Annotated in this window: 36 protein-coding genes and 1 pseudogene; 17 read left to right on the forward strand and 20 right to left on the reverse strand. The window is 71.4% G+C overall.

Translation table 11 applies throughout. The features are described from left to right. Nucleotides 1–101 precede the first annotated feature (101 nt). Genes L2I40_RS01185 through L2I40_RS01195 form a run of 3 tightly spaced genes read right to left on the reverse strand, consistent with a single transcriptional unit; the run spans nucleotide 102 to nucleotide 4,036 of the window. On the reverse strand, nucleotides 102–1,388 hold the full coding sequence (locus L2I40_RS01185) for an ABC transporter substrate-binding protein (protein WP_237213022.1): 1,287 nt from the start codon (nucleotides 1,386–1,388) through the stop codon (nucleotides 102–104). 48 nt (nucleotides 1,389–1,436) lie between these two features. Beyond that, the gene (locus L2I40_RS01190; protein ID WP_237213023.1) at nucleotides 1,437–3,182 is read right to left on the reverse strand and encodes an SMP-30/gluconolactonase/LRE family protein; all 1,746 of its coding nucleotides are present in this window, start codon (nucleotides 3,180–3,182) and stop codon (nucleotides 1,437–1,439) included. A 59-nt stretch (nucleotides 3,183–3,241) separates the two neighbouring features. Next, nucleotides 3,242–4,036 (reverse strand): IclR family transcriptional regulator, encoded by a 795-nt coding sequence (locus L2I40_RS01195; RefSeq protein WP_237213024.1) that lies wholly within the window; start codon nucleotides 4,034–4,036, stop codon nucleotides 3,242–3,244. A gap of 141 nt (nucleotides 4,037–4,177) precedes the next feature. Between L2I40_RS01195 and L2I40_RS01200 the strand changes: the two genes are divergently transcribed. The 4 genes and pseudogenes from L2I40_RS01200 to L2I40_RS01215 form a co-directional block, all read left to right on the forward strand. Beyond that, complete coding sequence (locus L2I40_RS01200; protein ID WP_237213025.1) at nucleotides 4,178–5,131, forward strand: dihydrodipicolinate synthase family protein; 954 nt, start codon at nucleotides 4,178–4,180, stop codon at nucleotides 5,129–5,131. Between the two features lie 23 nt (nucleotides 5,132–5,154). After that, nucleotides 5,155–6,129 carry a Bug family tripartite tricarboxylate transporter substrate binding protein gene (locus tag L2I40_RS01205; protein WP_237213026.1) on the forward strand — a complete coding sequence of 325 codons (975 nt, stop codon included), beginning with the start codon at nucleotides 5,155–5,157 and terminating at the stop codon, nucleotides 6,127–6,129. A gap of 8 nt (nucleotides 6,130–6,137) precedes the next feature. Next, nucleotides 6,138–6,851, forward strand: a complete 714-nt coding sequence (locus tag L2I40_RS01210) for an enolase-like domain-containing protein (RefSeq protein ID WP_237213027.1) — start codon at nucleotides 6,138–6,140, stop codon at nucleotides 6,849–6,851. 12 nt (nucleotides 6,852–6,863) lie between these two features. After that, nucleotides 6,864–7,316, forward strand: a pseudogene (locus L2I40_RS01215) (enolase C-terminal domain-like protein); the annotation flags it as partial. Nucleotides 7,317–8,180: 864 nt separating this feature from the next. Here the strand turns inward: L2I40_RS01215 and L2I40_RS01220 are convergent. Then, nucleotides 8,181–9,848 (reverse strand): thiamine pyrophosphate-binding protein, encoded by a 1,668-nt coding sequence (locus L2I40_RS01220; RefSeq protein ID WP_237213028.1) that lies wholly within the window; start codon nucleotides 9,846–9,848, stop codon nucleotides 8,181–8,183. Between the two features lie 181 nt (nucleotides 9,849–10,029). Between L2I40_RS01220 and L2I40_RS01225 the strand changes: the two genes are divergently transcribed. Continuing rightward, nucleotides 10,030–10,920 (forward strand): sugar ABC transporter substrate-binding protein, encoded by an 891-nt coding sequence (locus tag L2I40_RS01225; RefSeq protein ID WP_237213029.1) that lies wholly within the window; start codon nucleotides 10,030–10,032, stop codon nucleotides 10,918–10,920. A 10-nt stretch (nucleotides 10,921–10,930) separates the two neighbouring features. Here the strand turns inward: L2I40_RS01225 and L2I40_RS01230 are convergent, their stop codons facing one another. Both L2I40_RS01230 and L2I40_RS01235 read right to left on the reverse strand, forming a co-directional pair. Continuing rightward, a complete protein-coding gene (locus tag L2I40_RS01230; RefSeq protein WP_237213030.1) occupies nucleotides 10,931–11,902 on the reverse strand; it encodes a Bug family tripartite tricarboxylate transporter substrate binding protein in 972 nt (323 codons plus the stop codon). A 4-nt stretch (nucleotides 11,903–11,906) separates the two neighbouring features. Next, nucleotides 11,907–12,875: a Bug family tripartite tricarboxylate transporter substrate binding protein gene (locus L2I40_RS01235; RefSeq protein WP_237213031.1), complete on the reverse strand. Its 969-nt coding sequence runs from the start codon at nucleotides 12,873–12,875 to the stop codon at nucleotides 11,907–11,909. 146 nt (nucleotides 12,876–13,021) lie between these two features. Between L2I40_RS01235 and L2I40_RS01240 the strand changes: the two genes are divergently transcribed. From L2I40_RS01240 to L2I40_RS01255, 4 genes are all read left to right on the forward strand, one after another. Further along, on the forward strand, nucleotides 13,022–13,825 hold the full coding sequence (locus L2I40_RS01240) for an IclR family transcriptional regulator (protein WP_237213032.1): 804 nt from the start codon (nucleotides 13,022–13,024) through the stop codon (nucleotides 13,823–13,825). Nucleotides 13,826–13,851: 26 nt separating this feature from the next. Then, the gene (locus L2I40_RS01245) at nucleotides 13,852–15,657 is read left to right on the forward strand and encodes a thiamine pyrophosphate-binding protein (RefSeq protein ID WP_237213033.1); all 1,806 of its coding nucleotides are present in this window, start codon (nucleotides 13,852–13,854) and stop codon (nucleotides 15,655–15,657) included. Nucleotides 15,658–15,677: 20 nt separating this feature from the next. After that, complete coding sequence (locus tag L2I40_RS01250; protein ID WP_237213034.1) at nucleotides 15,678–16,778, forward strand: LLM class flavin-dependent oxidoreductase; 1,101 nt, start codon at nucleotides 15,678–15,680, stop codon at nucleotides 16,776–16,778. Between the two features lie 71 nt (nucleotides 16,779–16,849). Then, nucleotides 16,850–17,821 (forward strand): Bug family tripartite tricarboxylate transporter substrate binding protein, encoded by a 972-nt coding sequence (locus L2I40_RS01255; protein ID WP_237213035.1) that lies wholly within the window; start codon nucleotides 16,850–16,852, stop codon nucleotides 17,819–17,821. A 130-nt stretch (nucleotides 17,822–17,951) separates the two neighbouring features. Here L2I40_RS01255 and L2I40_RS01260 read toward each other — a convergent pair whose 3' ends face one another. Together L2I40_RS01260 and L2I40_RS01265 are read right to left on the reverse strand one after the other, a co-directional pair. Beyond that, entirely contained in the window at nucleotides 17,952–19,571 is a 1,620-nt protein-coding gene (locus tag L2I40_RS01260) for a tannase/feruloyl esterase family alpha/beta hydrolase (RefSeq protein ID WP_237213036.1), read from the reverse strand. Nucleotides 19,572–19,621: 50 nt separating this feature from the next. Next, nucleotides 19,622–20,809, reverse strand: a complete 1,188-nt coding sequence (locus tag L2I40_RS01265; RefSeq protein WP_237213037.1) for an ROK family transcriptional regulator — start codon at nucleotides 20,807–20,809, stop codon at nucleotides 19,622–19,624. 255 nt (nucleotides 20,810–21,064) lie between these two features. Here L2I40_RS01265 and L2I40_RS01270 point away from each other — a divergent pair, with 255 nt between their 5' ends. Continuing rightward, nucleotides 21,065–22,489: an ABC transporter substrate-binding protein gene (locus L2I40_RS01270; RefSeq protein ID WP_237213058.1), complete on the forward strand. Its 1,425-nt coding sequence runs from the start codon at nucleotides 21,065–21,067 to the stop codon at nucleotides 22,487–22,489. Continuing rightward, nucleotides 22,486–24,282, forward strand: coding sequence for a CocE/NonD family hydrolase (locus L2I40_RS01275; RefSeq protein WP_237213038.1), 1,797 nt, complete (start codon nucleotides 22,486–22,488; stop codon nucleotides 24,280–24,282). Before L2I40_RS01270 ends, L2I40_RS01275 begins: the two co-directional genes overlap by 4 nt. Nucleotides 24,283–24,726: 444 nt before the next feature. On the opposite strand, the gene L2I40_RS01280 is transcribed toward L2I40_RS01275, so the two are convergent. The 4 genes from L2I40_RS01280 to L2I40_RS01295 form a co-directional block, all read right to left on the reverse strand. Continuing rightward, nucleotides 24,727–27,096: a cytochrome c3 family protein gene (locus tag L2I40_RS01280; protein WP_237213039.1), complete on the reverse strand. Its 2,370-nt coding sequence runs from the start codon at nucleotides 27,094–27,096 to the stop codon at nucleotides 24,727–24,729. Continuing rightward, nucleotides 27,083–27,937, reverse strand: a complete 855-nt coding sequence (locus L2I40_RS01285; RefSeq protein ID WP_237213040.1) for a hypothetical protein — start codon at nucleotides 27,935–27,937, stop codon at nucleotides 27,083–27,085. Before L2I40_RS01285 ends, L2I40_RS01280 begins: the two co-directional genes overlap by 14 nt. Nucleotides 27,938–27,957: 20 nt before the next feature. Further along, complete coding sequence (locus tag L2I40_RS01290) at nucleotides 27,958–30,462, reverse strand: arylsulfatase (protein WP_237213041.1); 2,505 nt, start codon at nucleotides 30,460–30,462, stop codon at nucleotides 27,958–27,960. A 145-nt stretch (nucleotides 30,463–30,607) separates the two neighbouring features. Continuing rightward, a complete protein-coding gene (locus L2I40_RS01295; protein WP_237213042.1) occupies nucleotides 30,608–31,573 on the reverse strand; it encodes a helix-turn-helix domain-containing protein in 966 nt (321 codons plus the stop codon). Between the two features lie 251 nt (nucleotides 31,574–31,824). Between L2I40_RS01295 and L2I40_RS01300 the strand changes: the two genes are divergently transcribed. The 3 genes from L2I40_RS01300 (at nucleotide 31,825) to L2I40_RS01310 (ending at nucleotide 33,774) form a co-directional block, all read left to right on the forward strand. Then, nucleotides 31,825–32,676: a DUF2092 domain-containing protein gene (locus L2I40_RS01300; protein ID WP_237213043.1), complete on the forward strand. Its 852-nt coding sequence runs from the start codon at nucleotides 31,825–31,827 to the stop codon at nucleotides 32,674–32,676. Between the two features lie 17 nt (nucleotides 32,677–32,693). Beyond that, nucleotides 32,694–32,897 carry a hypothetical protein gene (locus L2I40_RS01305; RefSeq protein WP_237213044.1) on the forward strand — a complete coding sequence of 68 codons (204 nt, stop codon included), beginning with the start codon at nucleotides 32,694–32,696 and terminating at the stop codon, nucleotides 32,895–32,897. A gap of 133 nt (nucleotides 32,898–33,030) precedes the next feature. Beyond that, on the forward strand, nucleotides 33,031–33,774 hold the full coding sequence (locus tag L2I40_RS01310) for a bestrophin-like domain (protein ID WP_237213045.1): 744 nt from the start codon (nucleotides 33,031–33,033) through the stop codon (nucleotides 33,772–33,774). A 30-nt stretch (nucleotides 33,775–33,804) separates the two neighbouring features. Here the strand turns inward: L2I40_RS01310 and L2I40_RS01315 are convergent, their stop codons facing one another. The 6 genes from L2I40_RS01315 to L2I40_RS01340 form a co-directional block, all read right to left on the reverse strand. Next, complete coding sequence (locus tag L2I40_RS01315; protein WP_237213046.1) at nucleotides 33,805–35,139, reverse strand: hypothetical protein; 1,335 nt, start codon at nucleotides 35,137–35,139, stop codon at nucleotides 33,805–33,807. Between the two features lie 245 nt (nucleotides 35,140–35,384). After that, nucleotides 35,385–36,578, reverse strand: coding sequence for an efflux RND transporter periplasmic adaptor subunit (locus L2I40_RS01320; RefSeq protein ID WP_237213047.1), 1,194 nt, complete (start codon nucleotides 36,576–36,578; stop codon nucleotides 35,385–35,387). A 3-nt stretch (nucleotides 36,579–36,581) separates the two neighbouring features. Further along, nucleotides 36,582–38,942 (reverse strand): ABC transporter permease, encoded by a 2,361-nt coding sequence (locus L2I40_RS01325; protein ID WP_237213048.1) that lies wholly within the window; start codon nucleotides 38,940–38,942, stop codon nucleotides 36,582–36,584. Continuing rightward, a complete protein-coding gene (locus L2I40_RS01330) occupies nucleotides 38,939–39,715 on the reverse strand; it encodes an ABC transporter ATP-binding protein (RefSeq protein ID WP_237213049.1) in 777 nt (258 codons plus the stop codon). Before L2I40_RS01330 ends, L2I40_RS01325 begins: the two co-directional genes overlap by 4 nt. 44 nt (nucleotides 39,716–39,759) lie before the next feature. Next, the gene (locus L2I40_RS01335; protein WP_237213050.1) at nucleotides 39,760–40,290 is read right to left on the reverse strand and encodes a cytochrome b; all 531 of its coding nucleotides are present in this window, start codon (nucleotides 40,288–40,290) and stop codon (nucleotides 39,760–39,762) included. Nucleotides 40,291–40,306: 16 nt separating this feature from the next. Beyond that, a complete protein-coding gene (locus L2I40_RS01340) occupies nucleotides 40,307–40,615 on the reverse strand; it encodes a PepSY domain-containing protein (RefSeq protein WP_237213051.1) in 309 nt (102 codons plus the stop codon). A gap of 126 nt (nucleotides 40,616–40,741) precedes the next feature. Here L2I40_RS01340 and L2I40_RS01345 point away from each other — a divergent pair, with 126 nt between their 5' ends. Genes L2I40_RS01345 through L2I40_RS01355 form a run of 3 tightly spaced genes read left to right on the forward strand, consistent with a single transcriptional unit; the run spans nucleotide 40,742 to nucleotide 43,073 of the window. After that, nucleotides 40,742–41,071 carry a PepSY domain-containing protein gene (locus L2I40_RS01345; RefSeq protein ID WP_237213052.1) on the forward strand — a complete coding sequence of 110 codons (330 nt, stop codon included), beginning with the start codon at nucleotides 40,742–40,744 and terminating at the stop codon, nucleotides 41,069–41,071. Continuing rightward, the gene (locus tag L2I40_RS01350) at nucleotides 41,071–41,730 is read left to right on the forward strand and encodes a response regulator transcription factor (protein ID WP_237213053.1); all 660 of its coding nucleotides are present in this window, start codon (nucleotides 41,071–41,073) and stop codon (nucleotides 41,728–41,730) included. The genes L2I40_RS01345 and L2I40_RS01350 overlap by 1 nt, the downstream gene beginning before the upstream one ends. Beyond that, a complete protein-coding gene (locus L2I40_RS01355; protein ID WP_237213054.1) occupies nucleotides 41,727–43,073 on the forward strand; it encodes a sensor histidine kinase in 1,347 nt (448 codons plus the stop codon). Before L2I40_RS01350 ends, L2I40_RS01355 begins: the two co-directional genes overlap by 4 nt. Before the next feature lie 463 nt (nucleotides 43,074–43,536). On the opposite strand, the gene L2I40_RS01360 is transcribed toward L2I40_RS01355, so the two are convergent. Then, nucleotides 43,537–44,766, reverse strand: a complete 1,230-nt coding sequence (locus L2I40_RS01360) for an NnrS family protein (RefSeq protein ID WP_237213055.1) — start codon at nucleotides 44,764–44,766, stop codon at nucleotides 43,537–43,539. Beyond that, the gene (locus L2I40_RS01365; protein WP_237213056.1) at nucleotides 44,763–45,479 is read right to left on the reverse strand and encodes a carbonic anhydrase; all 717 of its coding nucleotides are present in this window, start codon (nucleotides 45,477–45,479) and stop codon (nucleotides 44,763–44,765) included. Before L2I40_RS01365 ends, L2I40_RS01360 begins: the two co-directional genes overlap by 4 nt. Nucleotides 45,480–45,653: the final 174 nt, after the last annotated feature.

A 45,653-nucleotide genomic window follows, 5' to 3' on the forward strand; every position in this document is an offset into this window, starting at 1 on the left:
AGCGCCAGCAGCAGGCCGAAGCGCGCCTGGCGCCGCGCCAGGCCGCCCGGCCGCGGCGCGGCGCGCGGCAGCGCGGCCGAGGAGATGGCGGTGCCCACGCCTCAGGTCCGGCGCTGGTTCGCGGTGGCGCGGCGCAGGCGTGTCGCCATGTCGGCGATGGCCTGGGCCGGCGGCTTGGACAGCAGCAGCGCCGCCTGCACCTCCTCGCCGATGATGTTGGTCAGGTCGGCGGCGTTCGGCCAGGTGGAGGGCTCGTCCATCTCCGCCGTGCCGGCGTTGCGCGTCCAGTCCACGACATAGGAATCGTCCTGCAGCGTCCGCAGCGCGGTGCGCGTGACGGGGAACAGCCCGACGGCGCGGAAGTAGCGGAGCTGCGTCTCGTCATCGAGCGCCATGTGGCGGACGAACCTCGCCGCCGGCCCGTCGCCGGCGATGCGCGCGCCGCGCGGGTTGGGCAGCACCAGCAGGTGGCCCCACATCAGGGAGCGCGTCGGCTCGCCCGCGCGCAGCACCGGCGTCGCGAAGGCCGCGATGTGCTGGTCGAAGGCGGCGCCCTGGCCGGAATTGTCGCGGGCGAAGCCGCGGGCGAGGGGGGCGTCGTGGTAGAAGGCGGTGCGGTGCTGCGCGATGAGCCGACGGCTGTCGGGTCGGTCCACGTCGCGCGCCATCAGCCCCTCGCGCGAGAGCTCCACCAGGAAGGACAGCGCGGCGCGGCCGGCCTCGCTGTCCACCACCACCTTGTCCTCCGCATCGAAGACGCGCCCGCCGAAGGTCCAGAGCCAGACCTGGAAATCGGGCGAGATGGAGAGGTTGTTCTTGGTGCAGAAGGCATAGGGCACGACCTCCTGCTGGCTGCGCCGGATGCGCCGCAGCGCGTCGGCGAAGGCGTCCACGCTGCGCGGCATCTCCACGATGCCGGCATCGGCCAGCACTTTCCGGTTCGCCACCATGCCGATCGAGGCAGCGGTCCAGGGCAGGCCGAGCTGGCGCCCGCCGGCCTGACCGATGCGGAGCAGGCCGGGATCGATGGCGCGCTCCAGCTCGGCGCCCAGCACCTCGCGGATATCGGCGGGCTGCAGGACGCGGGCGAATTGCGGCAGCCAGCGCTCCGCCAGCTGGACGACGTCCATCGGCTGGTTCGAGCGGATGCGCAGCACCAGGTTCTGCTGCATCTGCGCCCAGGGGAAGCCGATGGTGTCGAGCCGCATGCCCGGATTGGCGGCGCGGAAGCGCTCGAAGGCCTCGGTCAGGACGGGGCGCGACGCGGCCTCGTCATGGCTCCAGCCGACGAAGGTCACGCCGCCGGCGGCCTGCGCCCGCGACGATCCCGCGGCGGCTACAGCGGCCGCCCCGCCGAGCAGCGCGCGGCGGCCGAGTTGGAACTGCATGGACATTCTCCTTCCTCCCATTCCGTGTGGCCGCGCCGGGGCGCGCGGCTATCCGCCGAAGCTCCCGACCGGCACGCCGGCCACGCCCGCATCGAAAGCGAAGACCGAACCCGAGAGCGGCGCCTCGGCGAGCTGCGCCGCCGAGAGCCGCACGCGGGCGCTGGTGATGAACAGGGTGCGAAGCCCCTCGCCGCCGAAGGCGAGGCTGGTCGGCCGCGGGACGGGCAGGTGGACCAGGCGATCGAGCTGGCCATCCGGCGCGTAGCGCGCGACGCTCCAGCCGTCCCAGAGCGCGACCCAGACGAAGCCCTCGGCGTCCACCGCCAGGCCATCCGGCTTGCCTTGCGCCTCCGGCACCACGACGAAGGGACGCCGGTTCGTCGCCGTCCCGGTCGCGAGGTCGTAGTCATAGGCATAGACCGTCCGCGAGCCGGTATCGGTGAAGTAGAAGGTCCTGTCGTCCGGACTCCAGCCGAGGCCGTTTGAGACATGCAGCCCGGTCTCGACCGCGGTCAGGCGCAGGTCGGGGTCGAGCCGCCAGAGCGTGCCCTGGCCCGGCCCCGCATCGAGCGCCATGGTCCCCGCGAAGAGCCGCCCGGCGCGGTCGCACTTCGCGTCGTTGAAGCGGTTGGAGGCCTTGCCCGGCTCGGGCACGGCGAGGACGGCGCCCGCACCCGCCTCCGGATCCCAGAGCCGGATGGCGTTGCCGATGGTGGCGACGAAGCCGCCCGCCCGCCGCGGCACCACCGCGCCGACCAGTTCCGGCACGGGGACGACGCGTTCCTCGCCGGTCGCGGGGTCGCCCAGGTGGATGGCGGGGGCCAGGATGTCCACGAAGGCCAGCTGTGCCGCCTCGGCCAGCCAGACCGGGCCCTCGCCCAGGAAGGGGCGCGAGCCGATGGCGAGCCGCAGGCCCGGGCTCGGCGGCGCCGAGGGGCGCGTCGTGGCGATGGACATTTCGACGTGCCCCGCATTGCCGGAGATGCGCCGCGCCGCCTCGATCACCTCGCGCCCCAGCGCGTGCAGGCGGTCGGGTGGCAGGCGGAAGCTCGGGCCAAGCACGCAGACCGCGGCGATCGGCTCGCTGAGGTGGTTCAGCACCGGCGCGGCGACGGCGGCGACACCCTCCACGCTCTCCTCGATCGAGACCGCGTAGCCGCGCGCCTTCACCAGGTCGAGGTCGCGCTGGAAGGCGTCGGAGGAGGTGATGGTGGCAGCCGTCAGCGGCGTGAGCTGCAGCGCGGTGAGGCGCCGCCGGCGCTCCGGCGGCGGCAGATGGGCGAGGATGACCTTGCCGACGGCCGAGGCGTGCAGCGCGGCACGCGCGCCCACCCCGTAGCCGAGCCGCACGCCGGGCCGGACCGCCTCGCGCTGGTCCACGTAGAGGCAGCCGTCGCCGTCCAGCACGGCCAGTCGCGCGGTCTCGTTGCTGATGGTGGCGAGCCGCGCGAGCTCCGGCTCGGCGGCGCCGCGCAGGTCGAGCGAATCCCAGACCCGGTGCGCCATCTCGAAGACCTTGAGGCCGAGGCGCCAGCCGCCGGTCTCGGCCTCCTGCCGCAGCAGCCCGGCCTCGGCGAGCGCAGCGAGCATCCGGTGCACCGTCGCGCGCGACAGGCCGGCCTGCTCCGCGATGGCGGCGGTGCGCAGCGGCGCGGGCGCGGCGGCCACGAGGTCGAGGAGGCGGAGCGCGCGGAGCAGCGCCTGCGTGCCTTGCACGGAGCCGTCCGCCGCGCCCTCCGCCTCGGGGCGGGGGGGCAGGGAGGGCGCCTGGCGGAGCGGCCGGTTGCTGCGCATGCCACAATCTGGGCGCGCTTTCCACGATGTGGTCAAGCCGGATCGCGCCCGCATGTCCCTCAGCCCTCCGCCGTGAGGGTCGGCGGCAGCCGCGCGGCGATCCGGCGGGCGGCCGCCATCACCTCCGACGCTCGGGCCAGCAGGTCTTCCCGCGTCATGCGGAAGGCCGGGACAGTGAGGCTGATCGCGCCATGCGGCACGCCGTGGCGGTCAAGGACGGGCGCGCCCAGGCTGCGGACCTCCGGAGCCTGCTCCCCGTCATCCAGGGCGAAGCCGCGGCGCGCCGCGGCGTCCAGGTCCTGCTCCAGCGCCTCCCTGACGACGAGCGTGCGGGGCGTGTGCGGCACCAGCGGGATCGCACCGAGCAGCGCGGCGCGGCGCGCCGGCGGCAGGAAGGCGAGCACGGCCTTGCCGGTGCCGCTGCAATAGGCCGGGCCGCGCGCGCCGACGCGCAGGCGGAAGCTTACCGGCTCCCGGCTGTCCGCCTGCGCCAGGTAGAGCATCTCCGTCCCCTGCAGCACGGCCAGCCGCACCGTCTCGCCGGTTGCGTCGCGCAGGGCGGCCATCTCCTCCTCCGCGGCGCCACGTAGGTCGAGCCCCGCCCAGGCGCGGTTGGCGAAGGCGATCAGCCGCAGGCCGGGCCGCCAGCCGCCGCGCGGATCCGCGCGGATCAGCCCCTCTTCCTCCAGCGTGGCGAGGATGCGGTGAAGCGTCGCCTTGGAGTGGCCCGTCATCGCGGCGAGTTCGCCGAAGCGTGGCGGCGCATCGGCCTCCGCGATGGCCGCGAGGACCTCGATGTGGCGGGCGAAGACGCCCTTGGGCGGTTCCGGCGCGGCGCCGGGCGGTGCGGACACGGTGCGCTTCCTCGGGGGGGGGCTTCGTCGTCGCGAGCCTGTTGACGGCGGAGCCTGCCTGCGCCCACACTCGCAGTCAATAGAACTATGTTCCGTTCAATGGAACTATGTCGACCTCGGTCGGCGGAGGAGGAGCGCAGCGTGCCGTCATTGCCTCGCCTGTCCGGCGTCCATCCCATCCTCTATGCCTTCTACGGCCCGGATGGCGCGCTCGACCGCGCCGCGCTAGAGCGGCAGGTGGATGTCTGCTTGGCGGCGGGCTGCGACGGCATCGCGCTGCTCGGGCTGGTGACGGAGGTCTTCCGCCTCTCGACGCAGGAACGGCTGGACCTGGTGGGCTGGGCGGCCGCGCGCATCGCCGGCCGCGTGCCGCTGATGGCGACCGTCGCCGAGGTCAGCGTGCACGGCCAGCTCGACTTCATCGCGGAGGCCAAGGCGCGCGGCGCCGACTGGGTCGTCCTGCAGCCGCCGCCCGGCAAGGGCGCGTCGGAGCGCGAAATCCTGCGCTTCCTCGGCGGGGTCGCGGACCGTTCGCCGCTGCCCGTCGGCGTCCAGAACAACCCGCTGAACATGGACGTCTCCGTCTCGAACGACGCGCTGCTCGCACTACACCGCAACCACCCGAACATCCGCTTCATGAAGGCCGAGGGACCGGCGGTGTCGGTCGGCGCCTTCGCGCGGGAGGCGGCGAAGACCTGCGACGTCTTCGCCGGCCACGGCGGCATCGAGTGGCCGACGAATCTCCGCAGCGGCTGCCAGGGCCTGATCCCCGCGCCGGAGCTGGTGGATGCGCAGGTCGCGATTTGGCGCCTCTGGTCCGCGGGCGAGCACGACAGGGCGGAGGCGCTGCACCGCGCCATCCTGCCCGTCGTCGTCTTCATGTCGCGCTCGCTGCCGCTGCTGATCGCCTATGGCAAGCGGCTGATGGCGATGCGCATGGGCTGGCCGGAGGTGCATCCGCGCCTTCCCGACACCGCGGTGACGCCCTTCGGCATGGAAGAGCTGGCGCGCTTCGCGGACCTGCTCGGGCCGCTCGGCACCGAGCCGGGCGCCCCCCTCTCGCCGACGCTGCGGCGCCTGGCCGGCTTCGCGTGACGCAGGACAAGGAGGAGAACGCCATGACCACGACCCGACGCAGCCTGATCGCCGCTGGCGCAGCGCTGCTCGCCACCCCGGCCCTCGCGCAGGGCAGCTGGCCGGAGCGCGGCCTGCGCCTCATCGTGCCGCTCTCGCCCGGCGGCATCGCCGACACGATGGCGCGGCTGGCGGCGGAGCACCTGCAGCAGCGCCTCGGCCGACCGGTCGCGGTGGAGAACCGCAGCGGCGCCGGCGGCGCCATCGGGATGGAAGCGCTCGCCCGCTCCGCGCCGGATGGCTACACGATCGGCATGGGCAACATCGCCGCGAATGCGATCCTGCCCGCCATGATGCGCGGACGGCTGCCCTATGACCCGGTGGCCGATTTCACGCCGATCTGCCTCGTCGCGCGGACACCGAGCCTGCTGGTGGTGAACCCGCAGAAGGTGCCGGTGCAGACCCTGCCGGAGTTCCTGGTCTTTCTGCGTGCCAATCCGGACCGGCTCAACTTCGGCTCCTCTGGGATCGGGACCAGCCTGCACCTCGCGATGGAGATGCTGATGCTGCAGACCGGCACGCGCATGACGCATGTGCCGTTCCGCGGCTCCTCCGACATGATCACGGCGATGGTCGGCGGTCAGGTGGACCTGGCCGTGGACAGCTTCGCCACCTCCTGGCCGCATGTGCAGGCGGGGCGGCTGCGTGCGCTAGGCGTGCTGACCGCGGCGCCGGTGGCGCTCGCGCCGGAGCTGCCGACGGTCGGCTCGCTGGTGCCCGGCGTCGAGATGGATCCCTGGCACGGCATCATGGGCCCGGCCGGCATGCCGGCCCCGCTGGTCCAGCGCCTGAACGCCGAGCTCGCCGGCTGGCTGCGCGAGCCCGCCGTGGTGGAACGCTTCGCCAGCTTCGGCGGCGTCGCCTCGCCCACCCCGCCGGAGGCGTTCCGCACGCTCATGACCTCCGAACTCGAGCGGTTCCGCGAGCTGATCGCGCGCACTGGCATCACCGCGGGCTGAGGCGCGCCATGTCCGACACCATCGCCTCCGTCGAGGCCTTCATCGTCGTGATCCCGCGCGAGGTGCCGTATCTCGGCCCGCTGCGGAAGGGCGAGGAGATCAACAGCCGCGGCTACTTCATCCGCCGCGGCAACCGCAGCGTCTATCCGGCAACCGACACCTCCGTCCTGGTGAAGGTGACGACGGCCTCCGGCTGCGTGGGATGGGGCGAGAGCTACGCGATCGTGGCCCCCGGCGCGGTCGCGGAGATCGTCACCGACCTGCTCGGGCCGCTCTGCATCGGGCGCGATCCGCGCGACCCGGTGCCGCTGCACGAGGATCTCTACGACACCATGCGCGTGCGCGGCTTCGTCAGCGGCTATTTCGTCGATGCGCTGGCCGGCCTCGACATCGCGGTGTGGGATGCGGCGGCGCGGCTCGCCGGGTTGCCGCTCTGCCGCATGCTCGGCGGCCAGCGGCACGGGAAGCTCGCGGCCTATGTCTCGGGCCTGCCGAAGCCGACCCTCGCGGAGCGCGTGGAACTCGCCCTGGAATGGCAGGGGAAGGGCTTCGGCGCGGTGAAGTTCGCCGCCGCCGTCGCCGACGAGGGCGAGGAGACCGAGATGGCCGCGCTCCGCCGCGCGCTCGGCCCCACCATGCGCATCGCCTGCGACATGCACTGGAAGCACACGGCGCTCGCCGCGACGCGGCTGATCGACCGGATGCACGCGCACGACCTCTGATTCGCCGAGGCGCCGGTCGCGCCCGAGGACATCGAGGGCCAGAAGGAGGTCGCGGCCAAGGCGCGCACCTCGGTCGCCATGGGCGAGGAATGGCGCACCGCCTTCGAATATCGCCCGCGCCTGATCGGCCGCTGCATGGACATCATCCAGCCGGAGATGGCGCATACCGGCGTGACGGAGTTCATGAAGATCGGCCGGATGGCGGAGGCTTTCCACTGCCGCACCATCCCGCACGCCTCGATCGGCATCGGCATCTTCCAAGCGGCGAGCCTGCATGCCTCGGTCGCGCTGCAGAACTGCGACGGGCACGAGTACCAGCACTCCATCTTCGATCGGAACCTGCGCTTCGTGCAGGGCGACATGGCGTGCCGGGACGGCTTCTACCAACTCCCCTCGGGCCCGGGCCTCGGTGTCGAGCCGTCGGAGGGGGTCTGGCGCCATGCGCGTTGTCACGAACCCGCCTGAGGTAGCATCCTCGGCCTGGCGATGACCTGACAGACCTCCTGGCCGGCCTGACGGTCCGGGCGGTTCGGCCGGTTGCCCGCTCGGACAGCGCCGCAGGATTGGACCGCGGCTGTCGCGCCGCTTACGTCTCGAGCGGGTCTTCCTGGGCGCGCGCGGCGTCCAGCGCGGCTCGATTCCGGCGCAGCGGGGATGGCGCGGCGTCTAGGCACGAAGGCGGGATTCCTGCAGCGATCGGCGCCACGCGCCCGTGGCGACCGCCACCCCGGTGTCGTGCGCGGCGCGGCCGCCCTCCTGCAGGAGATCCGGCTCGGCCGTCTGTCTCACGGCTTGGTGGCACCGGTCCCTCGCGTCAGCACGATCATGCCGAGCGGTCCGCCAGGTGGCGACAATACCCTCGCCGCATCCAGGCTAGACGCGGAAGGTCCGCTCCCCGCCCTCTGCGGTCCGATCGGCTGCTGCGTCTAAATGGCGACCTCGATGTAATGGCATCGTCGGTTGCGCGTCCCTGCATCCACCAATTCCGAACCCGAGAACACACCACGCCCGATGGCACACGCCAGCGGGCACTCGGTCTCTTGGTGGCATCCAGAACGCCCGGCCCAGCACTGCCGCCAGGTGGCCGCTGACCCTTCCCGCCCTCCGATGCCCCACCTGAGCTAGAGTCTGTGATCGCGAAGGCAGGCGCTGCGGCCTTTTGCGCGACCGACGCGCTCTGCAGACGGCAAACGCCTTTGCCGTTGGTTCAGCGCGCGCGCTCGCGGGGACGCAGTGCCCGAGGGTATCGAGTGCGTGCACGCATACGTACATCCATATACGACCGCACGCCGCACGACATCCGCGCGGTGACGCCCGGAGACCCTCAGGTCAGCTATGCGCCCCCGGTTGTCCTCCGGGTGGATGGTTACGTCGCATCACCGGGGACATGACTTGATCGGAGATCTGGAAGTCCCAGACGGCGCCTCCACCCCGCCGCGCGAAGTCGGCGACCATCGCAGGAATGGCCGAGAGTTCCTCCACGCAGGCCCCGCCCAGCCCGAAGCCGCGCGCGATGGCGGCGAAGTCGGGCCGGCCGAACACCGCGCCGTCATCGGGCAATCCGATGGCGCGCAGCTTGTGGATCTCGGAGCCGTAGGCGCCGTCGTTGAGCACGCAGAGCAGGATGTTCAGCCCATGCCGCCGGATCGTCTCGAGCTCCTGCACATGCATCATCAGGCTGCCGTCGCCGTCGAACAGCACGACAGTCTGGTCCGGCCGCGCCGCCGCCACGCCGATCGCGAAGGAGATGCCGTTCCCGATCGCGCCGAACTCCCGGATCGTGAGGAAGCGGTCCTGCGGACGAGACGGCATGTGCGTGCAGTAGAAGGCGCAATGGCCTGACGAGTTCACCAGCTGCCACTCTCGCGGCAAAGCCGCCTCCAGCGCGGCGACGACGGCTGCGGGGTGATGCAGGCCGGGCTCGGGCGCGGCAGGTTCCCGATCGAAGGGCGTCTCCCGGATCAGCCGCGCTGTCTCCGCGGAGCGCCAAGCGGCCGGTCGCGGCGTGACCGCCTCGATCAGCGCCTCCACGCCGAGGCGCGCATCGGCGCGCAGGTGGCTTTGCGCTGCGACGCGGCCCTGGCTGATCGCCACCGGTGCGACGTCGAGCTGGAGGACATGCGCCCGGCCGAACAGCTTGCCGCCATCCGTGTTGTGCTGGGCGAGGATGGTGCCGACGGCGATGACGAGATCAGCCTCGCCCAGCAGGTCCCGTGCGGCGGCGGATGCGTAGCCGCCCGCGACTCCCATGCTGAAGGGATCGTCGTGGAACAGACCGCGCGCCGGCAGCGTCGTGGCGAGCAGCGCGTCGCAGCGTTCCGCAAGGCGCCGGCATGCCGGACCCGCGCCTGACGCTACCGCGCCGAGCCCCGCCATGACGACGATGCGGCGTGCTCCGGCGATGCGCTCGGCGGCGCGCGCAACGTCGGCTGGATGCGGCGGGATGGGGCTGACCTGCGGCACCAATTCCGACGAGGGGACCGGCAGCGCCGGCCCGTTCCAGGGCAGATCCTGCAGGTCGAAGGGCACGCCAAGGACCACCGGCTTGCGGGTCATCCGAGCCTCGAGGAAGGCGTCGCGCACCCCTTCGAGCATCCGGGGCGGGTGATGCAGCGGCCGATAGACCGCGCCGGTCGCCGTGACGAAGGGGGCCTGATCGATCGCCTGATTGTACCAGGCGGACTTCAGCGGCGCCTCGCCGGCGAAGACCACGAGCGGCAGGTTCGCGCGCACCGCGGCGGGCAGCGCGGTCATCACCTGTGTGAGCCCGGGCCCGCAGGTCACGGTCGCCACGCCGACCTCGCCGGTCTTGCGGGCATAGGCCATCGCGGCGGCAACAGCGCAATGCTCATGCCGCAGGTAGATCATGCGCGTCCCGAGCCGGCCGAGGATCGAGGCCCAGTTCATGTTGGCGTCGCCGAGCAGGGCGAAGCAGGTCGCGACACCTTCCTGCCGGAACGCCTCCGCCAGCATCTCGTAGGTCGCCTTCGACGCCATCCGGTTCTTCTCCTGCTCGTGGCCTGTTTCATCGGGCCCGCCGTGCGTGTCGGCATGAAGCCCTGCCGTGGAGCGTTGCGCAATGCGCCCGGCCGCCCGCGACATTCGACTGTCGAGCTGCCCGGCTGCTAGTTTTTCGCCATCGCGGCGTGTGCCTTCGCGCCGCTGCGGAGTCCTGCGGATGACCCGGCGCATCGCCGTCTTCACCAAGAATGACGAGAACCCCAACTACCGCGCCTTCCTGCACGGCGCCGAGCGCGCAGCGGCCGCCGCCGGCGTGCTGGCCAGCCGGTACGTGCCGGCGATGCCGGACGATCCTGCCCAGCAGGCCGCCTTGCTCAGGGCTGTGATCGCGGAGCGGCCCGACGCGATCCTCTTCGCCCCCGCCGATGACCGTCTGCTGGAGCAGCCGGTGGCCGAGGCCAACGAGGCAGGACTCCCGCTGATCGGCTTCGTGAACCGCATGCGGGGCGACTTCGTGTCCTTCGTCGGCGCGGATGATGTCGCGATGGGTCGACGCATCGCCGGCGTCGCGATCGAGGCGTTGGGAGGCAGCGGCACGGCTGTGCTGATCGAGGGGCCGGAGACCGCGCCAACAAGCCGCGACCGCGGCGTCGGGTTCCGTGCAGCGATTGCCGCGGCGCCGGGCATGCGCCTGCTCGCCGCTGCACCCGGGCGATACCTGCGTTCGGGTGGGCGCGAAGCCATGGCCGGGCTGCTGGCGCTGCACGCGCGCATCGACGCGGTGATCTGCAGCAACGACCTGATGGCGCTCGGTGCGCTGGATGCGCTCGATGCCGCGGGCCGGCAGGCGCTCGTCGTCGGCAACAACGGAACGATCGACGCGGCGCAGGAGATCGGCCGCGGACGGCTGCTCGCGACGATGGACTATTGCGGCTTCCGCATGGGCGCGCTCGCTGCCATGGCCGCTCTGCGACACCTGTCCGGCCTGCCGGTTCCGCGCGAGATCATCCTGCCCGCCGAGGTGGTGCATCGGGGCAACCACGCGGGATGGCTCGTGCCGGTGGAGCAGCGCCCGCTGCCCGAATGGGACGCCCTGGTCGGCGCGTGATCCAGCCGCGCTATTCGGGCGTGATGTTCCCCCGCGACACGACCTCGCGCCATTGCGGGACCTCGGCGCGCAGGCGCGCGGCCAGCGGCTCCGGGCCGGTCAGCAGGAGCTGCGAGCCGCGTTCGGCCATGCGCCGGGATAGCTCGCTGTCCGGCGCGGCGAGCGGCGCCAGTTCCGCGAGGACGCGCCGGATCGCCTCTGGTGGCGTCGCCTTGCCGGCGAAGAGACCGAACCAGAACGGTACCACGTAGCCTGTCACTTGTTCGCGGAGGGCGGGCACCTCTGGCAGTGCCGGTGCCCGCTCCGCGGTCGTCACTGCGAGCACCCGCATCGTCCCGGCCCGCACATGCTCGAGCGTGAGAGAGATGTCGCCGATGAAGCTGTCCACATCGCCGGACATCAGCGCCGCAACGAGGTGGCCCGCGCCGCGGTAGGGCACATGCAAAAGCTCGATCCCGGCCCGCTGCATCAGGAGCGCGCCGGCGAGATGCGTCGCCGAGCCGACCCCCGAACTACCGAAGGACAATCGCCCCGGCGTGGAGCGCGCACGGGCAAGATAGTCGGCGAGGCTTGCCGGGCCGTTCGCTCGCACCGCGATCACCAGCGGTGACTCGTTGACCAGCGTCACCGGCAGCAGTTCGGTGAGCGGATCGAAGGCCAGGTCACGCCGCAATGCGGGCAGGGAGGCGATGGCGTTCGAGGTGATCAGGAAGCTGTGCCCGTCCGTCGCCTGCGCGACATGCTGCATGCCGAGCGCGCCCCCCGCGCCGGCACGGCTTTCGTAGACCACCGGCTGCCCGAGACGGGGCGTGAGGTGATCCACGAAGAAGCGTGCCGGCACGTCCTGCGGGCCGCCCGGGGCGAAGGGGCTGATCAGCCTGATTGGGCGGTTCGGCCAGGCCGGTGCCTGCGCCAGCGCGGGCCCGGCGAGCATCCCGCCGAGTGCCGCGCCGAAGCCGCGCCGAGTGAGTGTCGTGCACATGGCCCTACTCCGCCGTGATGTTCGCGGCGCGGACCACCGTCGCCCAGCGATCGACCTCGTTGCGGACCAGGTTGCGCAGCGCGTCGGGGCCCTGCGCCTCTGGCCGGGCCGGGATGGAGCCGAGCTGTTCGATCCGGCGGAGAATGGCGGGATCGTTCAGCGCGGCGCGCATCGCCTGGTCGAGGCGCGCGACCACCGCTGGCGGGGTGCCGCGCGGCGCGAAGACGGCGTTCCAGCCCTGGAAGATGTAGTCCGGCACGCCGGCCTCGACCGCCGATGGGACGTCCGGCGTGCCGGGGCTGCGCTCGCGTGCCGCGAGCAGCAGCCCGCGCATCGTGCCCTGCTGGATCTGCGGCACCGCCGCCGGCGCCAGCAGGCAGGCGCTGTCCACCTGCTGGGCCACGATGTCGTTCACGGCCGGCCCTTCGCCGCGATACGCGATGTTGTTCATCTGCACGCCGGTGACGTGCTGGAACAGCGCGCAGGCCAGGTGGTTCGTCGAGCCCCCTCCGGCATGGCCATTGGAGACGCGCCCCGGATTCGCCCGTGCATGGGCGAGGAACTCCTGCATGGTCCGGGCCGGGAAGCCGTTGCGCACGACGAAGTAAAGCGGCGTGCCGGCGATCAGTCCGATCGGCTGCAGCTCGCGTGGGTCATAGGCGATGGAGCGGTAGATGGAGGGCGCGGCGGAATGGCTGCCCAGGCTCCCGACCGTCAGCGTGTAGCCGTCGGGGGCGGCTTGCGCGCCGCGTGCCCCGCCGATCGTGCCGCCGGCGCCCGAGACATTCTCCACCATGATCCGCTGGTTCAGCGTGCGGGACATGTGCTCGGCGATGATCCGGGCCAGCACGTCGGTGGCGCCGCCGGGGGCGAAGACCACGAGCATGGTGATGGGCCGGCTCGGGAAGTCCTGCGCGACGCCCGGGGTGGCGAAGCCGAGCAGCAGCAGTGCCGCGGCGACGAGACGCTTCATGTGCTTCCTCCCTGGCGCAGAGCCGAAGCCGCGCCTTGTTCGCATTTCTCATAGCGAAACGCTTTTCAGATTTCGGCGTCAAGGATAGATTTTCCCGGCCGTCGTTTCGCAGTGCGAAGTGTGATGGGCATGTCAGGGAGGACATCATGGCGACCGACGCCACAGCGCAGGGCGGCCGGGACCCCTACCACCTCGCCTCGCTCCATCGCGGACTGGAGGTGATCGACTGCTTCGCGAGCCAGGGCTCCTGGAGCCTCGCGGAGCTTGCGCAGCATCTCCGCCAGAACAAGGCGACGCTGTTCCGCGTGCTGCACACGCTCGAGCAGTTCGGCTACGTGGCGAAGGATGCGGCGAGCGGGCGCTACGGGCCGGGGCTGCGCTTGCACACGCTGGGCGCAGCTGCCGTGCAGCACCAGACGCTGCGCTGGCAGGCCCTGCCGCCGCTGCAGGATTTGGCGGAGGCGACCGGCGAGACCGTGCATGTCGGGATCCTGCACGATGGCGTGGTCGTCACCGTGCAGGTGGTGGACGGCACGCGCGCGGTGCGCATGCATTCCTCCGTCGGCAAGCGCAGCCCCGCGCATGCGAGTGCGCTCGGCAAGGTGCTGCTGGCCCATCTGCCGGACGCGGAGGTCGAGGCCCTGCTGGCCCGGCACGGCATGGCGCGCTTCACGCCGAACACCATCACCACGCCCGCGGCGCTGCGCGAGGCGCTGCACCGCGTGCGCCAGGACGGCTTCGCGCCCGACGAGGAGGAGATCGAGCTCGGCCTGCGCTGCCTGGCCGCGCCGATCACCGATCATGCCGGGCGGCCGAGTGCCGCGCTCGCCATCTCCGCGCCCGCATCGCGCATGACGCCGCAGGCCGTGGCGGTCCTGCTGCCGCAGGTCAAGGCGACCGCCGCGCGGATCTCCCGCATGCTTGGCAGCCCTTCCACGGCCGCCGCCTGATCAAGAACGACAACCGGGGAAACGTCATGGACGGCATGAACAGGACGGCGCTGATGAACGGCGCCGACATCATCGTGGACCACCTGACGAAGCAGAAGGTGCCGTATCTGTTCGGGCTCTGCGGCCACGGCATCACCGGCTTCATGGACGCGGCGTTCAAGGCGCAGAACCGCATCCGCACCATCTCCACGCATCACGAGCAGACGGCGGGCCACATGGCCGACGCCTACTACAAGGTGCGCGGCGAGCCGGTGGCGACCTTCACCTCCTGCGGGCCGGGCTCGGCCAATCTCGTGGTCGCGCTCGCCGCCGCGATGATGGACAGCTCCGCCTTCCTTGCCATCACCGGCAACGTGCCGACCGGCCAGTTCAACCGCGGCCCGTTCCAGGAGACGGGGCGGCACTTCCAGGGCGACTTCCCCTCCGTCATCCGCCCCTACGTCAAGCGCAGCTATCAGCCGACGCGGGCCGACATGGTGCAGTTGGCGGTCACCCAAGCCTGGGACCAGCTCACTGCGGGGCGCCCCGGCCCGGTCAATCTCGACGTGCCGCTGAACGTCTTCGTCGAAGAAGCGGCGGTCACCGCCACCGCGCCCTCGCGGCCGGTCATCAACGGCGCGCCGGGCAATCCGAAGGAGCTCTCGGCCGCGCTCGGCCTGCTGCTGAAGGCGGAACGGCCGGTGATCATCGCGGGGCAGGGCGTGATCCTCGGCCGTGCCTGCGATGCGCTCGCCGCCTTTGCCGAGCGCGCGAACATCCCCGTCGTGACCAGCCCGAACGGCAAGGGCGCGATCCCGGACCGGCATCGGCTGGCCTTCGGCGCCATCGGACGCAACGGCGCCTACGCGGCGAACGACGCGACGAAGAATGCGGATGTCATTCTCGCCATCGGCTTCTCCTTCGACGATCGTGCGACCAGCGCCTGGCTGGACGGCTACACGCTGTCCATCCCGCCCTCGCGGCTGATCCAGATCGATCTCGACCCGTCGGAGATCGGCCGGAACTACCCGACCGAGTACGGCATCCTCGGCGATGCGAAGGCGAGCCTCGAACTGCTGCTGGAGATGGCGGGGGGGCGCATTGGCGGGACGCGCCAGGGCGGCGCCTGGCTCGATCGGCTCGAGAAGGGACGCGCGGTCTGGCGCGACTACCAGGCCGGACTCGCGACCTCCGACCAGATGCCGCTGCGCCCGGAACGGCTGATGGCCGCGCTCGCCCGCGCCGTGCCGGAGGAGGCGGTGGTGGCAAGCGATGTCGGCGTGCACCACAACTGGATCATCCAGCTGATGGATACGATGCGTCCGCGCCACCTGATCCATTCCTGGGGCTTTGCGGCGATGGGTTTCGCAACCTCGGGCATCCTCGGCGCGAAGCTCGCCGCACCCGACCGCCCCTGCGTCGCGGTGGTCGGCGACGGGTCCTTCCTGATGACGCCGCATGCGCTGGCGACCGCGGTCGAGTACGACATCCCGGTGGTCTGGGTGGTCTGGAACAACAACGGCTTCTGCTCGATCCGCGACATCCAGCACGGCATGTTCGGCGGCCGCGAGCTGGCCACCGCCTTCGAGGTTCAGCGCACCGGTGAGCCCTACAGCCCCGACTTCGCGGCAATGGCGAAGTCCTACGGCGTGGCGTCGCACCGCGTGACGCATGTCGGCGAATTGGAGGATGCGATCCGCACGGCCGTCGCCGCGAACCGGCCCTACCTGCTGGAGGTGCCTGTGGATCGCGAGATCCGGCCGATCGGGACGGGATCCTGGGACCTGCCGCCGCTGCCGAACCCCGAGCCCAACTTCCTGAAGGCGCTCGCCGCGCGCGGCCTGAGCCTTTAGCAGCCGGAGGGGCCGCGCCGATGCGCCTCGGCCTGTTCATGATGCCGCTGCATCCGCCGGACCGGCCGATGCATGCGATGCTGGCCGAGGACACGGAGAAGTCCCTGTTGGCCGACAGGCTCGGCTTCGACGAGCTGTGGGTGGGGGAGCATTTCTCCGCCACCTCGGAGCCGATCGCCTCGCCGCTCATGTTCATGGCGGCGCTCGCGCCGCGGACGAAGCTCACCTTCGCCACCGGCGTGATCAACCTGCCCAACCACCACCCTGCGAAGGTCGCGGCGGAGGTTGCGCAGTTCGACCACATGACCGGTGGACGCTTGATCCTCGGCATCGGGCCGGGCGGCCTGGCGTCCGACTGGGAGCTGTTCGGCAACACCGACGCGATGCAGCGCGGCAAGCGCATGCTGGAATCGGTCGAGGCGATCCAGGCGATCTGGGCCGGCGATCCGCCCTACGACATCGCCGGCCCGACTTGGACGACGCGTATCACGCAGACGGTGATCCCCGAATTCGGCATCGGCACCATGCCGAAGCCCTTCCAGCATCCGCATCCGCCGATCGCGATCACCGCGCGCAGCGCGGACAGCTTCGGCGTGCGGACAGCGGTCGAGCGCGGCTGGGGCGTGGTGTCGGCGAACTTCGTCGCCGAGCGCGTGGTGGAGGGACATGGCCGCACGCTGCAGGCCGCACGGGCCGCGACAGGCGGCGCCCCCGGTACGGAGTGGCGCGTCGCGCGCAATATCTGCGTCGCCGCGACGGATGCGGAGGCAGAGGCGCGCGTCTTCGACCCTCGCTCTGCCAACCGCTACTACTTCAACTATCTCTCGACACTGGCGCGCCGGGCGAGGCTGCTTTCCACCTTCAAACCCCACGAGGACCTGCCGGACGAAGCGGTGACGCTGGAGACGATCATCGAGGATTGCGTGATCTGCGGCTCCGCCGCGACCGTGCTGGACCGTCTCGTCGCGCTCCGCGAGCGGGTCGGACCCTTCGATCATCTTCTCATGGCCGGTCTCGACTGGAGCGGCCCGAACGCGGCGTGGGAGCAGGAGAGCATGCGGCGCCTTGCCGAGGAGGTGATGCCGCGCTTCCGCCAGCATACGGCGGCGCGTGGCAGATAGGCGTTACCGGTTCCGGGACCGGCAACGGACGACAACTACGGACGACAACGTCCGAACACGGGAGAGACGACATGACGATCCAGCGCCGCGCTACCCTGGCCTTGCCGATGCTGCTGCTGCCCGACATCGCCCGCGCCCAGGCGCAGGGCTGGCCGGCCCGGCCGGTGCGCATCGTCGTCTCCTTCACCGCCGGCGGCACGACGGACATCATCGCCCGCCTCGTCGGCGCACAGCTGGAGCGCCGCTGGGGGCAGCCGGTGGTGATCGACAACCGGCCTGGTGCGGGCGGCAATATCGGCACGGACAGCGTGGTGAAGGCAGCGCCCGACGGATACACCCTGCTGGTCGGCTCGGTTGGGCCGCTGGCGGTCAACGTCTCGCTCTACCGAAACATGCCCTACGATCCGCGCCGCGACCTGGCGGCGGTCACGCAGATCGCCGGCGTGCCCAACGTGCTGGTCGTCCGGTCGGAATTCCCTGGCCGCACCGTGGCGGATCTGGTGGCGGAGGCAAGGCGGCGTCCTGGCCAGCTCAGCTATGCCTCGACGGGCAGCGGCACCTCGTCCCACCTCTCGGGCGTAATGCTCGACCGCATGGCCGGCATCGAGACGCTGCACATTCCCTATCGCGGGGCCGTCGCTCTCAACGACGTGCTGGCCGGCCGCGTGCAGTTCATGTTCGCGACCATCCCCTCCGTCATCGAGCCGATCCGGTCCGGTCAGCTCCGCGCGCTGGCCGTGACCAGCACCGAGCGCTCGCGCGCGCTGCCGGACGTGCCGACGATGGTGGAGGCGGGCTTCCCCGAATTCGACGCTTCCTCCTGGTTCGGCGTCGTCGCGCCGGCGCGCACCCCGCCCGAGATCGTGAACAGGATCGCGGAAGATGTGCACGCGATTCTGCGCGACCCGGCGATCCAACGGCAGATGATCGAACAGGGCGCCGATCCGGTGGGAAGCGGGCCGCAGGCATTCGCCGCTTTCATCGAGCGCGAGGTTACGCGCTGGGCCGCCATCGTGCGCGCCGCGAATGCCGTCGCCGACTGAGCAACAAAGACGAGACCTGCCAGCCGGCGCCGAGGGGGGGCTGCGCCGGCGCTGAGCCCATGTCCCGTCGGCCGACTGCAACGCGGGCAGCACGGCATCTGCCGTGCTGCCCGCGTCGGGGACCTGACAGCTACTCCGCAGCGCAGATGTAGCTCGCAGCAAGATTCGGATCGCCGCTGCCGCGGTATCGCGGCCAGGTGGGAAAGCGGCAAAGCGGGCGTGTCCGGCCGCGGGTCTCGCTCCGGGTGCCGTCGGTGATCACCGCGTGATCGGGTGGCGTGCCGCTCTCCACCCATGCATCGAGCGCGGCGAGACTTTCCCATTGTGGCGAGAACCGACCGCCGCCATGGGCGAGGCCCGGGATCTCGAAATAGCGGAGGAAGCGGTCGGTCTCCGCCTGTCCCATGCGCGCGACGATTGCCTGCACGTTGCGGCGGTTCTCGAGAGGGCTCACCGAGGGATCGTCATGGCCGTGCAGCCAGATGATCCGTCCGCCCCGGGCGGCGAAGCGAGACAGATCGGTTGCGGTCGCGTCGAACAGCCCGGAGATTTCCAGGATGCGCTCACGCACTGGCCCCGGCGCGGTAACGTCGAGCTGACGGATGTCGAAGTCGCGCCCTCCGTTCACGAAGTAGCGGAAGAACTGGTAGGCACGGTCAACGTGATGCGCGTTGGGTCCGGAGCGCGGCGGCGACAGCAGCCCGGGCTGGCTGCCGAGCTGCATCGCGATGCCCTCGAGGCTGTTGTAGCCTAGGTAGTCGCGTGCACCGTTTGCGAAGGCGAAGGGCAGCGTGTAGCCCCGGTGATAGACGCGCATCGTGCGCGCGACCTGCGCATCGGTCAGGCAGTGCGTAGGGTGGCCGGTTTCGCCGGCGCGGCAACGCAGTGCCTCGAGCGCGGCCGCCGAGCCCCGGCGGCAGGCGTCGGGGTTGCTGACCAGCCCATCCGCGACGCCGTCCAACCCGTCGCAGCGCGCGATCGATTCGCGTTGGATGCGCTCCACCATGGCCGGCGGAATCCAGCCGGCCGACCCGTCCTCGTAGACGGCGCGGGCCAGCAGCGCCCCCCAGAGCCGCAGGCCCATGTAGCTCGACACCGGGTACCAGCTGATGATCCCGTCATAGGCGTCAGGCCAGCGGATCGCGGCGGTCAGCCCTTCCCGTCCGCCGGTCGAGCCGCCGTTGAAATAGACGCGGCGCGGCGCCTCGCCGTAATGCGCCAGCGCGATCTGGCGGACGGCGTCGAGCGTCTTGCGGATGTGCTGGTAGCCGAAATTGTGCAGCGCCTCGGCATTGAGCGCGAAGGATGCGTCGTCTGCGCTTTCGGCCTGATGGCCGGAATCGCCCCCGAAGGTGAGGAACCCGCGCGCCAGCGGCGTCGGTGAGCCGGTGAGCCCGTGCATCTCGAGCCCCGTCGTGTTTGGGATGCGGCCGTTGTAGCCGCCGCCCCCGAACTGCAGCGCCTTGCCGTTCCAGTTCGCCGGCAGGTTGGCCTGGAAGAGGATGCTCGGCGCTGACGCATCCACCGGCCGGATCGCACCGATGACCCGGCAGTTGCCGCCATGCGCGTCGGCGACTGGCGTCGCGGAGGTCACCTCGGCGCCGCCGGTCGGCAGGGTGATGGATGCGGCGCCGATGCGGAGCGCAGAAAGTCCGGCGCAGTCGGTCCTGGGCGTCTGCGCCTGCGTCGCCTGGCTCAGCACCATCGCGAGCCCGATGGCGGGCACCAGCCTCGGCAGCAGCGTCGTCATCGGCCGTCCTCCTCCCGTGCGGCGTTGCGCCATCGGCCCTGGTTGGTGCGCTAACCTGCCACGCGTCTCGCTTCCTCACGGCGCGGCGCGAGCCCGCCGTCGCGCACGAGTTCGTGCATCGCCCAGGCCAGCGCAGGCCGCGGGTCCGAGCCCAGGGTGGACGGCAGGAAGCGCAGCGGCACCTGCAGCGCCGCCGTGCCGCCGAAGACGCTGTCCTCAATGCCCTGCCGCAGCGCCGTGCGCTGGTCCTCCGGCAAGGTGCTCGGCCAGCCGGAGATCGCGACAAGTGAGACGGGCATGATGTTGAGCACGTTGCCGATGGCGAGGCCGACGCGGTGCAGCGCGTCGGCCATCAGCACTCGGCGCCGCGCGGTCATGCGAACGAGCCGCAACCAATCGTTATCGGCGGCGATCATCTCTGCCTCCGGCACACCGAAGATCCGGCCGATGGCGCCGGCCGAGGCAAAGGTCTCGAGGCACCCGCGGTGACCGCAGCGGCAGGCCGGGCCGTGCCGTTCGACCACCACATGGCCGAACTCGATCGGGCGGATCGGCGCGGCGGCAGTCACCGGCTCGACCCACGCGCCGCCGATACCTCGCCCGAGATGGACAAAGAGATGTCGCGTCGCGATGGGCTCGCTGCCCGGCCCGAAGAGGTGCGCCGCCGCGCGCGCGGCAACCGCGTTGACAAGGCCGTGCGGCACCGTCGGGAAGGCGGCCTCGAGCATTGCGGAGATGGCGGCCGCGTCGAGCGCTGTAATTGGATTGGGGGCGTCGGGTGGTTCGCGCAGGCCGGGGATCGAGACGCCGATGCGCAGCGGCACGACGCCGCGCGCGCCGCACCAACGACAGAGGGCGTCGATCGCCTGCGCGAAGGTAGCTGCCAGGGCAGGGCGATCGGTCAGGTCGGCAAGCGGCAGGCGTTCGAGATAGGCGATGTCGCCGCCGAGCGTGGCGGTCCCGAAGGAGAGTCGTCGATTGGCAAGGGTCAGCCCGGCAATCCATTGATCCTGAGCCAGAGTAACGATCTGCGTCGGGCCGCCGGGGTAGGGCGCCGGGCGCCTGATCTCCTCAACCAGGCCTTCCTCACGGAGGTCGGCCAGGATGCGGGAGATGCTGACCTCGGTGAGGTTGCAATCCGTGGCAAGCTGGGGCCGGAACAGGCCGCCCGTGGCGAGCAGCCGGTCAAGCACGGCTGCGCGCGTCTGCCTTCTCGTCCGCAGCTGCTCCGCGGCCATCGGCTTTCCTTACTTACAGTAAGAATGTTAGGCTTCAGCCACGGGCGGCGTCAACGCCGCGGGCAGAAAGGGCCGGTGCCAAGGCCCGCACGAGGGGAGAACGCCATGACGACGCGGTTTCGCTGTCTCGCCACCGCTATGGCGGCCCTCCTCGCCGCGGCGCCCGCCGCCGCGCGCGACATCACCATGGCCCGCGTCGCCGAGCATGCTGCGATCGACCCGCACTTCAACAACGCGGGCAATGACGCATCCACGATGCGCAACATCTACGACAGCTTGCTGAACTTCGATGTCAATCAGGCGATCGGCCCCTCGCTCGCCGCCTCATGGCGGGTGGTGGACCCGCTGACCTGGGAGATCCGGCTGCGCGAGGGTGTGCGTTTCCACGACGGCTCGCCTTTCACTGCGGAAGACGTCGTCTTCTCCCTGAACCGCGCGAAGGACGTGCCGAACAGCCCGTCGAGTTGGGCGCGCAACGTCGGCGACATTGCGACGATGACGGTGGTGGACCCGCACACGGTCCGCTTCACCTCTCGCGTCCCGACGCCGCTGCTGCTGGAGCAGGTCGGGCAGGTCTACATCGTCTCCCGCCGCGCCGCGGAGGGCGCGACCACGGCCGACTTCAACGCGGGCCGTGCGGCGATCGGCACCGGTCCGATGCGCTTCGTGTCGTGGACGCCGGGCGACCGGATGGAGCTTCGCCGCTTCGACGGCCACTGGCGCGGCGCGGCCGAGTTCGACCGCATCACGGTGCGGTTCATCACCAACCCCGCCGCGCGCATTGCCACGCTGTTGTCGGGCGGCGTGGACATCATCGACGCCGTGCCCGCCGGCGACGTGGCGCGCCTGGAGCGCGAGCGAGGCATCCGCGTGACCTCCATCGTCACACCGCGCATCGCCTACATGGCGATGGATTCCGCTCGCGACGAAAGCCCCTTCGTCACCGACGCCGAGGGGCGTCCGATGACACGCAACCCGCTGCGCGACCGGCGCGTGCGCCAGGCGATGTCCATGCTGATCAACCGCGAGGCGCTGGTGAACACGCTGCTCTCCGGCGGCGGCGTCCCGGCGGGGCAGATCGTCCCTGTCGGCCAGGGCGGCTACGATCCGTCGTTGGCGCCGATGCCCTTCGATCCCGCGCGCGCGCGCGCGCTGCTCGCGGAGGCAGGCTGGGCCAACGGCTTCGGGCTGACCATCCATTCGTCCAACAACCGCTTCCCGCAGGACGCGGCGATGGCGCAGGCGCTGGGCCAGATGCTCGCGCGCGGCGGGATCCGCATCAACGGCGTCGTGACCATGCCGTTCAACGTCTATATCGGGCAGGCGACCGACCAGCGCTTCTCCGCCTTCCTGTTCGCCTATAACAGCGCGAGCCCGCATTCAGCCGACGGCCTGCGTGGCCTGCTCGCCACGCGCGACCTGGCGCGCGGCATGGGCGGCACCAACCGCGGCCGCTATTCCAATCCTGACTTCGACGCGGCACTCGCCAGGGCGCTCGAGGTCTTCGACGAGAACGAGCGCAACCGCCTTCTGGTGGAGGCGACGCGGATCGCGATGGACGACCAGGGCATCATCCCGCTGCTTTGGCAGAAGAGCTTCTGGGCCTCGCGCGGTGACATCGTGCACGACGCCAACATGCTGGACGAGACCTCGGTCCGTTTCGCGCGCATCGCCCGATGAGCCGCATGCTGCGGATGCCGATGCGCGACGGCGCGCATCTCGCCGCGAGCCTCTATCTGCCCGACGGCGCCGGACCTTTCCCGGTGGTGCTGGAGCGCACGCCCTATGGCCGCGACGCTCCGCGCCGCATCGAGGTGACGCAGGTCGATCCCGAGCCAATGGATGGGCCGCGACTGGCTGCCGTCTTCACGCGCGCAGGCTACGCGGTGGTGCTGCAGGATTGTCGCGGCCGCGGCGAGTCCGAGGGTGTCTTTGAGAAGTATCTGAACGAAGGCGCCGACGGCTTCGACAGCTGTGCCTGGATCCTCGATCAGCCCTGGTGCGACGGCCGCATCGCGACGATCGGCATGTCCTATGGGGCGCATGCCGGCGCCGCGCTGGGCTGCCTCGATCCGCCGGGCCTGGTTGCGCAGGTCCTCGATTCCGGCGGCTTCGACAATGGCTGGCGCAACGCCATCCGCCACAACGGCGCCTTCGAGATGAAGCAGGTGAGCTGGGCCTTCAACGAGGCCCGCCGCTCCCCGGAAGCGCGCGCCGATCCCGTGCTGCGGGCCGCGCTGGAGGCTGAGGACCTCGTCGCGTGGTTCACCCGAATGCCCTGGCGCGCCGGGCATTCGCCGCTCCGCCACCATCCGACCTATGAGCGCGTGCTGCTGGACCAGTGGCAGGCTGGCGCCTTCGACGGGAGTTGGCGGCGGGTCGGCATCTGGGCTGAGGGCTTCTACGACCGCTACAGCCGCGCAGCCGTGCTGCACATGTCGTCCTGGTTCGACCCCTATCCCGCGACGGTCACGAACAATTACGCCGGCCTGAAGCGCGCCGGCCGCGGCGCGCAGCGGCTGATCCTCGGCCCTTGGACGCATGGGGAACGCAGTCGTCGCGTCTTCGGCGACGTCGATTTCGGCCGTGAGGCGCCAATCGATTCCTGGGCGGGCGACTGGAACCGTCAGCGCGTACGCTTCCTGGACCATGCGGTGCGCGGCGTGCCGGACGGCGAGCCGCCGGTGCGCGTCTTCGTCATGGGCGGTGGGAGCGGGCGGCGTACGGCGGAGGGACATCTCGACCATGGAGGGCGCTGGATTGCCGTGCAGGACTGGCCCTTGCCTGACGCCGTCCCCAGCGTCTTCCACCTGCATGGCAGTGGTTTGCTGGATCCGGCTGCGCCCGCCGCCGGCGCCACGCCCGTGACCTTCCGCTTCGATCCGGCCCACCCGGTGCCGGCGATCGGTGGCAACTTCTCCTCGCTCGAGCCGATCGCCACGCCAGGCAGCCATGACCAGGTGGAGGCACCGGGCTTTTTCGGCTGCGCGCCCCCTTATCTTCCGCTCGCTTCGCGGCCCGACGTGCTGGTGTTCCAGACCGAGCCGCTGACAGAGCCTGTGCAGGTGGTCGGCCCGGTGGAGGTCGAGCTCTTCGTCGCGACCGATGCGCCCGACACTGACGTCACGGTCAAGCTGGTGGACGTGCATCCTGCCAGCGCTGATTATCCGCGCGGCTATGCGATGCTGCTTGGCGACACCATCCTGCGGCTGCGCTACGCTGAGGATCCGGAACGGCCGCGGCTCAGCACACCGGGGGAGGTGCGGCGCGTTCGGCTGGTGCTTCCAATTGCCAACCTGTTCCTGCCGGGGCACCGGATCCGGCTCGACGTGTCGTCGTCGAACTTCCCAAAATACGACGTCAACCCGAACACAGGTGAGCCGGAAGGCCTGTCACGCGGGTACCGCGTGGCGACCAACTCGGTCTTCGTGGATGCTGTGCGGTCGAGCCGGGTGGTTCTGCCGCTCCGCTAACACCGTTGCGTGCCCATGCGGCAGCGAATCCAACACGAACCTGTCCGCTTTGGCAATGGACGTCGGTCAGTCGCGAGCCAAGCGGGGGGAAGACAGGATGCCTCGAAGTTCTGTTCGGCATAAGTTGACTCGTGTCCCCGCATCCCAAAGTTTCCTTACAAATCAGATCGCTCCGGCAACCCCGCATCGGTTTACGCCGAACGATTGTAACGGCTCCGTCCTGTCCGTAAGCGACCCAAAGCGTATGTCCGTGTCGCGCGTCAAAACTTGCGACGCGCGGGCCTCCCCCCGAACACGCGACGCCGCTGCGCGAGGAACACCATGCGTCATGTCCAGGTGTGTTTCGGGGTCTTGCTGGCCCGCACCGGACGACCGCGCCGCAGCGCTGCTGGTGGTGCAACTGGTGAAGCGCTCGTGCCCTGAACGCCAACGGGACACCAACACTCACCGTGGTCTGCGTCTTTCGATTTCAGCAAGGAGCGCGGCTGCGTCGCGGTCCTGGGGATCCAGCTCAAGGGCGGCCCTCGCGTGCCCCGCCGCCTGCACCAGCCGGCCGCGGTCGCGCTCGAAGGTCGCGGCCGCGATCAGACTCTCGCGATGCCTGGGATGTCGGACGAGTATGGCGAGCGCCTCATCCACGCGGCCCTGGCGATGAAGTGCGAGCGCGTGCGTATAGGCGTAGCGCGGTTGCTCCGGCGCCAGCCTCGCTGCGGCCGCCAGCATGTCCGTTGCCTCGTTGATCCGTCCGCGTCGGACCTGCAGGAGTGCCAGTGCGTAGAGCGGGTCGGCCTCGGCAGGATGCGCGGCGACGGCGCGGCGCAGCAGCGCCTCGGCAGCGTCGGGCTGGCCGCGCGCTTCCTCGAAGGCAGCTTTGTTGACCAGGGCGGGCAGGAAAGTGTTGTCGCGCGCCAGCGCGGCGCGATAGGCCGCCTCAGCGCCTGCCCGGTCGCCGCGCAGGGCGAGCAGTGCGGCAATGTTAACATGCGCCTCTGGCCGCTCCGCCGCCACTCGCTCGCTGGCCAGCAATTCGTCCCATGCCCGCGCGAAAGCAGGCCGTGCGGCCTCCGGCAGCGCCTGCAGCGGTACGGGCGCCAGCGCGCGCGCGGCCTCGATGCGCACCAGGCGCACCTCATCGGAGAGCAGCCGTGCGGCGTGCAGGCGGTTCTGTGGTGGAAGTCCCTCGAGCGCGCGCAGCGCTGCAGCCCGAACCAGCGGTTCCGGGTCAAGCAGCGTACCGCCGATCGCCTCTCCCACCGCGCGGGTCGGGGGGGTGGGCAGCAGCGACAACGCGGTGGCGCGAAGGATTGCCGGCTGCGCGAGGTCGAGCGCCAACCGCGCCAATGCCGTGTCGGCGCCGCGTGCGCCCTCGCGGCCAGCATGGATCGCGAGCGCCGGGTGTGGCCCGCCGCGCGGCGGGCCGTGCCAAGCGGCAAGGTGCGACGCCGCCCAGGCTTGAGTCTGCCCGCTATGGCAGGATGTGCAGGCATCGGGCGCGCCGATAGCCGCGGCGACGTCGGGGCGCGGGATGGAGAAGGCGTGATCCCGGCGCCGGTCCACTCCCATGTAGGTGACCGCTGGCATGTGGCACGAGACGCATTGTGCACCGGCGCTGCCCGCAGCGTGGCGATGATGCTCCGGCGCCTCGAAGCGGGCGGGCAGGTGGCATTGCGTGCAGACCGCATTGCCCTCGGCGCGCAGCCTTCCACTGTGCGGCTGGTGGCAATCGGCGCAGACCACGCCGGCTCGCTGCATGCGGCTCTGCGCGAAGCTGCCCCATTCGAACACCTCGCCCTGGATCTGGCCGTCCGCGTGGTATTCGCCGCGCGCCAGCAGCAGCGGCGCGTGGGTGTCGAGGAAGCGCGTACCGGGCAGCGGGTCGATGACCAGTGGGCGCGCGCGGGAATGGCAGGGGGCGCAGGTCTCGACACCGGCCTGCGTCGCTTGACGTGGCGGGCCGTCCCAGCGCGCGATGCCGCGTGCATCGCCCTTGATGAAGCGCCAGGCGCCGCCGGAGCGGTCGCGTAGCGCGACCTCGAGGCCAAGATGTGGCACGTCGGGGCGCGCACCGGCGCGCGCCCAGGCGACATGGGCCGCACCGCGGCCATGGCATGATTCGCATCCGACGCTGATCTCAATCCATGTCGTGTCGTAGCGGTCGCGCGCCGCGTCGTAGCCGCGCACCAGCCCGGTCGAGTGGCAGGACGCGCACATGAAGTTCCAGTTCTGGTCGCGCCCGGTCCAGTGCATCGGGTCGCCGGCGCGCAGCGTCTCGTCCGGCATGAGGTGGTACCAGCGCTGGCCACCGGCTTCGCGCGGGCGGCTGTCCCAGGCCCAGGGCAACGCCTGACGGCGTCCGTCTGGCATCAGCACGAGGTATTGCTGCAGCGGATCCACGCCGAAGGTCTCGCTGACCGTGACATCCGCAACCGCGCCGCCGGGACCGTCGGTGCGGATCAGGAAGCGGTCGGCGTCACGCCGGAAGAGGGCCGCGTGCCGCCCATCGGTCACGCTGACGCCGGAGAAATCGCCGAGCACGGTCGCCGGCGTCGCCGCCGCCATGGCGCGGGCGTGGTCGCTGTCCCGCCAGTCGGCCGCCTCGGCGGCGTGGCAGGTCGCGCAGGTGGCCGAGCCGACGAAGCCCGTGCGCGCGCGCTCCGTTGCGACAACGGGCATGGCGCCGTGGAACAGCGCCGTGGCAAGCGCCGGCAGCAGGATGCCGAGGCAGAGCAAGGCGAACAGCGCCGCGCGCCGCAACGCGGCGCTGCGCGTGTCGCGGTGCGCGGTGAAGGGCGAGCCCGGCCTAGAATCTGGCATTCACAGCGAGATACGCCCCGCTCATCGTCACATCCTGCACGAGCGACCGGCCGCCCTGGTCGTAGGAAAGGTGTCGCCAGCCGAGCTGCACGCCCCCCCATCCAGTACGATAGCCGATGCCCGTGAAACCCTGCCAGGTCAGGTTCGAATCGCCGCCGCCGATGTCGAGGTAATAGGGCACGAAGAAGCTGGAAGCGCCGATGTTGATCTGCCCCCGGACGCCGACGATGCCGTTCCAGATGTCGTCGGTGCCGGAAAGCCGCCCGGCACCGCCGAAGCTCGGGCCTGCATTCCCGCGTGGCCCCTGCAGGGTGACGGTGAGGTTGTAGTCGGTCCTGGCCTCGACCCCGAGGTATCGGAAGCCGGCCAGCGCATCGATGTTGCCCCACGCCCCCGCGGCCAGGGTGTAGCCGCCTGCCAGCGTCCAGAGCGTCATCTTCAGGTTGGATTCGCCCGATGCATTGGCGGTGCTCGAGACCGGGTTGCGCCCGACGCCCACGATGTCCAGCGCCTGCACGCGGCTCGATCCGGCATCGGCGCTGACATACATGATGTCCGTCATCAGCGTGAACCGGTCGTAGCGGACCATCGCCGCCAGCAGCAGCGCGGCGTTCAACTGCTCGAAGTAGTCGCCAGCATCCGCCTTGACGTTCGCCGATCCGCCGAGCGCGGGCGGCAGGTCGTAGCGCAGGTTCCCGCTGATCGTCGGCAGCCAGAGATAGGGCGCGACCTCGAAGCTCCAGCCGGGGCGCGGCCCGTGCTGCTGCGCCGCCGCGCCCGTGCTGAGGCCGAGGGTAAAGAGCGCCGCGACGGCACCGGCCTTCCAGTTATTCGACGTCATCCGATGCCGTCTCCGCGATTCTAGTTGCGTTGCGTCGACGGCGCTACAGATCGCTGGCGACGCGCCATCTCCTCCTCCAACAGGCGAAGCGCCGCCGGGGTTATCGTGCTGTCGCCATAGTCGATGGTCAGCCGCACGATCCGCCCGCTGAAGGGGTTGGGCGAGGTGTAGTCGCGGTCGTCCACCGAGGTGCCGGTGTCGAGGCCGACATCGAAGGTCTCATCCCATGCGACGGTGAAGGGCAGCGTGTTCGGCAGCGCGCGCTGCGCCACCTGCGTGCCGTTGACCGTCAGCGTGCCGGTGCCGCCGCGGCCGAAGGGCAGGCCCTCCGGCAGCATCTGCCAGTCGAAGACCACTGTGTGGCGGCCCGGTGGCAGCGCCGTCGGCGCTTCCCAGCGATGCCGCGCGGTGTTGAGGAAGTTCCAGGTGAAGACGGGCCTTCCCTGGTGCAGGTAGAAGCCGTAGCCGGCGAAGCGCCCGCCCTGCGTCACCAGCACGCCGTTGGCCCCGCCCTGCGGCACCTCGATCTCGGCCGTGATGCGGTAGGAGCGGTTGAGCAGGTTCGGCGCCGCGCTGCCCTGGATGGCGGAGACGGGGCCGGTGTAGGTGAACTGCCGCCGCCCCGCCACCGGGCCGGGCCGCACCGAGATCAGCCGCGTCAGCGTGGAGTTGTCGAGCGGGAGCACCTGGTAGCGCGTCGCCTCCATCAGGAAGATCTCCTGCATCATGCGCAGCCTCGCGGGCTCGCGCGCCGCCAGGTCGTTCATCTGCGTCGGATCCTCGACGAGGTTGTAGAGCTCCCAGGTGTAGCCGTTGAGCACGTCGGCCGGCTTCGGCGACTGCGAATCCCAGGGCGGCACGGGTGGCGTGGTGCTGGCCATCCAGCCATCGTGGTAGATGGCCCGGTTGCCCATGATCTCGAAGTATTGCGTCCGCCGGCGCGACGGCGCGTCGCGGTTCGCCGCGTCGAAGGTGTAGGCCATGCTCACGCCCTCGATCGGGCGCTGCGCGACGCCGTTGACCATGGCGGGCGCCGGGATGCCGGTCGCCTCCAGGATGGTCGGCACCACGTCGATCACGTGGTGGAACTGGTGGCGGATGCCGCCGCGGTCGGTGATGCGGCGCGGCCAGGAGATCGCCATGCCGTTGCGCGTCCCGCCGAGGTGGGAGGCGATCTGCTTCGTCCAGCGATAGGGGGAGTTCAGCGCGAAGGTCCAGCCGATCGCCTTGTGATTGTAGGTCTGGTCGGTGCCCCAGGCGTCGAGGTAGGGCATCATCTGGTCGGCGCTGAACAGCAGGCCGTTGAACCAGGCCACCTCGTTCACCGTGCCGTCGGGCCCGCCTTCCGCGCTGCCGCCGTTGTCGCCGCTGATGTAGATGATGAGCGTGTTGTCGAGCTGCCCGGCATCCTCCACCGCCTGGATCACGCGGCCGATCTGTTCGTCGGTGTAGGCGAGGTAGGCGGCGTAGATCTCCATCTGCCGCGCATAAAGCCGGCGCTGGTTGTCGGTCAGGCTCTCCCAACGCGGGATGAAGTCGGGCAGCGGCGGCAGCTGCGCATTGGCGGGAATAACGCCGAGGCGCCGCTGGTTCTCGAAGATGCGCCGGTGCAGCACCTCCCACCCGGCGTCGAACTGGCCGCGGAAGCGCTCCGCCCATGCGCGCGTCGGGTGGTGCGGCGCGTGCGTGCCGCCCGGCGCGTAGTGGATGAACCAGGGCCGATTGGGCGCGACGGAGGTGATGAGGCGGATGTGGTCGATGGCGTCGTCGGCCATCGCGGTGGTCAGGTTCCACTCCGGCCCGGCGCCGACATTGGGATGGATCGGCGTGGTGTTGCGGAACAAATTGCCCGGCTGCCACTGGCTCGTGTCGCCGCCGACGAAGCCGTAGAAATAGTCATAGCCCTGGCCGGTCGGCCAGTTGGTGAAGGGCCCGGCCGGGCTCGCTTCCCAGGTCGGCACGTTGTGGTTCTTGCCGAACCAGGCGGTGGCGTAGCCGGTCTGCCGCAGGGTCGCCGCGACATGCGCCGTCTCCGGCGGGATGATGGAGTTATACCCGGGGTATCCCGTCGTCAGCTCCGAGATCACACCGGCGCCGACGGAGTGGTGGTTGCGCCCGGTCAGCAGCGCGGCGCGCGTGGGCGAGCATAGCGCGGTGGTGTGGAACTGCGTGTAGCGCAGACCGGCGGCCGCGACGCGATCCAGCGCCGGGGTCGGGATGACGCCGCCGAAGGTGGAGGGCGCGCCGAAGCCGACATCGTCGGTCAGGATCACCAGTACGTTCGGCGCGCCTTCCGGCGGCATCACCTGCGGCGGCCACGCCGGCTGGCTGTCGGCTGCGTTGGGCATGATCAGGCCGGCAAAGGGCGGCGTGGGGGCCGGCAGGCTGAAGGGGTTCGGCGTCATCACCGCATCCGGCGCGCCGGGCGTGCCGCGGATCTGCTGCGCCAGCGCGGTGGTGGCGAAGGCGCCGAAGGCCAGGCCAGCGAGCACGACCCCGGTTGCGAGCGCTCCGGAACATCTCATCGGGCTTTCCTCCGCCTGTGCAGAAGACACTCAGCCACGCAGCGCGCGGCCGTTGCCTTCCGGTTCCACCATGCTCCCGGCGTCCGGCGCCGTCGTCAATGCGCGCTATCCAAAATCGGCAATGCGAGCGTTGGGGATCGTCACGTCATGCCGAGGCGAGCGTTTCCGACGGCAACTCGCCGAACAGGGCCCGGTAGTCCCGTGCGAAGTGGCGAAGATGCCAGAAGCCATGGTCGAGGGCGACGGACTTCACCAGCTCCGGGCTGTCCCCTCGGCCCCGCAGCGCGCGTCGCGCCAGCAGCAGCCGGCGCGACTTGAGATATGCGTGAGGGCTCATGCCCAGCGCTGCATGGAACGCATCGTGCAGCCGCCGCGCGGAGACGCCGAGCGCCGCGCACAACTCTTCCGTGTAGATGGGCCGGGCCAGCCGCGCCTGCATGAAGTCCTCCGCCGCCCGGACCAGGCGCAGCGCCGCCGCGACGGCGCGCGGGCGCGACCTGATCCCCGCCTGCGTCGTCAGCGCGGCCGCAACCTCCTCGCGCAGCGCCATCGCGAGGCCGGTTGCGCAGGCCGGGGAGGACAAGCCGGCCGGCAGGCTTTCCGCCATGGTGCTCGCGGCCGCGACCACTCCAGCGAGGCGTGCCGATCGCTCGGGCGGGAGCGACAGGACGCTGAGCTCGCCCCGGAGCCGCAACTGCGGCGGGGCGAGCTCGGCGAGTTCCTCGAGCATCGGCAGCGGCAGGGCAAGCGCGCCCCAGCTCAGCGGCTGCGGGTTGAAGCCGGTGATCTCGGCACCGCCGACAGCCAGCACCGCCTCGGTCGACGCCACCTCGGTCCCGTTCAACCGCGCGGGATGGCGGGCGGCCTGCTGGTAGAGCATCAGCACCGCCATCCCCGGGCTGACCCCGCCGCGGACGACATGGCCGGACGTGTCGGCCTGCTGCACCACCATGTCGCCGACCTGCAGCACGCGGAGCGTCGCGGCGAAGGGGGCCTCGCGCACCGGGACATAGTCGAACTCACCGCCGAGAAGGGCGGAGGCGAAATGGTCCGGCTCAGCGAAGCGCCTCGTCAGGCCGGCAGAGGATCCCGCCCCCTCGAGACCAATCATGGCACCCCCGATGACGGCGTGACAGCCGCCGATCTGCCGCCGCAGGCCGACGCCCGGGTCCAATTGCGACAGGGTTCCGAGCCGGGTGCAAGGCGAGGCTGCCGCGCCGAGCTGCCGCGGGGTCACGGCCGCGGCATCAGGCTTGCCGAATCCGGACATGCTTTCCCCGTACCCCGGGGCGCTGGAGCGCCTAGGCTTCGTGCCCGATGCCGGCCGTCGCGGACGGCACGCCCCGCGGCGGATGGAGACGCATGATGCAGAACCGAGGCGACGCGGCACCCGGCCTCGCGCCGCGCGGGCTTGGCGCAGGCGGCGCGATGGCGCGCCTCCGGTCGCGGCTGTGGCGGGTGGCGCCTCTCGCGGCCTTCGTCTTGGCCTGGGTGTTGGCGGCGCCTGCTGCGCCGCGCGCGCAGGGCGGGATGGACGCCGATTCGCGCGCCGTGCTGGCCGCCATGTCGGCGCATCTTGGCGGCCTCCGTAGCTTCTCGGTGGAGTATGCGGCGGTTGACGAGGTCGTTACGACGGACGGACAGAAGCTCCAGTTCCTGCATTCGGGCAGCCTTGCTGCCCAGCGGCCCGATCGGCTGCACGCGGTGCGCCGCGGCGCCGCCGGCACGGCGGAGCTCGTGCTGGACGGCAACAGCGTCATGATGTTCGGGCGCGATGCGAACGCCTATCTCCGCCTGCCTGCGACGAGCATCGCCGCCGCGGTGGAGGCGGTGCAGCGCCTGGGCTTCGATGCGCCCGGCGCCGACCTGCTCGCGGAGCGTCCGATGGACGGCGCGACGACCGACATCACGACCGGCGCCCATGTCGGGATGACCTTCATCGAGGGCGTCGAGGTGCATCACCTGGCGTTCCGCGGCGTCGAGGTGGACTGGCAGATCTGGGTGACCGCGGGCGACCGGCCGCTGCCGCTGCGCTACGTGATCGTCAGCAAGTCGGTGACGGGCAGCCCGCAATACACGCTGCAACTGCGGAACTGGAGCATCGCCCCGGCGGCCGACCCTGCGCGCTTCGTCTTCACCCCGCCCCCCGGCGCGCGGCAGATCGAGCCTTCGTCGGTCACCGTGAACCCGATCGGCGACCTGATCATCAGATGAAGGAGTGAGCGGGACCGATGTCACGCATCTTCAAATGGACCGGCTCCATCCTGGTCTTCGGCTTCCTGATGGCGGCCAACCCGGCATCCTATGTGCGGCAGGGGTCGTGGATCTCCTCGGCCGAAGCCATCGTGGGCCGGCCGGCCACGCCGGTCAGCGTCGCCGGCGTCGCACGACGCACGACGCGGCGCTGCATCGCGAGCCCCGGGGTGATCTGCTAAGCGCCTGAGAGGTTCATCGCACAGTGCGCGGGTGATACCGTGAGCTGCGTTGATGGCCCGTGCCGGCGGCCGACTTGGCCTCGAACGGCGCTGGCGGTCATCGGGATTCCCTGACGATTCGAAGGCCGACCGCATGACGCCCGTGGCCCTCGCGATCCTGGCCTTCGTCTGCATCGCTGGCGCGGGGCTGGCCGGCCTCGCGCTGCGCCCGCGCGAGGCCCACAAGGCCGAGCCGGTGCGCGAGATGGTGCGCTTCACCCAGGGCATCGTCGCCTCCATCGCTGCGCTGGTCCTCGGCCTGCTGGTCGCCGGCGCGACCGACCACTACCGCGGCCAGGGAGAGCAGGTGCGGCGGCTGGCGGCGGAAGTGATCGTGCTCGACCGCGCGCTGCTGCAGTTCGGGCCCGAGGCAGCAGAGGCGCGGCGCGCCCTGTACCGCTCGGTCGAGCACACCATCGAGGAGGTCTGGGCGACCGATGCCAGGCGGCTGACCATGCCGCCGGGGCCCAACCTGCTCGATGCCGTCGCGCGGCTGGAGGCGACGACGCCGGGCCAGATCTTCCTGAAGGAGCAGGCGCTGGAACAGGTCGTCACGCTGAGCCGCGCACGCGCGACGCTGGCGACCGCCGAGCATGGCGGGGCGATCCAGCTGCCAGTTGTCGTGATGCTGGTGCTTTGGTTCGTCTTCCTCTTCGTCCTGTCGAGCCTCTATGGCCAGGCCGACTGGCTGGCGATCGGTGCGATGGTGCTCGGCAGCGCGGCGGTGGCCAGCGCGCTGCTTCTTGTGCTCGAGCTCGACCGGCCCTTCCACGGTATCATGGCGGTGTCGTCGGTGCCGATGCGCGAGGCGCTGGCAACGCTGGCCGCGCTACGCTGACCCGCCGCGCTTACCGGTGCGGCCCGGGCGCTACAGGCTTATGCCGATCCCAAAGGACACGCCGGTGACGCCGTTGTCGCCCAGGAAGTAGCGGCCGATGAAGCGCACGCGTTCCATGTTGATGCCGAAGGCGCCAAGTTCCCACCGCCCGGTGTCGAACTCGATGCCGCCGCCGACCTTGATGGACCAGTCGAAGCCGAGAGCGTCGCGCTGGTCGCCGAGATACCAGCTGGCCGAGCCGTCCAGCACCCAGCGCATCGGGCGGCCGAACGCCTCGACGCCGGTTGGCCAGCGATAGCGCGTCCACAGGCCGAGCGTGCGGGCGGTGGACCTCGCTTCGGCGATGGACGGCGTATCGCCGAAGGTCTCGATCCGGAGCTGGGTGAAGCGCAGTTCGACATCGATGTCGCGCTCCGGGCGATAGTCGTAATAGGCGAGGGTGAGCGCGCCGCCGAGGCCGAAGGCGCTGACGTGCTCGCCTTCGAGCACCGCGGCGGAGGCGCCGCGGCGGAGCTGCAGGAGGTCCGCCAGGAGCGTCCGGTCGCCGGCCGCATAGCCGCCCGCGACGTTGACGATCGGCCGCAGCCATAGGTTCTCCGCGATGGCGATGTCGTAGCCGACGCCCAGTGTTCCGGTGAAGTTGTTCCAGCGCACGGGCAGCCGGGGTGCATCCTGCCCGCCAAGGTAAAGAAGCGGATCGTAGCGCGCGTAGCCTGCGTAGATCTCCAAGTAGAGCGGGAAGGCTTCGCTCACGGTGAAGCCGAAGCCGAACTGGCTGAGCGTCAGAGCTGTGTCGCCTGGCCCAGCGGAGGTTCGGTTGATCTGCACGGCATTCGCCGAGCCGTCGGGGATCATGTTGTATCCCATCAGCCCGAGGACCCCGCTGCCGAACTGGCGGTTGGCGAGGTCAGCACCGGCGAACCGGCCGGCCAAGGCGTTGCGAATGCCCTCGCTGCCGATGAGCGGTTGCGCAGCCGGCTGCCCGAACGGACCGCCCGCCACGGCCAGCAGCAGGACGCCCACGCTGAAACGCCAAAGGCTCCCCTTGAAGCCCCACCGTGCTTTCGTCATTCGCACCACGCGCGGGCTCCCGCCATCCGATTGCCTGATCTGGTCGCCTGTCGGGTGGATGTGCAACACCGCAAGATGCCCCACCCGACCGGTGACGATCCACAGTGCGGAGGCAATCGTGCCGAATTCGGATAGGGTTTGCACCGCTCGCGCCGGACCATGCCGCAAGGCTGCGCCGCCCAGCTGGTCAACCTCGCGTCGCGGCAGGGCGACCTGGGTGGCGGCGAGGCATCTGCGGAAGAGCCTAAGCGCCTCCCAACACCGTTCGGCATAAGCCGATGCGCGTCCGCGCATCCCAGAATTTCTCGACACCGCAAGGAGTTGCGAGAACCCCGCATCCGACGATCTCAGCGTTCGGAAGCAGGGAAGGCCTCTCGCCGAGGTTTTGCGCGACACGGTCGACGCCCTCCAAGCCCGCCGCCCGCCGACGGCAGGCTTTCGCGTTGTCCGACCCAGAGCAGCCTCCCGACTCCCTGAGCCCGGCTTCGGCATCGACGCATAGCTTGCTCGGAGACGCGGTGGACTGCTCTGCGCACCGCTCACCGAGCCGTGCTGACGCGGTCGCCGTCGCGGAGCGCGCTCGGCGGGAAGAGGATGACGGTCTCGCCAGGCGCAAGCCCGTCGGCGACCGTGGCGCTGCGCGCGGCGCGGCGGGCGACGGCAACCCGCCGCTCGCGCGCCAGGCCACCCTGCACCACGAACACCGCCCAGCCGCCGCCGCGCCGGAACAGCGCGCTGGTCGGCACGAGCACCGCGTCCTCGATCGCCTCCACAGTGATCCGCGCATCCACGCGGAAGCCGTCGCCGAGGGCTGCCCAGGCTTCGCGCGGCCCGACGAGGTCGATCACGACCCACACCCTCTGCTCCTCCACGCCGAGCGCCGAGACGCGGGTGAAGGCGCCGGGCTCGACGCGGCGGACGCGCGCCTGCAGTGGCGCCGGCCCGCCCCAGCGCTCGATGGTCACCGGCGCGCCTGGCGCGATGCCGACCGCTTCCGTGGTGAGGACGTCGACCACCACCTCAAGGTCGGCCGGATCGCCGAGTTCCAGCAGCGGCGCGCCTGCCGCGACGACGGCCTCGCTTTCCTGCAGCACGCGCAGGACCTGCCCGGCGACCGGGGCGCGGACCTCCTGGCGCTCCGGGCCGCTCTCCGACGTCTCGGTGGCGGTGAGCAGGGCGCGCGCCTGGTCCAGCTCGTGCTCGGCGGCGTGGCGGCGGCGCTCAGCGGCCAGCATGTCGCGTGCGGCCGTGCGCTCGGCGAGTTCCGCACGCTCGCGCTGCTGGAGCGGCGCAGCGCCCCGCGCGTGAAGGGCGCGCACGCGGGCCGCGTCCGCCTCGGCCTGGGCCTGCTGGGCGGCAGCACGTTCCACCAGGATCTCGGCCTGCTGCAGCATAGCTTCCGCGGCGCCGACGCGCTCCTCCGCCTCACGCTGCGCCCGGGGACCGAGCAGGGCCGAGGGCGCGGCGAGGATCAGCGCGATGGGGTCGTCGCGGCCCACGACGTCGCCGGGCCGCACGCCGAGCCGCAGCACACGTCCGGCGACCGGGGCGGAGACGACATAGCGCTCACGCACGCGGGTGCGCCCGTCCTCCTCCACGACCGCCTCGAAGCGGCTGCGCGTGACCTGCTCGGTCTCGACGAGCACCGGCCGTGGGCGGAAGGCGAGGAAGGTGCCGCCCAGCCCCAGAAGAACGGCCGCGGCGACGAGCGCCCGGCGGACATGCCGGTTCATGCGTCAGTCCCTTGCCTTCAGGGCGGCGACCAGGTCGAGCCGGTCGATCCGCCGCCGCACCACCACCGCGCTCGCCAGCGCCGCGCCCAGCACGACGAGCGCCGCCGTCGCGAAGGTCGCCGTGCTGATCGCCGGCGGGACGTCGAAGCTTTCGTTGTCCCGCGCGCCCAGGATCAGGCCGACGAACCACTGCGCCAGCACCAGCCCGAGCGGGACAGCGACCAGCACGGCCACCGCCAGTTCCGCCAGCAGGATGCGCGCCACCTCCCGCCGCGTGAAGCCGAGGACGCGGAGGCTTGCCATCTCCCAGCCCCGCTCTTGCAGCGCGACGCGGGCGCTGTTGTAGACGACGCCGACCGCGATGATGATGCCGAAGCAGGTCAGCGTCACGGCGCTGGTCAGCACGAGGCCGGCGATCACCTCGTCGAAGACGCGCAGCCACACGGCCTTGACGTTGGTCGCCGCGACGCGCGGCCGCTCCGCCAGATGCCGCCAGAGCGCCTCGGCCGCCAACGGATCCACGCGCAGCGCGACATGGGAGACGAGGTCGTCCTCGCGCATCAGGCGGTTCAGCGCGCCGATCTCCATCAGCGCGGTGAAGCCGATGATGTCCTCGACCAGCGCGGCCACCGGCAGGTCGTGGACACGGCGCGCGCCTTCCAGCACCTCGACCTGCACGATGTCGCCGGCACGGACGCCGAGCCGTTCGGCGAGCCGCCGGCTGAGGGCGATTCCGTCGCGGGGGATCGGCACGGGGCGGAGGTCGGCGTCGCGCGGCACGCGCAGCTCCGCGCCCGCCGGTAGGCCGGTGACGGCCAGGAGACGGCTGCGCTGCGCGGCCCGGATGCGCACCGGCACGATGCGCTGTCCTTCCGCGGCGAGCACGCCGGGCAGCCGCGCCATCTCCCGCACGGCGCGGGCGGGGCGCGGGTCCGTCAGTGCCACGAAGGCGTCGCCGCGCTCGATGCGGTCGAACTGCAGCTCGACCATGCTGTCCATTGCATCCCACCAGAACAGGCCGAGCACCACCATCGGCACGGCCAGCGCGATGCCGAACACGGTGAGGAGCGTGCGCAGCGGGCGACCGAGCAGGCCGCGCAGCGGGATTCTTGCCCGCGCGCCGAGCCGTCGCCCGACATCGCCGGCCGCGCCCCCGACGAAGGCGGATGGCCGGGCCGGACGCAGCCCCTCCGCGGCGGGCAGGCGCAGGATCCGCCGCAGTGCCGCGAGGACGCCGAGCAGCGCGACCGCGAAGCTCGCCACGGCGGCAAGCAGCGGCAGCCAGACCGGCAGCAGATACGGCAGCTCCGGGAAGCGGAAGAAGGGGCGGTAGTTGCCAAGCATGCCGGCACCCATCCAGGCACCGGCGGCGATGCCGAGCGCAGACCCCAGCAGGCAGATCGCCGCGACGAACTTCGCGTAGTGCGTCGCGATCGGGAAGGGTGGGTAGCCGAGCGCCTTCAGCGCCGCGATCTGGTCGCGCTGCGCCTCCACCATCCGGCCCAGCACGACGTTCAGCAGGAAGGCGGCGATGCCGAAGAAGACGAGCGGCACGGTAACGGCCAGCGTGCGCTGCTCGGCCAGTTCGTCTTCCAGGAACCGGTGGGAGGGCTGGTCGCGCCTTCCATAGGCGCCGCGCCCGCCCCAGGGCAGCAGCACCCGGTCGAGTTCCGCGATCACGGCGGCTTCCGAGGCGCCGGGTGCAAGCGTCAGGACGGCCTCCGTGAAGGCGCCCTGCATGTCGAAGGCGCGCGCGACGGCTTCCTCGTTCGCCCAGAGCACGACGAAGCCGCGATCGTCGGGCAGCGGGCTGCCGGGTCGCGAGGTGAAGACGAATTCCGGCGAATGGGCGATGCCGACGATGCGGAAGCGCTCGCGCCTTCCGTTCAGGATGACAGCGACCTCGTCCCCCGGGCGCATCCGCCACGCCTCGGCGAAGGCGGCGTGGATCGCCGCCTCGTCGTGCCGGCTCGGCTCGGGCAGGCGGCCGGCGAGCAGGCGCAGCCGGTTCAGCGCAGGCTGTTCCCCGCTGACCGGCAGCGACAGGACGCGGCCGGCGACCGGCACCTCGGCGCCTGGCCAGTCCACGCGGGCCTCGCCACCGACGCGGCCTTCCACCACGGCCACGCCGGGGATCTCCGCGACGCGCGCGAGCAGCGTGCGCGGCGCCCGCTTCACCTCGGCGAAGACCTCCGCGAAGCGGCTCTCGGCGTAGAAGCTCTGCTGCGCGGCCCGAAGCGACAGGAAGCTGCTCACCGACATCACCAGCACGGCGACGCCGGCGCCGATCAGCAGCGCGATGGTCAGGACCTGGCCGCGCAGCGCCCAGAAGTCGCGCAGCAGCTTGCGGTCCAGCACGCTCACCAGACCAGTTCCTCGGGCGCGAGGCGGCGCGCATTGCGCTCGGTCGCGACGATGCGCCCGCCGCCCATGCGCAGCACCCGGTCCGCCATGCCGGCGATCGCGGCGTTGTGGGTGATGACCACGGTCGTCGCGCCGACCTCCCGATTCGCACGCGCGATGGCGGAGAGCACCAGCTTGCCCGTCTCGACGTCGAGCGCGCCGGTGGGCTCGTCGCAGAGCAGCGCGTCGGGGCGCTTCACGATGGCGCGCGCGACCGCGACACGCTGCTGCTCGCCGCCGGAGAGCTGGCCGGGGAAGTGGTCCAGGCGATGGGAGAGGCCTACCAGCGCCAGCGCCTCCTCCGGCCGCATCGGGTCGCGCGCGATCTCCGCGACGAGCTCGACGTTCTCGCGCGCGGTGAGGCTCGGGATCAGGTTGTAGAACTGGAAGACGAAGCCGACATGGTCGCGGCGATAGGCGGTCAGCGCCGCCTCATCCGCCCCGGTCAACTCATGGTCGCGCCAGGCGGCGCGGCCGGAGGTCGGAGCGTCGAGCCCGCCCAGGATGTTCAGCAGCGTGGACTTGCCGGAGCCCGAGGGGCCGAGCAGCACGACGAACTCGCCCTGCAGGATGTCGAGGTCGAGGTCACGCAGCGCATGCACCGTGGCGTCGCCGCTGCCGTAGCTCTTGCACAGCCCGCGCGCGACGAAGACCGGGGGCGCACCGGTCGCCTCGGTCTTGCCAGCCGGGGGCGCTGCGTCGGAAGCCGTGGTCATGGGCGTCCGGCGCAGCATGCCACGGTTCCCGGCCAGGCGGCGATGATCGCGCCGCGCGCGGCTCAGCCCCGGATCATGCGGGAAAGGGCGCGGTCGCGCAGGATGAACTGGTGCCAGAGCGCGGCCAGGACATGGGCCGCGATCGCCGCGAGCATGAGGTTGGCCAGCACCTCATGCGTCTCGCCCCAGATGCGGCCGCCGGGGACGGGGAAGGGGGCCTGCAGGGGGAAGCCGCCGAAGACCGTCACCGCGCGGCCGCGCGCCCAGCGGTCGAGCAGCCCGCTGAGCGGCACGCCGATGGTGAGGCCGATCAGCGCCAGGTGCATCGCGGCGGCGCCCAGGCGCTGCCAGGCCGGCCCCTGCGCCGGGGGCAGCGGCGCCACGAGGCGCCAGGCGACCCGCAGAGCCGCGAAGCCGAGCACCAGGATGCCCAGGCTGTAGTGCAGCTGCATCGCGAGGTCGCGGCCGGCGCCGCGGGGAAACTCCTCCATCGTGCTGCCGACCACCCAGGCCGACAGCACCAGCAGCGCGGTTGCCCAGTGGATGGCGCGTGTCGCCATGCCGGGGGATCGCAGCGCGACGGTCGTCGTCATCACCGGGCTCCCTGGCTCAGCGGCCGCGGGGCGCAACGGCGCCGGTGGTGGCGTCCACGCGCAGCTCCACGCGGCGGCCCTGTGCGTCGTTGGCCTTTACCTGCCAGCCGCCGCGCTCCCATTCGAGCTCGCTGACGGCGGTGTAGCCGGCGCCAAGCACGGCCGCGATGGCGGCGGGGGCGTCGAAGCGGGCATTGCCGGGCGTCACCGCCTCCGCCGCGCGGCGGTCGGGGCGGTTGTCGTCGGAGGCGGCCAGCGCGGTGCCGAGCGGGGCGGCGACGGCGAGCGCGAGGGCGAGGGCGGCGATGGGACGGAAGCGGGTCATCTCGGGTCTCCAGGGTTCGGCGTTGCGGCCTCTCCGCAACGGGGCGCATCCTGGCCGCTCCCAGCTGAACCGGCGCTGAGCCGTCCGTTCAGCCGCGGTTCAGCTGGGCGTTCCGATGCTGCCCGCATGCGCCGAGCCCTGCTGCTGCTGCCGATGCTGACGATGCCCCTGCTGACGCTGGGCGCCCCGAATGCGCGGGCGGATGACCGGCGCGACCATGAGCGCGCGCGCGCCGCGCTCGCCGCCGGGGAGATCCGCCCGCTCGCCGAGCTGCTCGGCGAGGTGGAGCGCCGCTATGTCGGCCGCGTCATCGCGACGGAGCTGGAGCGCGAGGACGGGCGCTGGATCTACGAGTTCAAGCTGCTGCCGCCGTCCGGCCGGGTGGTCGAGCTGCGCCTCGATGCCGCGACCGGCGCGCTGCTGCGCAGCCGTGGGCCGGTCGAGGAACGGCGCTGATGCGCGTCCTCGTCGTGGAGGACCATCCGGCGCTGGCCCGTCAGGTGATGGACGCGCTGACGGAGGCCGGCTTCGTCGCCGATCACGCGGCCGACGGCGAGGAGGGCCACTTCCTCGGCGACGCGGAGCCCTACGACGCGGTGGTGCTCGACCTCGGGCTGCCGGTGGTGGACGGGCTCACGGTGCTGAAGCGCTGGCGATCGGCGGGGCGCGACATGCCGGTGCTGATCCTGACGGCGCGCGACGGCTGGAGCGAGAAGGTCGCCGGCCTCAACGCCGGCGCCGACGACTACCTGACCAAGCCCTTCGTCATGGCGGAGCTGGTCGCGCGCATCCAGGCGCTCGTGCGCCGCGCGCATGGTCGCAGCCGGCCGGAGATCGCCCTCGGTCGCCTGGTGGTGGACACGGCAGCGCAGCGCGTGACGCTGGACGGCGCGGCCGTGAGGCTGACCGGGCTGGAATACCGGCTGCTCGCCTATCTCGCGCTGCATGCTGGGCAGGTGGTCTCCAAGACCGAGCTGACCGAGCATCTCTACGCGCAGGATTTCGACCGCGACAGCAACACGCTGGAGGTGGTGGTCGGCCGGCTTCGGAAGAAGCTCAGCGAGGGGCTGATCGAGACCGTGCGCGGCCAGGGCTACAGGCTGGCTGCTGCATGAGATGGCCGCGCTCCCTCGCGCTGCGGCTCGCCCTGGGGACCGGGCTTTGGGTGTCGGTAGGGTTGGGCGCGGCGGCGTGGTTCGTCACCGGCGTCGTGGTGCGCCAGGTCGAGGCCGCCTTCGACGCAAGGCTGGCCGGGTTGCTCGACGCTGCCGTGGCGGCGGCGGCAACGGATGCCGAGGGGCGGGTCGTGGTCGCCCGCGCGCCCGCCGGCGCGGATTTCGAACGGCCCTTCGGCGGCGCCTATTGGCAGGTGACGGGGCCCGGCGGGGCGGTCGCCACCTCCCGCTCGCTCTGGGACCAGGCGCTTCCCGCCGCCGCGGGGGGGCATGATGGGGTGTTGCTGCGCGACGTGGTGGGGCCGCGGGGCGAGAAGCTTCGCGTCGCTGAGCGCGACCTGCTGCTGCCCGGCGCCGCGGCGCCGGCGCATGTCGCCGTCGCGCTGTCCCGCGGGGAGACAGAGGCCGAGGTCGCCCGGCTTCGCACGATCCTGCTGCTGACCTTCGGGGCGCTGGGGCTGGGGCTGGTGGCTGGCGCCGTGGCCACCGTGGTCGCGGGTCTCGCGCCGCTGCGCCGCGTGCGCCGGGCGCTTGCCGAGATCCGCGATGGCCGCCGCGAACGGCTGGCGATCGCGGCGCCGTCCGAGATCGCGCCCCTGGTCGCCGAGGTGGACGCGCTGATCGCCGCGAACCGCGCCACGGTGGAGCGGGCGCGGTCGCATGTCGGCAACCTCGCCCATGCGCTGAAGACGCCGCTGGCGGTGCTGCGCAACGCGCTCGAGCGCGCCAGCCCCGACATTAAGGCAGCGCGTGTCGAGGCGTCGGCGCTGGAGCGGTTGGTTCACCACCACCTCGCGCGTGCGCGGGGCGCCGCGCTGGCCGCGTCCCTCGCAGCGGCTTCGTCGCCGCTTGCGATCGCGGAGGAGGTCGCCAGCGCGTTGCGCCGGCTGTTCGACGGGTGCGATCTGCTGATCGAGGTGGAGGGCGATCCGGGCGCCCGGGTCCGGGTGGACCCTCAGGACCTCGCAGAAATGCTCGGCAACCTGATGGAGAATGCGTGCAAATGGGCCCGGCGGCACGTCGGCGTGACCATTGCCGCGGATGGGAAGTCTGTGGTCGTCGCGGTGGGCGATGATGGTTCGGGCCTGCCAGAGGACGGGCGGGATGCCGTTCTCGGCCGCGGGGTGCGGCTGGACGAGCAGACGGCGGGAAGCGGCCTCGGCCTCGCAATCGTGGCGGACCTGGCAGCGCTGCACCGCGGCAGCCTCGAGCTCGGCCGGGCCGCCGAAGGCGGGCTTCTCGCCACGCTGCGGCTTCCGCGGCACGGAGTGACGGCAACCTGACAGGCGGAAACCAGGACGCAAGCGCCGCTATCTTCGTCCCCCCGGGAGGCCGCCTGCCTCGCTGCTGGCCTCGTTCTGCACTTCGCCGGTTGCGCGGACCCCGAGGGTTGGCCCGGGGCAGGAGCCGCGCCGGCGGCTGTGGTCCATGTCGTGCTATGTCCGGTGCACTCGCTGCTCGGCGGGCAGGTCGGCGTGTACGAGGGACCGCTTCCCGCCCGAGGCGGTCCGATTGCCTACCGAGTTCAGATAGCGACCTCGATGTATTGGCATCGTCGGTTGCGCGTCCCCGCATCCCCGAATTTCCATCGAAAGCAAAGCGCTCGAAGAACCCCGTATCCAGCGATGACGGGGTTCGAAAGCGGAGGGCGGATAGCCTACTTTGTGCGTTTCGCGTTTGCCCCATTCCCCCCTGCGTCGACTTACCGCCTGGCCAACTGCCGATTTCACCTCGCAACGGCCGCGCTTAGCCGGGTTTGCCATCTGGCCGGGGTGCCAGCAGCATCGGCCCGAAGACGGCCAGGAAGACGGAAAAGGCTGAGATCCAAAGCACCGCGGCTGCAGCCAGGGCTGTCCCCGCCGGGAGCGCCAGACCGCCGAAGACACGCAGCAGGACGGCGCCAATCAGCAGGCCGTAGGCTGCCGCCATGGACGACGTGGCCGTCAGGTCTCGGCCGGTGTGCCCAAGCGTCGCCCGCGTCATCACCGCCAGGATCATCAGCGCGATGGCGCCAGCCGCCTGCAGGTGCAGCCAGGCGCCCGCCCAGGGCGCTGCGGCGACCAGGAAGGCGGGCTTGAGTAGCAGCGCGGCGGGGATCAGCGCGTAGGCAGCATGCAGGACCCACAGCAACGGCTCCTGTCCCGTCCGCAGCCCGTGCCAGCGCGACAGGCGCAGTGCGGCTAGCAGCCCGGCCGCGGCCGCCACGCCGCCGGAGAGCACGCTGCCCGGCGCTGCGAGATCGACCAGGGCCACCGCGATCAACGACAGGATGCCTGCGCGATCCACGCCCGGCAGCGGCCGAAGCTCCACCGGGCGCCCCGCCCGACGCAGCGCGTTCAGCGTGAAGGCCGGCAGGATCCGGCCGCCGATCAACCCGACGAGGACGAGCGCGACGTTGAGGGCAAGCATCTGCCCGGCCGCCCATGTGCCGGCGAACCAGCCGGCTGCCTCGCCCAGCATCAGCAGGTCGCCCGTCCAGAACATCAGGATCAGGGCAGGCGGTCCGAACAGTCTCGGCGTCCGAGCCGCGAGGACGGCGGGCAGGATCGTCAGAAGGAGTGCGGGGATCGGCAGCAGCGCCATGACTGCCGCGACCGAGGGCGGCAGGAGCACGCCCGGCAGCAGCACCAACCGCGCGGCGAGGAACAGCGCTGCGAGTCCGATCACCGGCCAGCCGGCGTAGCCAGGGCGTCCGGTCCAGTTCGGCACGGCGGTCAGCAGGAAGCCGCACATCGCCGCGCCGACGAAGCCCGCGATCATCTCGTGCGCGTGCCAGCGAACGCCGGGGAGCAGGCCCTCGGGTAGCCGCGCCTCGTGCAGCGCCGCGGTCCAGACCAGCATCGCCGCGACGGCCCACAGGCCGCAGAGCAGGAAGAAGGGCCGGAAGCCGTGCCGGAACAGCGGCACGGCAAAGGGCATCGGGCGCGCGGCAGGCGAAGCAGGCCGCGTGGGCTCCGCGACGGCCGGGACGGTCACCGGGGCGGCTCCGCCACGGCGCGACCCATGGCCGGCGCAGGCGGCATGCCGCGGTCCACCTGACGGAACGGGCCTTCCGGACTCTCCGCAGCCTGCAGCAGGCCCCAGCCGAAGTGGAAGTACCAGCCGTGCAGGGAGAGGCGGCCATCCGCGACCCGCTCGGCGACGAAAGGGTAGGTGTGGAGGTGCCGCAGGCTCGCCAGAACCGCCGCCTGCTCCGCGCGGCGCGCGATCACCGGCCGCTCGGCCTCGGTGACCAGCCCGTCCATCTCGTCGCGCACCTCCGATGCGATGCCGACCCAGTCGGAGACGAAGTCGAAGCGGCGGCCGCCGTGGTCGTGCTCCAGCAGGCAGCGCACGCCGGCGCAGAAGCTGTGCCCGAGGACGATCACGTGCCGCACGCCGAGCGCGACGACACCGAACTCGATCGCCGCCGAGGTGCCGCGCGGGCGGTGGTCCGGCTCGTAGGTCGGCACCAGGGCTGCGACGTTGCGCACGACGAAGAGGTCGCCGGGCTCCGCGCCGCAGATGATGGCGGGGTCGCTGCGGCTGTCCGAGCAGGCGATCACCATCACCTCCGGCCGCTGCCCGTCGAGGAGCGTGTCGTAGAGCTCGTGGTCGTTCTCGAAGTGCTGGTCGCGGAAGCGATCGAAGCCGTCGACGAGGCGACGCAGCGCTCCGCTGTTCGGCCGGGGCGGGCGGGCGGTGGCCATCTCAGGCGAACCCCTGCAGGGGCAGGATCCCGAAGCGGCCGCCCGCCGGCACGGCCTCGAGGGCCGTGGGAACGCGCAGCAGGCCGTCGGCGGTGCGCAGGCGGTCCCGCACATGCACCCGCGTCACGCCGAGCGCGGCCATCAGCGCCGCGTGCCGCGCGCCGAGGCGTGTGC

The organism is Falsiroseomonas oryziterrae (assembly GCF_021864505.1).
GTDB classification, from domain to species: Bacteria; Pseudomonadota; Alphaproteobacteria; order Acetobacterales; family Acetobacteraceae; genus Falsiroseomonas; species Falsiroseomonas oryziterrae.

Excerpts from the sequence above, each read along its gene's own strand:
- L2I40_RS01275 (WP_237213038.1), top strand. The coding sequence starts at position 22,486 with ATGAGCCGCATGCTGCGGATGCCGATGCGCGACGGCGCGCATCTCGCC.
- L2I40_RS01305 (WP_237213044.1), top strand. The coding sequence starts at position 32,694 with ATGTCACGCATCTTCAAATGGACCGGCTCCATCCTGGTCTTCGGCTTC.
- L2I40_RS01210 (WP_237213027.1), top strand. The coding sequence starts at position 6,138 with ATGTCCGACACCATCGCCTCCGTCGAGGCCTTCATCGTCGTGATCCCG.
- L2I40_RS01265 (WP_237213037.1), bottom strand. The coding sequence starts at position 20,809 with ATGGCCGCGGAGCAGCTGCGGACGAGAAGGCAGACGCGCGCAGCCGTG.
- L2I40_RS01190 (WP_237213023.1), bottom strand. The coding sequence starts at position 3,182 with ATGCGCAGCAACCGGCCGCTCCGCCAGGCGCCCTCCCTGCCCCCCCGC.
- L2I40_RS01315 (WP_237213046.1), bottom strand. The coding sequence starts at position 35,139 with ATGCGCGGACGCGCATCGGCTTATGCCGAACGGTGTTGGGAGGCGCTT.
- L2I40_RS01300 (WP_237213043.1), top strand. The coding sequence starts at position 31,825 with ATGATGCAGAACCGAGGCGACGCGGCACCCGGCCTCGCGCCGCGCGGG.
- L2I40_RS01290 (WP_237213041.1), bottom strand. The coding sequence starts at position 30,462 with ATGAGATGTTCCGGAGCGCTCGCAACCGGGGTCGTGCTCGCTGGCCTG.
- L2I40_RS01185 (WP_237213022.1), bottom strand. The coding sequence starts at position 1,388 with ATGCAGTTCCAACTCGGCCGCCGCGCGCTGCTCGGCGGGGCGGCCGCT.
- L2I40_RS01205 (WP_237213026.1), top strand. The coding sequence starts at position 5,155 with ATGACCACGACCCGACGCAGCCTGATCGCCGCTGGCGCAGCGCTGCTC.
- L2I40_RS01270 (WP_237213058.1), top strand. The coding sequence starts at position 21,065 with ATGCGCAACATCTACGACAGCTTGCTGAACTTCGATGTCAATCAGGCG.
- L2I40_RS01245 (WP_237213033.1), top strand. The coding sequence starts at position 13,852 with ATGGACGGCATGAACAGGACGGCGCTGATGAACGGCGCCGACATCATC.
- L2I40_RS01295 (WP_237213042.1), bottom strand. The coding sequence starts at position 31,573 with ATGATTGGTCTCGAGGGGGCGGGATCCTCTGCCGGCCTGACGAGGCGC.
- L2I40_RS01350 (WP_237213053.1), top strand. The coding sequence starts at position 41,071 with ATGCGCGTCCTCGTCGTGGAGGACCATCCGGCGCTGGCCCGTCAGGTG.
- L2I40_RS01260 (WP_237213036.1), bottom strand. The coding sequence starts at position 19,571 with ATGACGACGCTGCTGCCGAGGCTGGTGCCCGCCATCGGGCTCGCGATG.
- L2I40_RS01320 (WP_237213047.1), bottom strand. The coding sequence starts at position 36,578 with ATGAACCGGCATGTCCGCCGGGCGCTCGTCGCCGCGGCCGTTCTTCTG.
- L2I40_RS01280 (WP_237213039.1), bottom strand. The coding sequence starts at position 27,096 with ATGCCAGATTCTAGGCCGGGCTCGCCCTTCACCGCGCACCGCGACACG.
- L2I40_RS01365 (WP_237213056.1), bottom strand. The coding sequence starts at position 45,479 with ATGGCCACCGCCCGCCCGCCCCGGCCGAACAGCGGAGCGCTGCGTCGC.
- L2I40_RS01235 (WP_237213031.1), bottom strand. The coding sequence starts at position 12,875 with ATGAAGCGTCTCGTCGCCGCGGCACTGCTGCTGCTCGGCTTCGCCACC.
- L2I40_RS01220 (WP_237213028.1), bottom strand. The coding sequence starts at position 9,848 with ATGGCGTCGAAGGCGACCTACGAGATGCTGGCGGAGGCGTTCCGGCAG.
- L2I40_RS01285 (WP_237213040.1), bottom strand. The coding sequence starts at position 27,937 with ATGACGTCGAATAACTGGAAGGCCGGTGCCGTCGCGGCGCTCTTTACC.
- L2I40_RS01345 (WP_237213052.1), top strand. The coding sequence starts at position 40,742 with ATGCGCCGAGCCCTGCTGCTGCTGCCGATGCTGACGATGCCCCTGCTG.
- L2I40_RS01240 (WP_237213032.1), top strand. The coding sequence starts at position 13,022 with ATGGCGACCGACGCCACAGCGCAGGGCGGCCGGGACCCCTACCACCTC.
- L2I40_RS01255 (WP_237213035.1), top strand. The coding sequence starts at position 16,850 with ATGACGATCCAGCGCCGCGCTACCCTGGCCTTGCCGATGCTGCTGCTG.
- L2I40_RS01310 (WP_237213045.1), top strand. The coding sequence starts at position 33,031 with ATGACGCCCGTGGCCCTCGCGATCCTGGCCTTCGTCTGCATCGCTGGC.
- L2I40_RS01230 (WP_237213030.1), bottom strand. The coding sequence starts at position 11,902 with ATGTGCACGACACTCACTCGGCGCGGCTTCGGCGCGGCACTCGGCGGG.
- L2I40_RS01340 (WP_237213051.1), bottom strand. The coding sequence starts at position 40,615 with ATGACCCGCTTCCGTCCCATCGCCGCCCTCGCCCTCGCGCTCGCCGTC.
- L2I40_RS01330 (WP_237213049.1), bottom strand. The coding sequence starts at position 39,715 with ATGCTGCGCCGGACGCCCATGACCACGGCTTCCGACGCAGCGCCCCCG.
- L2I40_RS01355 (WP_237213054.1), top strand. The coding sequence starts at position 41,727 with ATGAGATGGCCGCGCTCCCTCGCGCTGCGGCTCGCCCTGGGGACCGGG.
- L2I40_RS01225 (WP_237213029.1), top strand. The coding sequence starts at position 10,030 with ATGACCCGGCGCATCGCCGTCTTCACCAAGAATGACGAGAACCCCAAC.
- L2I40_RS01250 (WP_237213034.1), top strand. The coding sequence starts at position 15,678 with ATGCGCCTCGGCCTGTTCATGATGCCGCTGCATCCGCCGGACCGGCCG.
- L2I40_RS01335 (WP_237213050.1), bottom strand. The coding sequence starts at position 40,290 with ATGACGACGACCGTCGCGCTGCGATCCCCCGGCATGGCGACACGCGCC.